44 protein-coding genes are annotated in these 47566 nt (G+C 35.8%); 26 read left to right on the forward strand and 18 right to left on the reverse strand.

The window, feature by feature from the left end:
- Positions 1 to 71 precede the first annotated feature (71 nt).
- From M0R21_09585 to M0R21_09675, 19 genes are all read left to right on the forward strand, one after another.
- Entirely contained in the window at positions 72 to 1043 is a 972-nt protein-coding gene (locus tag M0R21_09585) for an IS5 family transposase (GenBank protein MCK9618070.1), read from the forward strand.
- Positions 1044 to 1076: 33 nt separating this feature from the next.
- On the forward strand, positions 1077 to 1529 hold the full coding sequence (locus M0R21_09590) for a YhcH/YjgK/YiaL family protein (GenBank protein ID MCK9618071.1): 453 nt from the start codon (positions 1077 to 1079) through the stop codon (positions 1527 to 1529).
- A gap of 14 nt (positions 1530 to 1543) precedes the next feature.
- Positions 1544 to 2203, forward strand: a complete 660-nt coding sequence (locus M0R21_09595) for a cyclase family protein (GenBank protein ID MCK9618072.1) — start codon at positions 1544 to 1546, stop codon at positions 2201 to 2203.
- Between the two features lie 40 nt (positions 2204 to 2243).
- Positions 2244 to 3074, forward strand: a complete 831-nt coding sequence (locus M0R21_09600; protein ID MCK9618073.1) for a DUF115 domain-containing protein — start codon at positions 2244 to 2246, stop codon at positions 3072 to 3074.
- Between the two features lie 30 nt (positions 3075 to 3104).
- Entirely contained in the window at positions 3105 to 3527 is a 423-nt protein-coding gene (locus tag M0R21_09605; protein MCK9618074.1) for an acyltransferase, read from the forward strand.
- Positions 3528 to 3533: 6 nt separating this feature from the next.
- A complete protein-coding gene (locus M0R21_09610; protein MCK9618075.1) occupies positions 3534 to 4277 on the forward strand; it encodes a WecB/TagA/CpsF family glycosyltransferase in 744 nt (247 codons plus the stop codon).
- A 15-nt stretch (positions 4278 to 4292) separates the two neighbouring features.
- Positions 4293 to 5333 (forward strand): Gfo/Idh/MocA family oxidoreductase, encoded by a 1041-nt coding sequence (locus M0R21_09615; protein ID MCK9618076.1) that lies wholly within the window; start codon positions 4293 to 4295, stop codon positions 5331 to 5333.
- Positions 5334 to 5337: 4 nt separating this feature from the next.
- Positions 5338 to 6213, forward strand: coding sequence for a hypothetical protein (locus M0R21_09620; GenBank protein MCK9618077.1), 876 nt, complete (start codon positions 5338 to 5340; stop codon positions 6211 to 6213).
- A gap of 93 nt (positions 6214 to 6306) precedes the next feature.
- Entirely contained in the window at positions 6307 to 7380 is a 1074-nt protein-coding gene (locus tag M0R21_09625; protein ID MCK9618078.1) for a GNAT family N-acetyltransferase, read from the forward strand.
- 1 nt (position 7381) lies between these two features.
- Positions 7382 to 8224 (forward strand): polysaccharide deacetylase family protein, encoded by an 843-nt coding sequence (locus M0R21_09630; protein MCK9618079.1) that lies wholly within the window; start codon positions 7382 to 7384, stop codon positions 8222 to 8224.
- Positions 8221 to 9189 carry an NAD-dependent epimerase/dehydratase family protein gene (locus tag M0R21_09635; GenBank protein MCK9618080.1) on the forward strand — a complete coding sequence of 323 codons (969 nt, stop codon included), beginning with the start codon at positions 8221 to 8223 and terminating at the stop codon, positions 9187 to 9189. Before M0R21_09630 ends, M0R21_09635 begins: the two co-directional genes overlap by 4 nt.
- A gap of 94 nt (positions 9190 to 9283) precedes the next feature.
- On the forward strand, positions 9284 to 10504 hold the full coding sequence (locus M0R21_09640; protein MCK9618081.1) for a polysaccharide biosynthesis protein: 1221 nt from the start codon (positions 9284 to 9286) through the stop codon (positions 10502 to 10504).
- A gap of 35 nt (positions 10505 to 10539) precedes the next feature.
- Positions 10540 to 11211 (forward strand): sugar transferase, encoded by a 672-nt coding sequence (locus M0R21_09645; GenBank protein ID MCK9618082.1) that lies wholly within the window; start codon positions 10540 to 10542, stop codon positions 11209 to 11211.
- A gap of 73 nt (positions 11212 to 11284) precedes the next feature.
- Entirely contained in the window at positions 11285 to 12391 is a 1107-nt protein-coding gene (gmd, locus tag M0R21_09650) for a GDP-mannose 4,6-dehydratase (protein ID MCK9618083.1), read from the forward strand.
- Between the two features lies 1 nt (position 12392).
- On the forward strand, positions 12393 to 13319 hold the full coding sequence (locus M0R21_09655; protein MCK9618084.1) for a GDP-L-fucose synthase: 927 nt from the start codon (positions 12393 to 12395) through the stop codon (positions 13317 to 13319).
- Positions 13319 to 14500, forward strand: coding sequence for a DegT/DnrJ/EryC1/StrS family aminotransferase (locus tag M0R21_09660; GenBank protein MCK9618085.1), 1182 nt, complete (start codon positions 13319 to 13321; stop codon positions 14498 to 14500). Before M0R21_09655 ends, M0R21_09660 begins: the two co-directional genes overlap by 1 nt.
- 37 nt (positions 14501 to 14537) lie before the next feature.
- The gene (locus M0R21_09665; GenBank protein MCK9618086.1) at positions 14538 to 15260 is read left to right on the forward strand and encodes a WecB/TagA/CpsF family glycosyltransferase; all 723 of its coding nucleotides are present in this window, start codon (positions 14538 to 14540) and stop codon (positions 15258 to 15260) included.
- Positions 15261 to 16343: an undecaprenyl/decaprenyl-phosphate alpha-N-acetylglucosaminyl 1-phosphate transferase gene (locus tag M0R21_09670; protein MCK9618087.1), complete on the forward strand. Its 1083-nt coding sequence runs from the start codon at positions 15261 to 15263 to the stop codon at positions 16341 to 16343.
- 5 nt (positions 16344 to 16348) lie between these two features.
- Positions 16349 to 17374 (forward strand): peptidoglycan bridge formation glycyltransferase FemA/FemB family protein, encoded by a 1026-nt coding sequence (locus M0R21_09675; protein MCK9618088.1) that lies wholly within the window; start codon positions 16349 to 16351, stop codon positions 17372 to 17374.
- Positions 17375 to 17425: 51 nt separating this feature from the next.
- On the opposite strand, the gene tnpA is transcribed toward M0R21_09675, so the two are convergent.
- Positions 17426 to 17866: an IS200/IS605 family transposase gene (tnpA, locus tag M0R21_09680; protein ID MCK9618089.1), complete on the reverse strand. Its 441-nt coding sequence runs from the start codon at positions 17864 to 17866 to the stop codon at positions 17426 to 17428.
- A gap of 473 nt (positions 17867 to 18339) precedes the next feature.
- Between tnpA and M0R21_09685 the strand changes: the two genes are divergently transcribed.
- Both M0R21_09685 and M0R21_09690 read left to right on the forward strand, forming a co-directional pair.
- Positions 18340 to 19431: an undecaprenyl/decaprenyl-phosphate alpha-N-acetylglucosaminyl 1-phosphate transferase gene (locus M0R21_09685; protein ID MCK9618090.1), complete on the forward strand. Its 1092-nt coding sequence runs from the start codon at positions 18340 to 18342 to the stop codon at positions 19429 to 19431.
- A gap of 4 nt (positions 19432 to 19435) precedes the next feature.
- Positions 19436 to 21049, forward strand: coding sequence for a hypothetical protein (locus M0R21_09690; GenBank protein MCK9618091.1), 1614 nt, complete (start codon positions 19436 to 19438; stop codon positions 21047 to 21049).
- Positions 21050 to 21056: 7 nt separating this feature from the next.
- Here M0R21_09690 and M0R21_09695 read toward each other — a convergent pair whose 3' ends face one another.
- Positions 21057 to 21650 carry an archaeosortase/exosortase family protein gene (locus M0R21_09695; protein ID MCK9618092.1) on the reverse strand — a complete coding sequence of 198 codons (594 nt, stop codon included), beginning with the start codon at positions 21648 to 21650 and terminating at the stop codon, positions 21057 to 21059.
- Between the two features lie 208 nt (positions 21651 to 21858).
- Here M0R21_09695 and M0R21_09700 point away from each other — a divergent pair, with 208 nt between their 5' ends.
- Positions 21859 to 22200: a hypothetical protein gene (locus tag M0R21_09700; protein MCK9618093.1), complete on the forward strand. Its 342-nt coding sequence runs from the start codon at positions 21859 to 21861 to the stop codon at positions 22198 to 22200.
- A gap of 115 nt (positions 22201 to 22315) precedes the next feature.
- Here the strand turns inward: M0R21_09700 and M0R21_09705 are convergent, their stop codons facing one another.
- From M0R21_09705 to M0R21_09750, 10 genes are all read right to left on the reverse strand, one after another.
- A complete protein-coding gene (locus M0R21_09705; protein ID MCK9618094.1) occupies positions 22316 to 23116 on the reverse strand; it encodes a TIGR03915 family putative DNA repair protein in 801 nt (266 codons plus the stop codon).
- A gap of 12 nt (positions 23117 to 23128) precedes the next feature.
- Positions 23129 to 24385 (reverse strand): putative DNA modification/repair radical SAM protein, encoded by a 1257-nt coding sequence (locus M0R21_09710; GenBank protein ID MCK9618095.1) that lies wholly within the window; start codon positions 24383 to 24385, stop codon positions 23129 to 23131.
- An 88-nt stretch (positions 24386 to 24473) separates the two neighbouring features.
- Positions 24474 to 26258 (reverse strand): arginine--tRNA ligase, encoded by a 1785-nt coding sequence (argS, locus tag M0R21_09715; GenBank protein MCK9618096.1) that lies wholly within the window; start codon positions 26256 to 26258, stop codon positions 24474 to 24476.
- Between the two features lie 131 nt (positions 26259 to 26389).
- The gene (locus M0R21_09720) at positions 26390 to 28204 is read right to left on the reverse strand and encodes a carbon starvation protein A (protein ID MCK9618097.1); all 1815 of its coding nucleotides are present in this window, start codon (positions 28202 to 28204) and stop codon (positions 26390 to 26392) included.
- A 59-nt stretch (positions 28205 to 28263) separates the two neighbouring features.
- The gene (locus M0R21_09725) at positions 28264 to 28755 is read right to left on the reverse strand and encodes a ferritin family protein (protein ID MCK9618098.1); all 492 of its coding nucleotides are present in this window, start codon (positions 28753 to 28755) and stop codon (positions 28264 to 28266) included.
- A 391-nt stretch (positions 28756 to 29146) separates the two neighbouring features.
- Positions 29147 to 31402, reverse strand: a complete 2256-nt coding sequence (locus tag M0R21_09730) for an excinuclease ABC subunit UvrA (GenBank protein MCK9618099.1) — start codon at positions 31400 to 31402, stop codon at positions 29147 to 29149.
- Between the two features lie 25 nt (positions 31403 to 31427).
- The gene (locus tag M0R21_09735) at positions 31428 to 31799 is read right to left on the reverse strand and encodes a VOC family protein (GenBank protein MCK9618100.1); all 372 of its coding nucleotides are present in this window, start codon (positions 31797 to 31799) and stop codon (positions 31428 to 31430) included.
- Positions 31800 to 31882: 83 nt separating this feature from the next.
- Positions 31883 to 32692 (reverse strand): helix-turn-helix domain-containing protein, encoded by an 810-nt coding sequence (locus M0R21_09740; GenBank protein ID MCK9618101.1) that lies wholly within the window; start codon positions 32690 to 32692, stop codon positions 31883 to 31885.
- A 393-nt stretch (positions 32693 to 33085) separates the two neighbouring features.
- On the reverse strand, positions 33086 to 33685 hold the full coding sequence (locus M0R21_09745) for a hypothetical protein (protein ID MCK9618102.1): 600 nt from the start codon (positions 33683 to 33685) through the stop codon (positions 33086 to 33088).
- Positions 33678 to 33845: a hypothetical protein gene (locus tag M0R21_09750; GenBank protein ID MCK9618103.1), complete on the reverse strand. Its 168-nt coding sequence runs from the start codon at positions 33843 to 33845 to the stop codon at positions 33678 to 33680. Before M0R21_09750 ends, M0R21_09745 begins: the two co-directional genes overlap by 8 nt.
- A 331-nt stretch (positions 33846 to 34176) precedes the next feature.
- Between M0R21_09750 and M0R21_09755 the strand changes: the two genes are divergently transcribed.
- From M0R21_09755 to M0R21_09770, 4 genes are all read left to right on the forward strand, one after another.
- Positions 34177 to 35181 (forward strand): histidine kinase, encoded by a 1005-nt coding sequence (locus M0R21_09755; protein ID MCK9618104.1) that lies wholly within the window; start codon positions 34177 to 34179, stop codon positions 35179 to 35181.
- The gene (locus tag M0R21_09760; protein ID MCK9618105.1) at positions 35171 to 35893 is read left to right on the forward strand and encodes a LytTR family DNA-binding domain-containing protein; all 723 of its coding nucleotides are present in this window, start codon (positions 35171 to 35173) and stop codon (positions 35891 to 35893) included. Before M0R21_09755 ends, M0R21_09760 begins: the two co-directional genes overlap by 11 nt.
- Positions 35894 to 36030: 137 nt before the next feature.
- Complete coding sequence (locus tag M0R21_09765; GenBank protein MCK9618106.1) at positions 36031 to 37476, forward strand: hypothetical protein; 1446 nt, start codon at positions 36031 to 36033, stop codon at positions 37474 to 37476.
- Between the two features lie 547 nt (positions 37477 to 38023).
- Complete coding sequence (locus M0R21_09770) at positions 38024 to 38908, forward strand: patatin-like phospholipase family protein (protein MCK9618107.1); 885 nt, start codon at positions 38024 to 38026, stop codon at positions 38906 to 38908.
- Positions 38909 to 38979: 71 nt separating this feature from the next.
- Here the strand turns inward: M0R21_09770 and M0R21_09775 are convergent, their stop codons facing one another.
- The 6 genes from M0R21_09775 to M0R21_09800 form a co-directional block, all read right to left on the reverse strand.
- A complete protein-coding gene (locus M0R21_09775) occupies positions 38980 to 41286 on the reverse strand; it encodes a glycoside hydrolase family 65 protein (protein MCK9618108.1) in 2307 nt (768 codons plus the stop codon).
- Positions 41287 to 41520: 234 nt separating this feature from the next.
- Positions 41521 to 42171, reverse strand: coding sequence for a beta-phosphoglucomutase (gene pgmB / locus M0R21_09780; protein ID MCK9618109.1), 651 nt, complete (start codon positions 42169 to 42171; stop codon positions 41521 to 41523).
- A gap of 74 nt (positions 42172 to 42245) precedes the next feature.
- Positions 42246 to 43568 carry an MFS transporter gene (locus M0R21_09785; GenBank protein ID MCK9618110.1) on the reverse strand — a complete coding sequence of 441 codons (1323 nt, stop codon included), beginning with the start codon at positions 43566 to 43568 and terminating at the stop codon, positions 42246 to 42248.
- A gap of 640 nt (positions 43569 to 44208) precedes the next feature.
- Entirely contained in the window at positions 44209 to 45699 is a 1491-nt protein-coding gene (locus tag M0R21_09790) for a dockerin type I domain-containing protein (protein MCK9618111.1), read from the reverse strand.
- A gap of 132 nt (positions 45700 to 45831) precedes the next feature.
- The gene (locus M0R21_09795; protein ID MCK9618112.1) at positions 45832 to 46572 is read right to left on the reverse strand and encodes a DUF1566 domain-containing protein; all 741 of its coding nucleotides are present in this window, start codon (positions 46570 to 46572) and stop codon (positions 45832 to 45834) included.
- A 289-nt stretch (positions 46573 to 46861) separates the two neighbouring features.
- Positions 46862 to 47566: T9SS type A sorting domain-containing protein (locus M0R21_09800; protein MCK9618113.1), on the reverse strand; the 705-nt coding region annotated here is incomplete at its 5' end.

Below are 47566 nucleotides of genomic sequence, written 5' to 3' on the forward strand. Positions count from 1 at the left end.
TTATGATAGGGAAATTACCGAAAAAAGGACAGTGAGATTTATTTCGACCACTCTTGGAAGACTTTATTGATATGAACCACGAATTGGTTCTTTTGGCAAATAAGATTGATTGGTCATACTTTGAAAAAGAGTTTTCGTCGTATTACTCAAAAAACGGAGCACCGTCCGTACCCATTCGTTTAATGGTGGGATGCCTGCTATTGAAGTATTTGTATAATATTGGTGATGAGCGTATTCCTGAGTATTGGGTGCGAGATGTTTACTTTCAATACTTCTGTGGTGGAATATTTTTTTCACATAAGTTTCCTTTCGACCCGAGTGATTTTGTCCATTTCCGCAATCGGGTTGGCGAAGCAGGCATTGAAAAAATATTCGCCTATAGCGTGAAGATGCATGGAAAAGAGGTGGAGAAGAAGTCTAAATTTGTTTTGTCTGATACGACGGTACAACAGAACAATACGACATTTCCAACTGATGCCAAGATGTGTAAAAATGTAATTGACAAATGCAATAAAATAGCGGATCAAGAAGGAATTAAGCAGAGACAGCGTTACACCCGTGAGAGCAAGCAATTGGTTAGGGACACCTACAACGGCAAACATCCCAAACGAGCCAAACAGGCACGAAAAGCAAAGAAACGGCTGAAAACGATAGCCAATACACAACTACGCGAGTTGAATAACAAAATGAACGAAGAGCAGAAAAAACGACACCAATCAGAGATGGAGCTTTTCTGGCATGCAGTCAATCAACAGAGATATGACAAAAACAAGTTTTACAGTCTTCATAAGCCTTTTACAAAATGTATCGCCAAAGGTAAGCCGCATAAGCAATATGAGTTTGGTAACAAGGTGGGCTTGATCACTACAGGGGAAAAAGGAAAGAAAATTATAACGGCGATAAAAGCCTTTTTGGAAAATCCTTTCGATGGACACACGATAGAATGGAACTTGAAGAAAATGATGGAAAAACTCAAGCAAGAGTTTTTGTATTTTATTTTTCGACTGTTCCTACAACAAAATTTTTATTATATCGCCGCGTGAATAGTGGCTTTTAAAGGAACGACTATTTAATATATGATTTTAGACAGTTTAAAAAATATTGAAATCTATAAAGGGATTTCAAAAGATATTTATCTGGGCTTAAAATTTATTGCAAATGCAAGTCCTGATATAAAAACAGGTACTTACATCATCAACAGCAAAACAAAAGCAATAGTGAGTGAATACCAAACTGTTGAAGTATTTGAAAGAGGATATGAAGCTCATAAACACGGCATTGATATTCAGTATCCGGCCAAAGGGCTCGAAAAGGTAAAATGGTCGCCTTTAGAGGGCATGCTTGTAAATATTCCTTATGATGAACAAAAAGACCGTACTTTTTACACTGAACCTTCACTACAAGGAACATCGGTTATTATTGGCAATGGAATCTTTGCCATTATGTTCCCAAGTGATGGACATAGTCCTCAGCATTACGTTGACAAACCAGAATTAATTCGCAAAATCACCATTAAGGTTACAATTTGACTTTTGTCAAGGCAATGAACTGGATATTATTATCTCATATCTTGAAACCCGGCATCCCCTCTTATGGAAACAGGGACAAACTAATTATTGAGCACCCATCTTCTTTAGCCTACGGAAATACAGCAAATTCCTCAAGCTGGAACTTCACATCGAATCATCTTGGCACTCACATTGATGTGCCTAATCATTTTTTTGACGAAGGAATGACAATAAGCGATTATCCAGCTTCTTTTTGGTTTAGCGAAAAAATACTGTTAATTGACATCCCTTTAGAAAAATCAGAACTGATAACTCCTTATCACTTAAATGATAAAGTAAAATCAAACATTGAGGTACTCCTTGTCCGCACAGGTTTTGAAAAATACCGGCATCAGGAAAAATACTGGAATGATAACCCTGGTGTGGCTGCTGAAACAGGATTCTGGTTAAGAAAAAATTTCCCGGAAATTAAAATCTTTGGTTTCGACTTCATTTCTCTTACTTCCTGGAAATTCAGGGATGAAGGTAAAAAAGCACATAAAGCATTTTTAGACCCCATAGCTACAGGAAAACCAGTTTGTTTAATTGAAGACATGTCACTAAAATCAGTACAAAACACAGTAAAACAAATTATTGTAGCTCCTCTTCTGGTTGAAAAAGGGAATGGGTCTCCCGTAACTGTACTTTGTAATTAAAATATATTATTATAATATTAAAAAATTAAATTTCAAAAAAATGTTTTATTTAGAGCTTGACAGAATCAAAAGAATGAGTAAAAACGAGATAACTGTTTCTCGTATAGCTAAGGCAATTTTCCGACGAATTATTCATATTCGTCATGAAATTTTATGGATACTTCCATGGGGTTTTTCAGTAAAAAACAAAAAAAAACTTGCAAAATATAAAGATATTCACAAGGGAAAACGATGTTTTATAATTGCTAACGGTCCAAGTTTAAAAAATGTAAATTTTGAACTTTTAAAAAATGAATTTACATTTGGCATGAATAGAATTTATCTAATGAAAGAAATGAATGGATTTAAACCAACATATTTGGTTTGTATAGATAGAGATTCACAAATTCTTCAATTTGCAGAAGAGTACAATCAGCAAAAAGGTTTATGTTTTTATGAATGGGACCTAAAACATAAATTTGACAAAAAAGATAATTTTATTTTTATTCCAAGTAAATTCAGTACAAAATTCTCAAAAAATCCATTAGAAGAACCATTTGGTCACGGAGGGTCTGTTGCTTATACATGTATGCAACTTGCTTTTTATATGGGCTTTAATGAAGTTTATATCATAGGAAAGGACCATAGTTATAATGCCAGTGAAAAACCTGCCGTAGGCATAAAAAGTACGGGTAAAGAAGAAAATCATTTTATTAAAGGCTATTACCATAAAGGTCAGAATTGGAATATGCCAGACTATAATACAGAAGAATTAGCTTATTCATTAGCAAGAAAAGCTTATGAAGATGATAATAAATTAATAATGAATGCTACTGAAAATGGAAGGCTAGAGGTATTTAAAAGAGTAAAATTTGAAACATTATTTAATTAACATATTATTTAAACCATAATATAATATATTATGAGATTATTTATAGCTAAAATAGTACAAAAAATAAGATATTATTTATATAAAATGAGGGGATATGATGTACATTATACCACCTCCTTAGAAAGAAATTTAAATTTGGACAGATATAATCCAAAGGGCATTCATATTGGGAAATATACAATTATTACTTCTAAAGTAACAATATTAAGTCATTATTTAATACCTGTTAAATCGCAAAATAAATATATTGGTGAAAAAATTGATACAAGAATTGGTGACTTTTGTGTTATAGGTATTGGATCATTTATAATGCCTGGAGTTACAATTGGAGATGAGGTTGTTATAGGATGTGGCTCAGTAGTAACTAAAGATATTCCATCAAATTCAATAGCAGTAGGTAATCCTGCAAAAGTGATAAAATCTGGCATCAAAATGGAAAATATTAAGTTATAGCTACTAATGAATATAGTAAATATTTGGGGGTTTAATGTTTTTTCAGATAATTTAGAAAAAATTGAAACCGTGGGGAAAAAAGCAAAACTTCTAACAACCATCAGTCCTAATTCTTATGGCATAAGCACAAAAGATTTATTGTTTGAAAAATCATTAAAAAATTCTGATTTTTTAGTTTTAGATGGGGTTTATTTTGCTTTGGCACCAATACTTCTTAAAGGTAAGAATATTAAAAAAAATCAAGGTCCTGAAGTTTTTTATCATTTTATGGATAGGGCAAATTCATCGAACGGTAAAGTATTTTTTTTAGGTTCAAAAGAAACAACTTTAATAAGAATTAAAGAAAGAGCAAAAAAAGACTATCCCAATATTTTAATTGAATACTACTCTCCCCCATTTAAAGAAGAATTTTTGAAAGAAGATAATGAAAAAATGATAGATATTGTAAACAACTATCAACCGGATGTTTTATTTGTTGGAATGACCTGCCCAAAGCAGGAAAAATGGGCTTATCAGCATAAGGATAATATTAATGCAGGCTTAATTTGTTGTATTGGAGCAGTATTTGATTGGTATGCCGGAAATCAAAAAGAAATAAAACCAATTTGGTGGAAATTAAGACTGGCATGGATAATAAGAATCATTCGTCGTCCCGAAATTATATACAGAATCCCAAGTGTAATGATTTTTTTTAAGCATTTAATTATGATTATTTTAAAATTAAAAAAAAATACAATAAGCTCAAATTAAAAAATTTAACTGATAATGGAAAACAAAAAAATAAGAATTGGAATTATCGGGTTTGGAAGAATGGGAATAACCCATTACTCAATTATTAACACACATCCCGACATTCAAATAGTAGCAGTTGCCGACACTTCAAAAACTATTTTAAATATTTTAAAAAAGCTTAATAAAGAACTTAATGTTTTTACTGATTATAAAGAATTGATAGATGTTACACAACCAGATGCAATAATAATTTCGACTCCTCCCAATTTACACTATCCAATAATAAAATATGCTTACGAAAAAAAAATACATATTTTTTGCGAAAAGCCTTTTACAGCCAATCTTAAACAAGCTGATGAATTGACAAATATTTTTTCCAATAGTAATCTTGTCAATCAAATCGGATTTGCAGCAAGATATGGAGACGTTCTTAACAAAGCAAAAGAATTAATTGATAATAAAGTAATTGGTGATATAATACGATTCAAGGGTGAAATGTTTAGCTGTGCTATCATTAAAAAAACAAACGGTACAAATTGGCGAGATCAGGAAGAAAATGGAGGAGGTGTTGTATATGAAATGGGAACTCACATGGTTGATCTAATAAACTATTTTTTTGGTGAACCAGATAAAGTTGCAGGTACTGTAAGAAGCAAAGTTTTTTCAAAAAATGTTGATGATATTGTATCAACAACATTCATTTATAAAAATGGATTAACCGGAACAATGTATATAAACTGGAGTGATGAAAGTTATCGTAAATCTTCAGTTTCTATTGAAGTTTTTGGATCAAAAGGAAAAATTATTGCCGACTTTTATGGATATAAATTATTTCTTTCAAAAGGAAACAATGAATTAAACTTACGAAAGGGTTGGAATACTTTTCACTTTACCGATGTTTACAAACCTGTTCCTTTTTATGTAAGAGGCAATGAATTTTCAAGACAACTATATGATTTTGTTGGATTAATTTCAGGAAGTCACAAAACAAATTTATGTGATTTTGCTGAAGCCTATAAAACTGAGAGGATTATTGATTTAATTTTTAAAGATTCATTAATAAATAATAATTAATATAATGGACAAAATAAATAAGATTGTATTTGGCGACAATCAATTTTTTGGCATTAATCACATGTCACAAGAAAAAGCACAACAATTATCAGAACAATTTTATAACATTCAAAACATTTTTAATGTTTATGATATTGCCATAGAATGTGGAATTGATGCAATCATGCTAAACAGCAATCAAAGAGCAATAGAAATTTGTGAATATTTTAGAAAAAACAATTCAAAATACAATCATCTATCATGGTATCCTTCAATACCTTATCCGCATAAATATGCAAATATTATTTCTGAAAAAGGCATATTTCCTGCAATAAATGAATTGTTATTTTCAAACAATACGGCTTCAGGAGTTTTCGGAATGATTGCAAAGGGAGGCAGCGCCGTATTAACAAAAGATGTAATAAAAATAATGGAAATGCTTATAGACGCTGAGGTAAAAATGTTCAGGGGACTGAATATTAAAGTTATTTTCTTACAAAATGTAATTACTGATTTGCTTTTAGGTTTTGGTGCAAAAGAAATTTTCGAAGAATATTGTTCATACATTAATAAAAAATACAAGGTTGCTCCAGGCTTAATAACTATCAACTTACCATATTGCATTAACAAACTAAAAGAATGGGGTATTAAAAATGTTGTTATTTGTAGTTCGATAAATAAGATTGGATTTACAATGTCACCCGGCATAGATGCTTATGAAAAAGTCATTAATGAGAACAATCCAGATGATTATCAAATTATGGCTATGTCAACTTTAGCATCCGGGGCAATACCACCTAAAGAAGCTTATGAATACATAAACAGTCAAAATATTCAATCTGTTGTTTTTGGCGCATCCTCGAAGAAACACATTGAAGAAACAATAAAATATTTATCATAATTAATTATAATTTTTTTTGATTATTTAATTATTGACAAATAAATGTTATCGTGAATAATATTTTTAATTTCTAATAATCTTTCCTGATTATTTATGAGTAATATTAATACACAATTTACAGTAGAAAGAAGTGATTGTTCAAATATTAATGAGCTTATTGAACTTTCAAAGACTTACTATAAGGATAGGGATGTTGGAGATTTTAATTACCTTGAATGGCAATATCTACAAAATCCTGCCGGAAAGGCATATCTATTTACTGCAAGAGAAGATTTTTCAGGAGAATTAGCAGGACAATACATTGTAATTCCTATAACCTTTAACAGAGAGGGTGAAAAAATTGCTGGTTCAATTGCATTAAATTTACTTACAAACCCTAAATATCAGCGTAATGGACTGTTCCCGAGAATGGTAAGTGCTACTCACAATGAATGTGCAGAAAAAAACGTATTATTTACCATAGGAATGCCAAACCACCAGTCATATCCAGGTTTGACAAATAAATTGGGATTTAAACATTTAGGAGATATTCCGTTATTGATTAAGCCCTTAAGCCTGACTAATATTTTTTCTTCCTTTTTAAAAAGAAAAAGTAAAGAAAAACATGGCGGAATTATTAAACTTTTAATACCTGATATAAAGAATATTAAACTACTTGATTTTAATAATAGTGAAGATGTTGATAAAATAAATGATTTTTGGCAAAAAGCAAAAAAAAATTATTTAATTTCGACAAATAAGGAATTTTCATTTTTCAAATGGAGGTACAATGACCTGCCTACACGAGAATATCATGTTCTTTATTATGAAAAAAATAACTCAATATCTGGAATTATTGTACTGAAAGCTGAGAAAATTTGGGGATTTAATGTTGGAATGATAATGGATTTCATGGTTTTGGACAATAATTTCAAAGTAGGAAGGCAATTATTGCGATTTGTAAAAAATATTTGTAAAAATGAATCTCTTGATTTTATTACGATTCTTCATACAAATAATTATGAATACAGGATATTGAAAAAAAATGGTTATCTAAAAATTCCCTATAAGCTACTTCTTCAAAAAACACATTTTATTGTCAGGATGAATAAAGATTTTTTAGGTTCTGATTCAATATTTTCCTTAAACAAATGGAAATTAACTTTTGGAGATTACGATATTTTTTAAAATGAAAATTTTAACTTTCGATATTGAAGAATGGTTCCATTGTGATTTTATTTCTGATTCTTCCACGTGGAAAAATTACGAAACCAGGATTTATGAAGCTAATGATAAAATCTTACAAGCATTAGAAAACAAAAAAATTAAGGCAACTTTCTTTATTTTAGGCTGGATAGCCGAGAAATATCCTGAGGTAGTAAAAAAAATTCATGCTTCGGGACACGAAATAGCATGCCATTCATATATCCACGAACTGGTGCACCGGATGAATCCGGATTCTTTCAGACGTGATACTGAAGTTGCAATGAAACTGATTGAAGACATTATTGGCGAAAAAATAATAACATACAGAGCTCCTGCCTTTTCAATTACTGAAAAAACCCCATGGGCTTTCGAAATATTGTCTGAACTCGGTATTGAGTATGATTGTTCGGTGCTTCCGTCAAGTAGTCATGATTATGGAGGTTTTCCCTCTTTCGGTGAATGTTTGCCATCGGTAATAAAAGTTAATGGGTGTTATATCAAAGAGTTTCCGATGAATACTGTTCATCTTTTAGGAAAAGAAATAATTTTTTCGGGTGGTGGCTTTTTCAGACTGTTTCCATATTTTTTAATTCGTAAATGGGCTGAAGAAACCAAATATGTGGTTAGCTATTTTCATCCAAGAGATTTTGACTACGAACAACCTATGCTTTCACAATTACCATTGAAACGAAAATTCAAATCTTATGTTGGTTTAAAAAGCTCATATCCAAAGCTGTTAAAATGGCTTAACGATTTTGAACTAATGAGTGTTGGAGAAGCCTCCCAAAAAATAAATTGGGCAGAAGCAAAAAAAATTTCTCTATGAGCAAGAAAAATATTTTAATTACCGGCGCTTTCGGTTTTGTTGGCACCAACATTTCAGTTAGGCTATCCGAAAATCAAGATTTTATTCTTTATGCACTGGATATCAATTGCAATCAAAACAACAAAAATTTCATTGGGTGTTACGATTGGGATAGTTTTGGCGAACTAAGCAAAGTAAAGTTCGACACAATAATTCATCTTGCCGGAAAGGCTCACGACACAAAAAACAGAAGTCTAGAACAATCATATATTGATATTAATGTGGGACTTACTGAAAAAATTTTTGATTTTTTTATTAATACACAATCCAGAAAATTTATATTTTTCAGTTCGGTCAAAGCAGTTTCAGATAAAGTAAAAGGAGAATTTTTAACTGAAGATTCAGAACCCGATCCACAAACTCCTTATGGAAAATCAAAAAGACTTGCCGAAAAATACATCCTTAGTAAAAAAACAGAATCTTTTCAAAAAATTTATATTCTTCGTCCCTGTATGATACATGGTGCTGGAAACAAAGGTAATCTGAATCTTTTATATAATCTTGTCTCCAAAGGAATTCCATGGCCGCTGGGTTCATTTCATAATAAAAGATCATTTTTGTCGATTGAAAACCTGTCATTTATCCTCGAAAAACTGATTGAAAACGAAGCAGAATCGGATATTTACCAAGTTTCGGATGATGAGCCACTTTCAACAAATAATCTTATTGAAATTATTGCCTGTTCTCTTAATAAAAAAATTAAAATATGGAATTTATCCCCCAAACTAGTAAGGTTTGCTGCAAAAACAGGAGATTTTTTTTATTTACCACTTAACAGCGAAAGATTGAAAAAACTAACTGAATCATACGTAGTTTCTAACAGCAAAATAAAAAATGCTCTTAATCTGGTGAAAATGCCTGTTACGGCTTATGAAGGAATGAAAAAAACTATTGAAATCTTTACATCCTCAAATGCAGAAAAATAATATAACTCAATAGTTTTAATTTCATTTTTTTAATATAATATTTTTAAACTTTTCACAAACAGTTATATATTTCTTTAAATAACAGAAAAAATTTATGCAATTTCAATTTGACCTTGATTCTTTTATAAAACAGAAAGTTACTCACCGTAACGAAAGTTTGCTTTGTGCTGATCTTCTTAAGTTTGATAGCCAGATGCAAAATCGTATTAATGGTAAAAATGTACTGGTCATTGGGGGCGCGGGAACTATTGGTTCTTCATATATTAAAGCATTGCTCAAGTTCAAAATAAAAAAACTGATAGTTGTTGATATTAATGAAAACGGTTTGACTGAATTAGTAAGAGATTTACGTAGTTCGATCGGTTACAATATTCCTGACAATTTTATAACTTATCCTGTAAATTTCGGAGATAGTGTGTTTGAAAAGATTTTCCGGCATTCAGGGCATTTTGATATTGTGGCAAATTTTGCTGCACATAAGCATGTTAGAAGCGAAAAGGATATATTTTCAATTGAAGCAATGATTGAAAACAACGTGCTACGTGCACGTAAGTTGTTAGACCTTTTACTTGAGTTTCCCCCCGAACATTTTTTTTGTGTTTCAACTGACAAAGCGGCAAATCCGGTAAATATTATGGGAGCCAGCAAAAAACTTATGGAAGAACTTATTATGGCTTATGCATCAAAACTTCCTATTAAAACGGCAAGGTTCGCCAATGTTGCATTTTCAAATGGAAGCTTACCTTTAGGTTTTCTCGATCGTTTGAATAAAAAACAGCCATGGTCGTGTCCACTCGACATCAGGAGATTTTTTGTTTCACCTCAGGAATCAGGTGAACTATGCCTAATTGCATCTATAATGGGTGAATCAGGTGATATTTTTTATCCGAAACTTGACGAAGATAAAGACATGATTCCTTTTGATAAAATTGCCAACGATCTACTGTCAGCATTAGGATTAAAAGCAGATGCTTGTAACACAGAAGAAGAAGCTTGTAAAAAGGCTCTTCTTTTTGATAGTAAATCAACTACATACCCTGTATATTTTTTTAATACTGATACATCTGGCGAAAAACCTTATGAAGAATTTTTTACAGAAGGGGAAATTTTGGATACCGAAAAATTTATTAATCTTGGCATCATAAAAAACTCCAAAAAAAGAAATATTCAGGAAATTGATGAAATTTTTTCACGAATTAAAACTCTTTTCACTTCACAAGTGATTACAAAATCTGAAATTGTTGAAATTTTAAAAGAATACCTACCCAATTTTCAACATATTGAAAAAGGAAAGGGACTTGACCAAAAAATGTAAAAATGTTAATATATTATATATAAAACAAATTATTTATGATTATATTATTTGATTTTCTCTTCAGCCTTCTGATGATTTTGATTCTGTTTCCATTTGCATTACCCATCATTATAATATTGTTAATCACGGGTGAGCATTTAGTATTCTACAAACAAATTCGAATTGGAAAAAGCGGAAAGGAATTCGGGCTAATAAAATTTGTAACTATGCTTAAAAATAGTTCCAACATGGGAACTGGAGATGTTACCCTTAAAAATGACCCAAGGGTTCTGCCTATCGGAAGTTTTTTAAGAAAAACAAAAATTAATGAGATACCTCAACTAATAAATATATTAATTGGAGAAATGTCATTTGTTGGCCCAAGACCCATGACTCCACGAAATTTCAAAATATATACTCCTGACGAACAAAGCGTCATAACAAAAATGAAACCAGGTCTAACAGGTGTGGGATCAATCATTTTTAGGGATGAAGAAGAAATTTTTGAAAAATTAAATATGCCTTTAGAACAAGCACTTAAAGAAATAGTGATGCCTTACAAGGCTCAGTTGGAAAAATGGTATTTGGACAATCTGAACTTAGGGCTTTATGCAAAAATAATCTTCATAACTGCTTGGGTTGTTGTGTTTCCTAATAGCAACTTACACAAAAAATGGTTGAAGAATCTACCTGTAAACAAGCAAATTGAAAATATTAAAAATCAATAAACTATAACGATTTCACTGTCAGCACCTTACTATAATCATCCTAAAATCAATAAAATAAATCCCAAAATAAAAAATGAACAAAAAAGCCCTTATTACCGGCGTAACCGGACAGGATGGCTCTTATCTTGCAGAGTTTCTGTTAAAAAAAGGATATGAAGTTCACGGAATTAAACGTCGGGCATCCTCAATCAATACTAATCGTATTGACCACCTTTTTCAGGATCCTCATGTGCCAAAAAGAAACTTTGTACTTCATTATGGCGACATGACCGACAGCCTTAATTTAACTTCAATAATTCAATCGGTACAACCTGATGAAATTTACAATTTAGCGGCACAAAGTCATGTAAAGGTAAGTTTTGAAACTCCGGAATATACTGCAAATACTGATGCTACTGGTACTTTGAGATTATTGGAAGCCGTTAGACTGCTTGGGCTTGCAAAAAAAACCAGAATTTATCAGGCTTCTACCTCCGAACTTTTTGGCTTGGTTCAGCAAATACCACAAACTGAAAAAACACCCTTCTATCCGAGGTCTCCTTATGCAGTTGCTAAACTATATGGCTATTGGATTACCGTTAATTACCGTGAAGCATACGATATGTACGCCTGTAATGGAATTTTATTTAATCATGAATCACCCGTTCGGGGCGAAACTTTTGTAACACGAAAAATTACACGTGCAATTGCAGCTATCGTTACAGGCAAACAAAATGAATTATTCCTTGGAAATCTTGATGCTAAACGCGATTGGGGACATGCAAAAGATTATATAAAGGTAATGTGGCTGATGCTGCAACAGGAAAAACCAGAAGACTTTGTTATTGCAACCGGCAAAACAACAACTATCAGAGATTTTGTAAGAATGGCGTGCAATGTTTCCGGCATTGAAATCGAATTTTCAGGTAAAGGGATCAGCGAAACAGGAACTATTAAAAACATTGACAATAATAAATTTTTAAATGTAGTTGGACATGAGTATGCCGATGTTTTAAATACTTTAATCGACAAAACAATCGTCAGGATTGATCCTGAATACTTCAGGCCTACGGAAGTTGACCTTTTAATTGGTGATGCAACAAAAGCCAGAGAAAAATTAGATTGGCAGCCTCAATATACTCTTGATCAAATGATTGAAGAAATGATATTTTTCGATATTAAAGAAGCTAAGAAAAAATAAAATGAATAAGTTTAGAATATTTTTAACAGGTGGAGATGGAATGGTTGGCTCAAATATCAGAGAAGCCATGCCCGATTCGGAATTTGAAATTATTTGCCCCGATATAAATGCACTGGACTTACTAAATTACCAGGCTGTTGATTCATTTATCAAAAAAAATTCTTTTGGTATGCTTATTCATGCAGCGGGTATTGTAGGCGGAATTCATGCAAACATAAAAAATCCGGTTAAATTTTTGGTTGAAAACACCGATATGGCTCGTAATGTGATACTTTCAGCAAGAAATAATGGAATAAAAAACCTGATAAATTTAGGAAGCTCATGTATGTATCCCAGAGAGGGTAAAAACCCTCTTAAAGAAAATTCTATCCTTACCGGAGAATTAGAGCCTACTAACGAAGGATATGCCCTCGCTAAAATTTACGCCTTACGCTTGTGCGAATATATCAACAGAGAAAACCAGGAATTTAATTACAAAACTCTTATTCCATGTAATTTATATGGTAAATACGATAAATTCGACCCTCAGCATTCCCATCTGATACCTTCAATAATTTATAAATTGCATTCTGCAAAAGAAAATAATACTGACGCCATAGACATTTGGGGTGATGGAACTGCCAGAAGAGAATTTATGTATGCGGGCGATCTGGCTAACTTTATTTGGTTTGCAATAGCAAATTTTAATAAACTGCCCAATGTAATGAATGTGGGACTTGGCTGCGATTATTCAATTAATGAATATTATGAAACAGCCGCAAAAATTATTGATTATCATGGAAAATTTATACATGATTTATCAAAACCCGTAGGCATGAAACAGAAATTAGTTGATACTTCTCAACAAAAGAATTTAGGCTGGAGTCCAAAATTTTCGCTGGCAGAAGGCATTAAAGAAACTTATAACTTTTATAAATCAGCACACTAATGGAAAATAAATATTCATTAGCTTCTCCAACCTGGGGACAAGAAGAATATGATGCAATGCAAAAAGTGATTTCTTCCGGAAACTTCACAATGGGAAAATATGTTTCTGAATTTGAAGACGTTTTTGCAAAACGCTTTGACTCAAAATATTCCGTAATGGTTAATTCGGGTTCATCAGCCAATCTTCTTGCAATTGCCGCATTATTCTTCCGAAATTCAAACCCTTTGACTAAAGGAGATGAAGTTATAGTTCCAGCTGTTTCATGGGCTACTACTTATTACCCCCTCTATCAATATGGATTAAAAATAAAATTTGTTGATATTGATCCTTATACTTTAAATTTCCATCTGGACAAACTTAAAGATGCCATTTCGGAAAAAACAAGACTGATTTTCGCCGTAAACCTCCTCGGCAACCCTAATGATTTTGAAAAAATATATTTTTTAATTAAAGATAAGAATATCACCTTAATTGAAGATAACTGCGAATCAATGGGTGCTATGTTCGATGGTAAAATGACTGGTACTTTTGGCTTAATCGGTACTTTTTCTTCTTTTTTCAGCCACCATATTTCAACAATGGAGGGAGGAATGATTAATACTGACGATGAAGAAATTTATCATATCCTTCTCTGCCTTCGCGCACACGGGTGGACACGTCAATTACCTGAAATGAATAAAATTACAGGAAAGAAAAATAGTAACTGGTTCTACGAATCATGGAATTTCGTTCTTCCTGGTTACAACGTCAGACCATTGGAACTAAGCGGGGCCATCGGAATCGAACAATTAAAAAAATTAGACGATTTCATTGAAGCAAGAAGAAAAAATGCTGAATTATTCGTAAGAAATTTCAGTACAATTGATGAAATTATCATCCAGAAAGAAATTGGTAAGAGTTCATGGTTTGGATTTTCATTGGTAATGAAACCAGAAATTAATAAGGATCGCGATGAACTTGTACAGCTTTTGGTAGATAATAATATTGAATGTCGCCCAATTGTTTCAGGAAATTTTACTAAAAATAAAGTTATTTCCTTCTTCAATTATGAAATCCATGATGAACTTATCAATGCAGAATTAATAGATAAAAGAGGTTTATTTATTGGTAACCATCACTATAATCTTTCAGGTGAATTAGATAGAACTTTTAATGTAGTAAAAAAATTTTTTAACAATTAATTTCTGCAGCAAAAAAAAATAACATTAATCTTGCATAATGCTTAAAATTAATGTTCTTGGATTCGATATTCTCAGTGAACCCTTAAACGAAGATTTTTTTAACGAAAAATGTATAGTCAACACTATAAATGCTTCAGCATTTGTATGGTCAAAAAATGATCATCTTTACCATGAAGCATTACTGGCAAGCAATTTACTTATTCCCGACGGAATTGCTGTAACAATTGCTGCCCGTTTTTTATATAATAAAAGGATTAAAAAAATCAGTGCTGAAGATTTGTTCTTTTTTTTGATAAAATCAATTGACAAAGAACATGGTTCATGTTTTTTTCTTGGTTCATCCAACACTGTAATCGAAAAAATACTGAACCGTTTAAAATTTGATCACCCAGACATCAAGGCTGCTGGTTTTTCTCCTCCTTTCAGAAATTTTTTTTCGGAAGAAGAAAAAAGGAAAATGATTCAGCAAGTGAACACTTTCTCTCCAAAATTTCTTTTTGTAGGTTTATCTGCACCTAAACAGGAAAAACTAATTTGCGAAATAAGTCAACAACTCAATGCACAAATAATTTGCAACATAGGTGCGGTTTTTGATTTTTATGCCGAAACCATAAAACGTCCTGGAAAACTTTGGCAAAAAATTGGGCTTGAATGGTTGGTTTTATGGCTAAAAGACCCTGTAAGATTAAATAAAAAAGAATACCTTAGTATTATTAAATTTATCTATTCTCTTTTTAAAGTAAAATTTAATAAAAAATAAATGAACAATTATCTGCTTTTTACTTTTTTTATTTTTTTCATCTCAACCATAACGGCGTATATAACTATACCATGGGTTATAAAATTTGCTTATTCCAGAAATTATGTATGCACTCCGCACGATAGTTTCGTAGATGTACCAGGAAAAATAAGAAAAAAATCACATGATTACTCAATTCCAGTCATAGGAGGCTTGGTAATAATTTTCCCATTTTTCATTTCTATGATTGTAATGTGGCTATTTCGACACTCTTATTTTTCAGATTCTGTATTATTATTTCGATTTTATGCACTTTTTATCAGCACTATAATCATTAGTATCATTGGTTATATTGATGATATTAAAAAGGTTAGTTATTTAAAACGATTAATACTCGAAACAATTGTAATTTCTGTAATGCTTTTTCTTACTGTAAAAGATTCAGTGTATATTATTCCCTTATTAGGTCCGCATAAAATTGGCTATATTGAATTGTTTATACTTCTTATATGGTGTGTGGGTTTATTGAACTCTATAAATTTAATTGACGGTTTAGACGGACTGGCAACAGGAATTATGATAATAGCAACATTATTTTTTTCCTTTACTACAACAATAGAAGCATTTCTGATTACTCTTGTTTTAATGAGTGTATTAGCATCTTGTATTGCATTTTTAAGCTTCAATTTCTATCCTGCAAAATTATTCTTAGGAAGTTCAGGAACTTTGGTTCTGGGATATTTATTATCAATATTGACCGTATGGTCGCCTGTTCCAAAAATTGAAAATTATTATTTTCAATACGCTATTTTCTTTTTTGCATTACCTATTACAGATATGCTGATTGTTTTTTCAGTAAGATTATTTCACGGGATGAACCCATTTACCGCAGATTCCTGGCACGTACACGACAGAGTTCTACTAACAGGCATACCACGAAAATATGCAACAATATTATTGTGGACAATTTCCGGTTTATGTGGTTTATGTGGCTATTGTGCTTTTAAGGCTGTATTTTCTTATCATCTTGCTATCCTTTTCGTAATCATCTTATTAAGTATTTTTTATACAGTAATTATAATAAATAAAAAGAAATATATTTAATTTTCATGATTGAAATAAGGGAACATATTAATACTGATTTATGGAATAAATTTTTAGAAAGCCACTCTTTTGCAAATCCATTTCAATCAAATTCACTTTATAATTTTTATTTGGATTTGCATGGACATCATCCACTTTCATTATTTGCGGTTGATAAGAATGGAGAAATTGTTGGTTGTTTAATTGCAGTAATTCTTTATGAAAATAAAAGACTTACAAAAAAGCTTACTTCAAGGGTAATTTTATCTGGAGGTCCATTAATTTCTTCTAACGAAAATAATAAAATAATACTTGATTTACTGATCAAAAGCCTTATTAAAAAAGTTTCAAAATCAACTATATATATAGAAATCCGTAATTTTTTTGAATGGGAACCTAATTTGCTATCGGTTTTTAAAAAAAACAAGTTTGATTTTGAAGATCATTTAAATTTTATTGTTCCGTTAGAAAATATTTTACCTTCAAAAAAATTTAGCAGCAGTAAGCAAAGACAAATAAAAAAGGGTTTATCAAATGGTGCTGAAATAGTTAAAGCCTCAACAATAGCTGAAATATTTGAATTCTATAAAATATTATCAGATTTATATAATAATAAAGCAAAAAAACCTTTAGCTCCATGGTTATTTTTTAAAAATTTCTTTGAATTTAATTGCACTAAAAATGAAGGCATTTACTTGCTGGTTAAGTACAAAGCTAAAATAATCGGTGGAATTATGTGTATTTTATATAACAATAAAACAGTTTATGAATGGTATGTCTGTGGATTAGATTTGGATTATAAACAATGTTATCCAAGTGTTTTAGCCACCTGGTCAGCAATAGATTACGCTCATAATAATGATTATAAATACTTTGATTTTATGGGTGCCGGTTCTCCAAATACTGAATATGGCGTTCGTAATTTCAAAGAAAAATTTGGAGGTTATAAAGTTAATTATGGTAGATTTATATTAATTAACAAACCAATATTATATTTTTTAGGTAAATTGGGACTAAAACTTTTTTCATTAATCAGGTTAATTCTGAAATAACCTGATTAATGAATGATCCCGGAGCAAGCCCCGAGGTATCTTAAAGAAAGATCACCACAAACTAAGCTGTTGAGTATGCAATTGATTGTATCTCTTGCCTTGATTCTCAACATACTTCTTTATAACTTCCGTGTTGCCATATTGACCAACCGTATTCGCATAGTATTCACTTGTCCAGAAACTGCCACCCCACAATGCTTTCTTCACTTCTGGAAATCTGTGAAAAATCTCTCGGGCTGTGATGCTTTTTATGATCCTTATAATCTGTCCTACAGACATCGTCGGTACCCCCTGAACCAAAAAATGAATTTGGTCTTCATCTGTGCCGATCTCTACAAACTCTATTTCAAAACGATCGCCAATCTCTAGGCTGATCTCTTTAATCGCCTCACCAATCGGGCCACTTATCACCTCCCGTCTATATTTCACCGGAAAAACCAAATGATACAGAAGAAGTGTTTTGTTATGTCGTTTGTAGATATGTTCATCCATTCAGCAAATTTACGCTTTTCAAGCGTATCGAAAACCTTAGGTTTTCAAACTATCCTTTTTTACCCAGGTGCAAGCCCCGAGAAATTCTATTGATTAAAATCCAAATCTATTGTACTTTGATTGCCAACCTGCTTATGACTGTCATACAAAAGATGCTGAAAAGAAGCTGGGCGTTTTCAAACCTCATTAGTTTCTGCAAAATACACCTGCTTAATTATATTCACTTGCTAAACTTTTTGGAGAATCCGGATAAAGATTGGCAGAAAACCATCTATAGAGAGAGGCAAATCTCTCTTTTTAATGGGGCTTGCTTTTGAAAATCAGGAAAAATAACGGAAATAAGTATTGAAAATCACGTCGACATATTAAACTAAAATATTTTTGTATTGTTACCGGGCAATAGTGATTTCCTTTAATTTTTTTTGGAAATAATGTTATTTTATTTAATTTTGCAATCAAATTAATTAAATTGCATGGAGCAATTTTTACTTTTTTTTCATAAGGGAGAATTCAGGATAATTGCAGCATTTATAGTAGCTTTTGCTGTAACAGCCTGGGCTATTCCAATAGTAATTAGAACAGCTATAAAGAAAAATTTGTTTGCTTATCCTAATGGTCGCACCGTTCATAACAAAGCGATTCCTACCCTCGGTGGATTGGGTATTTATTCAGGTTTACTCGTTGCAAAATTACTGTGTGTAGATTTTCAAAACATACCTGAATTTCAGTTCCTGATTGCTGGTACGATAATTATTTTCATGATTGGCTTAAAAGATGATATTCTTCTCATCTCCTGGCAAAAAAAATTAGTCGGTCAATTAACTGCTGCAATCATCATTATTATTCTCGGTAATATGCGCATTACCAATTTTTATGGATTATTGGGTATTCATGAAATACCATATATCGTCAGCGTACTGTTTACTATTTTTGTTATCATAGTGATTGTAAATTGCCTCAATTTGATTGATGGAATTGATGGATTAGCTGCAGGCTTAGCAATAGTAATTACGGCAACCTTTGGAGCGTTTTTCCTGATCAACCGGCAGGTAGAATACAGCGTTCAATGTGCTGCACTCATCGGTGCCTTACTTCCCTTTTGGGCATATAATGTATATGGTAATAAGAATAAAATATTTATGGGTGATACCGGTTCACTGGTGATCGGTTTTTTTATAGCCATGTTGGTCATCAAGTTTTGCCAGGCCAACCTCGATACCACCATAGCATACCCTGTTCAATCCGCACCGGCAGTAGCCTTCGGCATCCTGATGATTCCCCTATATGATACCTTACGCGTATTTGTTTCCAGGATGTTAAGTAACGGATCCCCTTTTAAAGCCGATAAAAACCATATACACCATATCCTGCTTCGTTTGGGGTATTCCCACCTGAAATCTACCATCATACTCGTATTGGTCAGTATCTTTTTTATCATTTTATCATTTTTCCTTCAGGATATAGGTATGACGAAACTAATTACGGTACTCATTGTGCTGGGAGCTATTTTCACTACTTATCTGATACATCTGAATAATATTATTAAGAAAAAGGAAAAATCATAAAATTATGCGTCCATTTTGTGTCCTTTGGGGGCTTTTTTTATTGTCATTCCCTTTTGTCTCTATCCGGGCGCAACAATCACTCATTCCTGATACCCGTTATTTCTACGGTGATTATGAACCTTCTGTTTATCAAAAAGAAGCACGTTTTCATACTTCCGTAAAACCCTATTCCTTTCCGGAAGTAAACAGGATAGCAAACCAGGATTCTTTAAGGAATTTATACCTTGTAAAAAACAATTTTCACAAAAAAATATACAGAGGCATCTGGAACAAAGTCTTTAATGAACCTCTTCTTGGATTAAAGCAAAACGACATCCATATCACCCTTGATCCTTTAATGGATTTTGGCATTGGCAACGATTTTGAAACGAATAATAAATCCTGGACCAACACAAGAGGTTTTTTACTTAGAGGTGATATAGGGAAATATGTATCCTTTTATACAGGATTTTACGAGAATCAAGCAGAATTTCCTTCTTATGTAGATGATTTTGTGAAGCAGACCTCTGTAGTTCCGGGACAAGGTAAAGTAAAAAACTTCGGCACCAAATCCTACGATTATTCCATGTCGTTCGGCTATGTCTCTGTAGCACTTCCGCCTTATTTTTCCATTCAGTTTGGACATGGCAAAAACTCTTTTGGCGACGGCTACCGTTCTTTGTTACTGTCGGACAACTCCTTCAATTATCCCTATCTGAAGCTTACCACCACCTTCTGGCATATCAAATATGTGAACCTATGGGCACAATTTCAGGATTTAAAAACCATGACATCTGATAATCTTGGTTATGACAAGAAATATGGTGCATTTCATTATCTTGATTGGAGTGTTTCAAAGCGGCTAACAGTAGGCTTGTTTGAAGCCATCATCTGGCAGGCGGCTGACAGTACAGGCTACAGGGGATTTGATGTTAACTATATAAATCCGGCTATTTTTTACCGCCCAACGGAATTCTCATTAGGTTCCCCCGACAATGCATTGCTGGGCGGAAATATAAGCTATAAAATTGCAAAACATAATATTGCATATGGTCAACTAATACTCGATGAATTTAAAATTTCTCATGTACGCTCCGGTGACGGGTGGTGGGGAAACAAGCAGGGTTTTCAATTAGGATGGAAAAGTTTCAACTTATTTGGAATTTCAAATCTACGTTTTCAAACCGAATATAATTACGTAAGACCCTATACCTACTCTTATAAGTCGAGTATCAAAAACTACGGTCATTACAACCAACCACTTGCTCATCCCTACGGCGCAAATTTTAAAGAATGGGTCACTCTTATTAATTACAGGTACAATAGATATTTTATAGAACTAAAAACCATATATGCAGAATATGGTAAAGATACGGCTGGGTTAAACTTCGGTAAAGACATTTTCAAGTCGTATGAAACCCGCTTTAGAGAATATGATAATACAGTAGGTCAGGGTCTTAAAACGAATCTGTATTTTGTTGATTTTAATGCAGGATATTTTGTAAATCCTTCTGCCAACCTGCATTTTTATTTAGGTTATCGCTACCGTAATGAAAAAAACGATGAAGAAAATCAAAAGCTTTCATATTTTTATGTGGGAATTAGAACTTCTATCGAAAATTTTTATTACGATTTTTAATATTAATTTAAACTTTTTTGTTTTTATTGGTTTTAAACTTTTCAACCCAAAGCACCCACATAGAGAAAATCACCACATAGAAAAGGGGGCGAAATATATTATCATGGCTGAAATGCCATATATCCGGGTGATGAAGAGTGATATAGGATAATCCGACTATACGAAATATATTGGTAAGATATATCATTATCAACCCGGCAGGGATAAACCATGCTTTATGCTTCCACTGCCCCGGAAATAACAGCATAAGTAATATCCATTGAAGAAACTGCTTTACCCCGGAACACCCTGCAGTAATAGAAATATATCCATTATTGGTAAAAAACAAAGTGTCATTTGCCGTTTTTATCTGATAACCTAACAGATGTACATCAACCCATAAACTGGCAAGAAAAAGCTGATGTTTAAAAAAATTAAAAATAGCCGGTGTAATGATTTGTAATCCGAAAATCCTGTGATCTAACTTATTTGCCCAAAAACGATATAAAAAATGTATGGTTAAAGTAATAATTATAAAAATAAGTACATCCTTCACTACCAATATTTTTTTACTACTTAAATAATCATCAACTTCCTTTTTTATATCATAAAAAATTTTCATAATCAACTTCCTTTTTAAATAACCTTCTACCCTATCTTAATTATACCTATTAACCATAGATTATAACCAAGAATTCGGGGATAAAGATACATACTTATTATTTTTCAGATTAAATTTAATATTAAACTCAAGAAATTAAAAGTAATAAGCGAAAACCATAAATTTAAAACACCCTCCCAAAATTAACCTTTTGAAATAAACTTTATTATTGCCAACTGCTTACAGCGTACCGCCTGCTTATAAAAACAAAAATCTGAAATTATTGTCAGAATATGGCAAAGATACGGCTGGGTTAAACTTCGGAAAAGACATTTTCAAGTCGTATGAAACCCGCTTTAGAGAATATGATAATACAGTAAGTCAGGGTCTTAAAACGAATCTGTATTTTGTTGATTTTAATGCAGGATATTTTGTAAATCCTTCTGCCAACCTGCATTTTTATTTAGGCTATCGCTACCGTAATGAAAAAAACGATGAAGAGAATCAAAAGCTTTCATATTTTTATGTGGGAATTAGAACTTCTATCGAAAATTTTTATTACGATTTTTAATTTTTCTTTTTCAATAAATTCTGTGCAATATCCTGCAAATCTCCATACTTGCATAAATAAATTTCAAAACAAATAAGGATTTCTTCAAATTTTTCTAAAGGAAACCATTACTCTGCTAAACCTGCAAAATATCTCCCTGGCAGATAGCTTCTGTATTTTTCTCCGTCAAAAATTTCCAAAATCGTTTGGGCATGTGCTGCATCTGCAGACGCAAATTCCGGCGTTCCTTTATTGTTACCGAATCGAGGTAACTTAGCCAAAGTTGCTGAAATTGAATTTCATCAGCACTCAAAACTTTTTTCCCGGCTTTTCCATTTATCGAATTCATTTTACTGTTCTCAAGTTTTATCTGTAATATTTCTTTGGCAGTATGGTAAAATCCATACTTACGTTTCATATCATAAATCAGCCAGTTCTGAAGAGGATAACGATTTTTAAAATGATTGAGTACCAATGGCAATACATTATATTTCGGTTCGATAGGTGCAAAAAACATCTCTCCTTCGATTTCCTGAAAACGTGCAAACATCCTTATTCGTTCTGCTTCACGCGAAACTTTTTTAAAAATCTGATGTGTTTCGAGCACACAATTATCACCAAAATCACCTGTAACTGAATAAGGTGTGTCTAATATTTTATTAATAAACCTGAAAATTAACATCTCTATTCCTTGCATTTCCGATAAAAAAACACGGTAAATAAGTTGACTTTGGTTGTCGGGAAGGTTATCGTTGATTCGATGCCAAATGTTGTTGCACTTTTCTTCATCGGTAAACACATCGTAACGGCTATCCCACAGCGTTTCCTGATACGATGAAAATGTGCTTATCCTTTCTGGTTCGGTTTTCATTTCACGGACTTCATTTACCAAAGTGAGCAAGCCTTCAAATGTTCCATCATAAATAAAAATTGTCATAATTGTAATTTATTAATCATTAAATAATTGTAATTGCTTCGGTTTTTGCACACTATTGTTGTTTTCGGCAAGAAGCATCCTACGCAGATTTTCGGGTTTTATTTCTATTATCGTATTAGACTTCAGTTCGTTGCAAAGAATAAAATATTTTGCTCTTTTAATGACTACTCCCATTTTTTTTAAAGAAGAGTACCCTACTTTACCAAACCGGCGTGCCGAAACAATCAATTGTGCCGATTTTACACCTATTCCAGGTACACGCAACAGAATTTCATAAGGCGCACGGTTAACATCCACAGGAAAAATCTGGGGGTTTCGTAATGCAAAACTCAGTTTGGGGTCAATCTCCAATTCCAAGTTGGAATGCTTTTCGTTTACAATTTCATCAACGGTGAAATTATAAAAACGCATGAGCCAGTCAGCCTGATAAAGGCGATGTTCGCGCTGCAAAGGTGGGGATGCAAGCATTGGAAGCCGTTTGTCGTAGGCATTAACGGGTATAAAACCCGAATAATAAACACGTTTCAGATGATTTTTGCCATAAAGGTTCGATGCCAGGTGCAGGATACGGTCATCGTTGTCGTCGGTGGCTCCGATTATTAACTGGGTGCTTTGACCTGAAGGAGAAAATCTGGGTGCCGAACGGAATTTTCTGCGCTCTTCCTTGCTTTGGATAATTCCATTAGAAATATATTCCATCGGCTTAAAAATACCCTGATAATTTTTATCTGGAGCAAGAAGTTTAAGATTATTTTCGGAGGCAATTTCTACATTTACACTCAACCTATCAGCATATAATCCAGCAGCTTTTATTATTTCAGGGCTTGCTCCCGGTATGCTTTTCATGTGAATATATCCATAAAAATGCTGAACGGTTCGCAACTCTTTTATCACTTTTATCATTAAACTCATGGTGAAATCGGCATCGCGAATTACACCCGAACTTAGAAATAGCCCTTCGATATAATTGCGGCGATAAAATTCAATAGTCAGTTCTACAAGCTCTTTCACGGTAAATGTAGTCCGAGGGATGTCGTTGCTGCGGCGATTCAGGCAATAGACACAATCGTAAATGCAGAAGTTTGTAAGCATGATTTTGAGCAGTGAAACGCATCTTCCATCTTCGGTAAAGCTATGGCAAATGCCCCAGGCTGTGGAATTTCCTATTCCTTTACCGGGATTGTCCCTTCGGGTACCACTCGATGCACACGACACGTCGTAGCGTGCTGCTCCTGCCAAAATCTTTAATTTTTCAAACGCACTTTGCATTTGCTAATATTTTTAGCAAATATACATGTTTTTTTAGTAATAAAACATTTTCTTTAAAAAATTAAGTAAAATAACGGGAAATTGTAACTTACATTTTTTCAGGCACATCTATTCCAAGCAGCGACATCCCATTTTTTATTACAGAGGCTGTAAAAAATGATAAATGGAGACGGAAGTGCTTTAAAACAGCGTTTTCTTCCTTCATAACAGGAACTTCCTGGTAAAATGCATTGTAGGTTTTTGCAAGATCAAAAATATAATTTGCAATCAAAGCCGGACTTAGCATATCGGCAGCCTGCTGTACAATTTCCGGGAAATTACGGAGAGCATCCAATACGGCTTTTTCATTTTTATGTAGTTGTATGCCAGTGTATGCTATCTGTTCAGGATTATTATCCGCACCGGCTTTACGGAGCAATGAACGTATCCTTGCATGGGTATATTGAATAAAAGGTCCCGTATTACCATTAAAATCAATGGATTCTTCGGGGTTAAAAAGCATATTTTTCTTAGGATCAACCTTTAAAATAAAATACTTCAATGCTGCCATCCCTACTTTTTGGTAAAGCAATTCCAAGTCTTCGGGGGATGCCTCTTCTGCTTTTCCGAGGGCTTCAGTAGTTTTGCGGGCAGTATCAGTCATGGTATCCATCAGGTCGTCAGCATCAACCACGGTTCCTTCGCGGCTTTTCATCTTTCCGTGAGGTAGTTCAACCATACCGTAATTCAAATGATGCAGCTTTTCCGACCAAGAATAGCCAAGCTTTTTCAAAACGGCTTTCAGCACGTCGAAATGATAATTTTGTTCATTTCCAACCACATATATAAGTTGTTGTGGATAATATTCCCCATAACGCAGATGTGCTGTACCCAAATCCTGGGTTATGTAAACGGAAGTTCCGTCGGAACGGAGTAACAGTTTTTCGTCCAAGCCTTCTGAAGTAAGGTCTGCCCACACTGAGCCATCTTTGTTGCGAACCAATAGCCCTTCTCCGAGTCCTTTTTCAACGATTTTTTTCCCAAGCAGGTAGGTTTCTGATTCGTGGTAAGTTTTGTCAAAACTTATCCCCATCCGCCTGTAAGTAACATCAAAACCTTCATAAACCCAGGCATTCATAGATTTCCACAATGCAATGGTTTCCGAGTCGTGATTTTCCCATTTTACAAGCAACTGCCTTGCCTGTTGCATGAGAGTTGAACGTTTTTCGGCTTCTTCTTCCGGCATTCCCTGAATTACATAGCTTTTTACTTCTTCCTTAAATTTTTTATCGAAAAGTACGTAGTATTTCCCTACAAGGTGGTCGCCTTTTATTCCGGAACTTTCGGGCGTTTCGCCATTTCCCCACAATTTCCAGGCAAGCATTGACTTACAGATATGAATTCCCCTATCGTTTACCAGATTCACTTTAACGACATTTTTTCCGCTTGCTTTCAGGATTTGAGAAACAGCATTCCCCAACAAATTGTTACGGATATGCCCCAGGTGGAGCGGTTTATTGGTATTGGGCGAAGAAAATTCCACTACCACAGGTGCTTCGTTACCAGGTTGGGTGAATCCAAAATGGCAAATGTCTTCAGTAGATTTTAAAACTTCAATAAAAAATTCATCGGTAAGGCATAGGTTCAAAAAGCCTTTCACCACCTGAAAGCTACTGATTTCGGATATCGAAGACAAGAGGAATTTACCAATCTGGTTTCCTGTAATCTCGGGCGATTTGCGTGAAATTCCAAGAAGGGGAAAAATCACAACGGTTAAATCGCCAACAAACTCTGGATTGGTTTTTTGTATCTGAATGGCAGACGGTAAAATCTCTTTTCCATAGTTTTGCATCACGGCATCGGCAACAGCCTGTGCAATTTTTTGTTCAATCATTTTAATGAAGTTCGGGAATGCAAAGGTAAAAAAATGAGGCTAAAAATTACTTTTTACCCAAATGTGATAATACAAAATGATAATGTTTAGCCCAGATGCTTTTTACAACAGTTTTATGAAAGCCTGGTTTTTTAATTTTGGTTGTATTGTTCTCTGATTGCTTTCCACCACTTGGGAACAGCATCTGCAATAATTACAACGACACAAATCAGAATCAAGATTGTAAGTCCCAGATTTATTCCACCCTGCAATTTCATTTCAGGATTGAGAAAATGAGGCAGGTAGATATTTATGCTATTTTGCAATCCGGCTGTAAAGGTGGTAACCCCAACAAAAAGCAAGGGTACAATAGTAATCCAGGCATATTTCGCCTTTCCGCGGTTGATTATGTAGGTTGTTCCAACCACCAGAGCAACGGTAGCAAGCAACTGGTTTGCCGTACCAAACATAGGCCAAATAGTAGTTACACTGCCGGTATAAATAAAATATCCCCAGGCAAGCACCACGATCAAACTTGTCAACAAGTTACCGGGTAACCAGTTAGCACGGCCAAAAGGTGCATAGACTTTTCCTACGGCTTCCTGCAACACAAAACGGCAAATACGAGTGCCGGCATCAATGGTAGTGAGGATAAAAAGCGCTTCGAACATGATGGCAAAGTGGTACCAATACGACATTAAACCCTTTAAACCAGGTATTGAAGAAAAGATCTGTGCCATTCCCACTGCCAATGAAACGGCTCCTCCGGTACGTCCGGCAACTTTTTCGCCCACTTCGGCACTAAGCATGGGTAAATCGCTTTTTGTAAAGCCCATAGCCTTCAACTGAGGTAATATTTCCTGAAACTTTTCGGGAGAAACATTTATCTGGAAATAATCCAATGGAAACATACTTGCAGCAGCAATGAGAGCCAGCACACTAACAACCCCCTCGGCAAGCATAGAACCTACGGCAATAGGTTTAATATGTGCTTCGTTCATGATCATTTTTGGAGTTGTTCCCGAACTTATAAGTGAGTGAAAACCCGAAACAGCCCCACAGGCAATAGTGATGAAAAGATAAGGAAATAAAGTTCCGGGGATGATTGGTCCGCCACCATGGGTAAAAGCCGTGAAAGCCGGCATTTGCAAATTAGGCGCCACGATGATGATGCCAATTGCAAGCATACCTACTACCGTAAGTTTCATGATGGAACTCAGATAATCGCGGGGGGTAAGCAAAAGCCATACCGGCAATACCGAGGCAAAGAAACCATATCCGGCAAGTAATATTGTGAGTGTTTTACGGTCGAGAAGAAACCAGCTTCCTACGGCTGAGCCAGGAATATAACGCCCAAGTATTACTGCAAGTGTAAGTAAAACCACTCCAAACACCGTAGCTTCTACTGTTTTTCCTTCCCTGATGCGAAACATCCAGACACCCATCAGCAAAGCAATGGGAATTGTGCTGGCTATGGTAAAAGTTCCCCAGGCGCTTTCGGCGAGTGCATTCACCACCACCAAACCCAAACCGGCAAGGGCAACAATAAGTATCAGAATCACTGCCAGCGAAGCTACCGAACCGCTCAACTTGCTGATTTCTGCACGGGCTATGGCGGCAAGCGATTTACCGTCATATTCTACTGAAGCAGTAAGAATGACCAAATCATGTACTGCACCCGCTATCACCGCCCCTACTACCATCCAGATGAAGCCCGGAAAGTAGCCAAACTGTACGGCAAGTACCGGTCCGACCAATGGTCCGGCACCTGCAATGGCTGCAAAATGGTGTCCGAACAATACCCATTTACTCACAGGGTAGTAATTCTGACCATCGTACAATCGCTCGGAGGGAGTAGGACGGTCGCTTTTAAAAGTTAATACTTTTGCACTGATGAATCCGAAATAAAATCGGTAAGCAAGGGCAAAAATGGCTATTGCGCCAATTATCAATGGCATTGCACTCATAACTAAAAATATTTTTTCCCTGTTCAGCAACAGGTGTGGAGGCAAATTCTCCCTGTGTTTTACATATATTCTTTAAGTTCGGAAGCATGTTCCTTTTCTTCTTCAATAATTTGCCTGATGACTTTTTTTGAATCAGACCTTGTTTTTTCCAGCAATTCAGTATAGAAATTAACGCTGTTTATCTCAAATTTATAGGCAATATCGAGTGCTTCCTTTGAATTGTGAACCTTTTTTGCCATTTCGCTTCCGGCATTGCTGCGGCTAAAAATATGGTTATCGGCAAGATGATTGATATAATCGGCAGCATCATCTTTGCTGAATTCAAAATTTTCGGGTTCAAAATGTTCGGCTATATTCTGAAATGTGGCGATATGGCTGATTTCTTTTGCTGCAAGTTCGCCAAACAGTTTTTTTACTGTATCATTATCATTGATAGCTTCGGATGCCGTAGTGTAAAAAATATGCCCGTTCTCCTCTATCCTTATGGCTATTTCGATTATTTCTTCTCCGGAATAGTACATGGTAACCTCCTTTTTATTAAGTTTGGTCAAAATTAAAAAAAGTTTTTTCCCGGCAACACTATTTTGGATAAATAAAATTATTTTTTTTATTAGCTCTTTCTCATAATGAAAGTCTGAGCTTTACGGTTGGTTATTTGCTATTGGCTGTTAGCTATTTGCTTTTAGCTGTTGGTTATTTGTTTTTAGCTATTAGCTAATTACAGAAATACAATTTCTGCTATGTCGGGAGCGGAATTGCATCCCGATGACTATCGGGACAGCTTAGCCGGGGTTGGACTGAGTGTCGGCAAGATCAGTCAGTGTCAAGTTACAAAATGAAGTGTTACACAAATTAAAGTTAGTTAATTTGTTCAATTGCCACCTACCTTCTGAAATCCCTATGGCGTATAAGCCTTTATTAGCAACCAGGCTTTTTCCCCTGCTAAATTACATTTTTTAAATAAAGTGCAGTATGAGAATTATTACAAGCTACTAAATCCTCCGGAGTACCTTGAAATAGCACTTCACCGCCTTGTCTGCCACCTTCCGGTCCCATATCAATTATCCAGTCAGCATACTTAATGATGTCCAAATTATGCTCGATTACAATTACAGTGTTGTTTTTATTCACAAGAGAACGTATAATATTATATAATCGGAGAATATCTGACATATGTAAACCAGTTGTTGGCTCGTCCATAACATATATATTACCCGCCTTATGAAGTTCAGAAGCAATCTTTAATCGTTGAGATTCGCCGCCTGATAATGAACTTAATGATTGACCAATCTTTAAGTATCCCAAGCCCACATCTTGTAGCGCTTTTAGTTGTTTTGTGATTTTTGCCGAAGTAAAAAACTGAAAAGCCTCATCAACTGACATGTCTAAAATATCGGCAATTGATTTATCATGCAATTTTAGTTCAAGTACATCTGGTTTATAGCGTTTTCCTTCGCATTCATCGCAAACGGTTTTAACAGCATCTAAAAAATGAAGTTCGAAACTTAATAAACCTTGTCCATTGCATTTCGGACAAGCCCCTTTTGAGTTAAAGCTGAACAATGAAGCTTCTGCGCCTGTTGCGATAGCAAATTCTTTGCGTATTAAATCAAATATGCCAGTATAGGTTGCCGGATTAGCTCTTGACGATTTTCCAATTGCCGATTGGTCTATTACAATAGAATCAGGATATTGTTTTAGGAATACCTGATGAATCAGGCTGCTTTTTCCACTGCCTGCAACGCCTGTAATGCAAGTAAGAACGCCAACTGGAATATTAACAGACACATTTTTAAGATTGTTTACATTGGCATTTTCAATAGCAATAAATTCTTTTGCTTGTTTCCTCTTGAAAGCAATTTTTTCATCATTGAACAAAAATTCACCTGTTATACTGTTTGTTTTAGTTATTCCTTTCGGGTCGCCTGAATAAACAAGTTGACCGCCATATATCCCGGCTTTGGGTCCAATATCAATAATCCATTCGGCAGCACGAATTATTTCAGGGTCGTGTTCAACAACAAATACGCTATTCCCATTATCCCGCAACCTATTTAATATTGATAGGAGCTTAACGGTATCTTTTGGGTGAAGACCAATGGAAGGCTCATCTAAAACATACAGCATGTCGACCAAATTACAGTCGAGCTGACGTGCCATTTTTACCCGTTGCGATTCACCTCCCGAAAGCGTAGCAACCGACCTGCTTAATGATAAGTACCCAACTCCTATTTCAATTAATTGTTCAAGAAGAAATTGAGCCTTTCGCATCACAGGAACTGCAATATCCTCTTTTATTGATGAAAGGAATTGCAATACTTCAGTAAGTTCTTTTTCGCACAAATCGGCAATTGAAACGCCTTTAATCTTAACCGATAATGCCCGTTCGTTTAACCTGGCGCCTTTACAATAATTGCAATCGGAATAAATGATATACTTTTTATAAGCATCTTTTTCCTCATCCGGCGACTCGTCTTCGGCTTTGCCTGAAACTCCTTTTTCCAATTTCCGTGCAATGCCCTCGAAAGTTTTAGAATATGTGCCAGAACCATGCTTTTTGTTTATTGGAATTGGCTCGGTATACAGTAGTTTGTGCAACTCTGCTTCCGAAAAATCTTTCAGCTTTTTATGGACATCAAACAAATCAATTGCCGTTATCTCACGCCAAAACCAACTGCCCACCTGCATACCCGGGTAAATGACAGCTCCTTCGTAAATGGATTTCTCTTTGTCCAATAGCATGTTAATATCCACTTGAATCTGTTTGCCCAAACCATGACAATGCGGACACATACCCTCGGGATGATTAAACGACAATAGAAAAGATGGTCCGATAAATGGTTTCCCGACACGGGAAAATAACAAACGCAAATAGGTATTTATTTCGGTAGCTGTGCCAACTGTACTTCGCAGGTTGTTGCCCATTCGTTTTTGGTCAATAACGATGGCAGTCGAAAGATTTTGAATATCATCTACATCGGGGCGTGAAAGTTTGGGCAAGCGTGCTCTTGCAAAAGTCGAAAAAGTTTCGATTAGCTGACGTTGCGCTTCAACAAAAACCGTATCAAAAAGCAATGACGATTTACCTGAACCTGATACGCCAGTAAACACAACTAATTTGTGCTTTGGAATTTCAATATCAATATTTTTGAGGTTATGCGTGTGTGCATTTTTTATAATTATATTGTTCCTTTCCATACAAAAACTTCTTTAGGTTGAATCGTTATTTATCAGAGTAAACCCCTATTCGATTGCCTTCGGTGTCTGAGAAAAGTGCAAAATATCCACGACCTTCCACCATAATTTTAGTTTTGGGTGTGATGGTACTGCCACCATTCAACTCAACCCTTTTCAAGAAAATATTTATATCGTCATCACTATAAAAATTAATAATCACCCCATCCATTGAAGGTTTATAATCAGGAGAATGAAAGATACAACCTGTAATATTCACTCCATCATCCGGAAAGCATCCCATTTTTTCGCCTCCGCAATCAACAATATTTAGAGTAAAGTCAAAAACGTTTTGGTAGAATTTTACTGCCCTGTTAAAATTACTTGTTGGTATGTCAAACCAACTTATTAGCTTTCTCATGTCTGTATTATTTTAATTGTTAATAATACAGCAAAACTACAAGTCAATGCGTTTGTATAATTGTAAAAAACAGACAATTTATTTTAATTAAAATAATCCGATTGACATTGGTGGTTTACAAAAAAGTCTTTAGGCGTATAACCAGAAAAAGACTTGAAGTCTTTTATAAAATGCGATTGGTCGAAATAACCGTTTTCATAAGCTATTTCAGTTAAAAACATACCATTTGCAGATGAAAAGGTGTTTAATATATTTTGAAAGCGCACTATTTTTATGAACTGCTTAGGCGTTTTGCCTACCATTGCCGAAAACTTCCTTTCAAGGGTCTTTGGAGTAACACAAAGCTTTTCAGACAATGTTGCTGCACTAATTTGCCCTTTACTTTGGTTAATAAACTCAATACCCGATTTTAAAAATAATGAATCTCTTTTGGCAGACACACTTAGTTTTGAAAGTAAGAAGTTTTCAATAATAGCAATTCTTTCATTTAAAAATTGAGCAACACAAAGCTGCTCATATATCTCTTTGGATTTGTTGCCAAAAATACAATCCAGACTAATATTCTGGTTCTCGATTTCAAGAAGCGGGAAGTTGAAAAAATTACATGCTCCGAAAGGATGAAATGTTACACAAATCAGTCCCGTTTCTCCATTTGTTGTTACATCGGCATACGAGTTGCTTATGCCACTAATAAAAAAATTTGTTTGCTTGTAAGTGTTGTTATCGCTACATTTTACCTTAAAACAATTTTTGTGGTGAAACATTAAATCAATATTTCCTGTAGGAATAACACGTTCGCATACATCATCTTCCAAAGAACTTTTCTCCATGACCCAATAATATTTAATAAATTGGGCTAATATTCCTGTTGGCTTGATAATTTGAAAACGCATAACATAATATTTTGATTACAAAAATAGTCCTTTTGATTTAATGTTTATATCCCAGCACTTAATCATCAAGTTGCACAATTTTTTTGCCCTGCTGCTAACGTTTACAGGTAGCCGCAGTGCGGAGTTTACTTGTTATTTCCTTTCTTTTTCACGGCTGAAAGCTGGTTTGCATACTTGCTTACGTGGTCCACCCGCATTGTAGTTGCCGGTTTATTAGTGGCATTAAATTATTATTCTTTATAAATCATCAAAAGGTGATTTTATTTTTTGTAAACTTTTTGTAAATATATGCGTATCTATTCCTGTTGTTTTGCTGTTTTCGTGTCCGGGATAAACCTGGTTTTCTGAAACCAGACAGGCTGTAAACAAATCAACTCTGTTTTTAAACCCCTGTTATTTTATAATTCCTGATTTTTCAAGGTTGTCAATAAGTAGTTTATGCATTTCAATTAATTCCAAAATCATTTCTTTTTCTCCTTCATTTCTTTGAATTACACAAATCATTTCTGCTGTTTTTGTCGAAATGTCTGTTTGATATGATATCGAGTAAACATTGTGTTTAAGTAGTGTTATTTGAATTTCTTTTGTTATAACTCTTTTTACTATGTCAGACCGATTACTTTTAATCAGATAATGTTTGTCAAATTCTGCCCAACCTAATTCAATTTCTGGTTTGTTAAACTTTTTAATGATTTTTTCAATGAAGTCTTCCCAACTCAATATTAGCTCAAAGTCCTGACTTGAAGATAAAGAAATCTGAAATTTTAAAGGTTTTGTGTCTGAAACGGAAATTTTAATATTCCATTTTTTATATGGGATTGAAATATTATGAATTTCAAGTTCGTAACCAGAGTTATGTTTAATCTTAAATTCCCCATTAAATTCGTCTGCAATTTCCTTCCACATTTCTCTTTTCGGAAAGTTGTCAGTATAACCTAATGAAGGTCCTTTGATGATTGTTTGAATTATATTTTTTTTATTTTCTTTAGTCATCGGTCTTTTTGTATAATAGGGGCTGGTATGAAACGTTGCCGATTGCGGGCGATTTCCCCCGCTGAACAGAATTGCAAATTCCGCTCATTTCTTTAGAAAATTCATAATTTCTGCTTTCGCTCTTACTTAATATTGCTTTCATTGCTTTCTGCTTCTTCATTCTGCGAAGTTAAAATTTCCGCTTTGTTCCGAGCGAAATCCCGGTTTAACCGGAACCGCTCAGCAGGGGTTTACTAAAGAATGTTCAAATGTATAACAAATCTGTAAAATGACAAGCTGCATCAGGCATTGGTAATTCATATTTTCACTTTTTCTCAGCTCTTTGGAAACAATAAAAGTTTTATTTGTGATATAGTTTTTTTATTTTGCAGATAATTTTATCAATCGTGTATATAAAAATTCCATAATTGCATAGTTTATTTGCCTGTAAAAAATAAAACCTTGATTTTTGCTTTAAGTTTTTAACGCTGATGAGCAAAAAAAATGTCATATTGCTACACGTCTTCATCTGGCTTTTTGGAGCGTTTTTAAACCTAAGGGATTTTTCGCTGCTTGCCGATCCGGAGTTATTATCGGTTTATCTAATAAGCACACTTTTTTTAGCTGTATCATTTTATACTTTTTACTTTTTTGTAGTTCCTCAGTTTCTGGAAAAGAAAAGATACTATCTGTTCCTGCTGGCTTCATTTATTGCCCTTGTAGTACTTACATTTATCGGCTATTCTTCACTCCTTTTGATAAAGGCAATTTTTATTCATAGTTTTAAAAATTTTTATGGAGTTTACAGCCTTAAAATGCATCTCAGCGGGATGTCGGTAATAGCTATTACTGCTGCATTTGGCACATTATTTAAAGTGATATTAAACTGGCTTAATATTATCAGCCAAAAAGAAAAATTAGAGAAGGAAAAAGCGATAAGCGAACTGGCATTGCTGAAGAGCAAAGTGAACCCTCATTTTTTATTTAATACGTTAAATAATATTGACGCCTTAATTTATGATGATCCGGACAAAGCTTCAAAATCGTTGCTGAAACTTTCGGAAATAATGCGTTATATGTCGTACGAAACGGTTTCGGAATATGTTAGCCTTTCAAAGGAACTCAACTACATTTCCAATATTGTTTCTCTTTACATGTTGAGGGTTTCCAATCCCGAATTAATCAGGCTCGATATTTCGCAAAACTATCCGGATTTGAATATTGCTCCCATGTTGTTTATCCCGTTTATTGAAAATGCTTTTAAATATGCTACTTTTAAGGGGAAAAACGGAGGATTCGAAATTAAGTTTAGAATTGAGGAAGCAAAAATATACTTTACAATTGTTAACCATTACGATACTATTAGAAGAGCATCGGGTTCGCAGTATGGTGGTACGGGTTTAGCCAATGTGAAACAAAGGCTCAAACACATTTATAAAGAAAAATATAGTCTGAATATAACTGATAAAAACGGACTTTTTAAGGTTGAACTAATAATTGATACCAATGGAAATTAAGTGCATTGCTATTGACGATGAACCCCTGGCACTGAAAAAGGTTTCTTCTTTTGTTGAAAGGATTAACGGGCTTACTTTATTGATGACTTTCGACAATGCCTTGGATGCAATCCCATTTCTGAAAGAGGAAAAGGTAGATCTACTGTTTCTGGATATTCAGATGGAGCGATTTACCGGAATACAATTCCTCGAAGCCGTTCAATACCATCCACAGGTTATCATTACCACTGCTTTTGAACAATATGCGCTGAAAGGCTTCGACTTTAATGTTACCGATTATCTGCTAAAACCTTACTCTTTCGAGCGTTTTGTTCAGGCTATAGACAAAGTAATGGAAAACATCAGACTGAAACAAGCCAATGCTACGGAAGATGACCGGAATTTTATCTTTGTTAAAACAGAATACCGGCTTGAAAAGATTTTTTTTGACGAAATACTTTATATTGAAGGGATGCGCGACTATCTGCAAATAGTTACAAAGTCGAAAAGGATTATGACCCTTCAGAATTTTAAATTTATAGAGAGTAAGCTTAAACCGCCCCAGTTTTTAAGGGTGCATAAGTCTTTCCTGGTTTCCGTAAACAGTATCGAAAGCATTGAACGAAACCGGATAAAGATACGCGACCAACTGATTCCGATCAGTATTACTTACAAAGAAGCTTTTTTTAAAACAATTGAAGATAAACTGCCCCCTAAGTTTAATCCGGGCTAAGGATTAAATTACCATCTTATTGAATTTTAAATGATAAAATACCGGTGAATAGCCGGGCGGGATGATTATGTCTTTTAAAAATAAATTTTGCAACAACCTATTGTACAATTATAAATCTTAAAAAAACAATGAGAGCAATGAATAAAATCTTTTTGGCAAAATACGGCAATTACTGGATTCTGTGTGCAGTATTTGTCGTTTCTATTGTTTGCAGGTTGATTTCCACTGCCAGCAGCAATGTAATCCCGGGATTGGGAAGTATGTATTATCCCTTACAGGTGCGATGCCTGCTCGAAAAAGGCACTCTGGGGTTTAATGATATGCCTTTGGTATTCTGGCTTGAAGCATTACTGGCTAAATTAATCATTCTTGTCAGCAACGCTCCGGTGAATAACTGCATTGTGCTGGCATGTAAGCTGGTTAATGTAATAGTACCTTCCCTTATTGTTGTGCCGGTTTTCTTCATAGCCAAATCCGTTTCCAATAACACAATAAAACCATTCTATTTGGCAGTAGTACTTGCGTTATCGGTATTGAATCCTTCTGTTCTTGTGATTTTTGCCGTTGACTTCGATAAAAATGCCATTGGCATGCTGTTCACGTTTACAGCTATTTATTACTTATGGCTGTACATAAACAACAAAAAGACGATGCCCGCTGTGATGGCAGTTTTATCAGTTTTGCTTACTTTATTAACGCACTTTGGGTGCTTTTCTTCATTGTTTGTATTGCTGATTATTTTTGTTTTGGTATCCGGCGTATTTTATTATAAAAACTGGATAGCCTGGTTAAAAAAATCCAGAATACGTATTTTTACAGTCGTACTGGTAATTTGTGTCTTGGCATTGCTTCCGGTTATTGTAAAATTGTACGACAACCAGCGGTTTCTGCATCTGACCTCTTATATCGCCTCACCAATTCAATTATTCTGCCATTCATTTTTCATCTTAATGCTAAAAGGCGAATTTATCTACGACTGGCCCAACATGTTCTTTCTTATCGTTTTAAATTTGTTCTCCGTTCTATCTGTTATTGCCTATTTCAGATTACGGAAACGCATGAGAAAAGAAGAATCCATTTTTTATTTAACCTTAGTTTTATGGTATGTCTTCCTTTCAAGCCCATTCATCAATACTGAGATATACAACCGGTTATTATTCATCTCACTGATTGCTTTAACCATTATCATAATTTTTGTTTTCAGCTATTTTAAACGGCCGGTTAAAATGACCATTGCCATCATCCTGACTTTACTTTTAATCCTTACAGTGGCAACCAATGGCGTACACCGGACTTATATTTCAAAAGAAGAATACGGCGAATTGAAGCAGATGACCAAATTTATTCCGCAACCTTCTTCCACCATTGTATTGGCACAACACAGGCTGGAATTTTGGACAAGCTGGACGCTTCATATCCGGTCCGGGCAACTGAGAGGCATCAAACCAAGTGAATACCCGAAGTATTCAACGGTACTGTACATCGTTCAAAAAAGCAACCAGTATAAGGAAGACGTTCCCAAAGCTGCCGTTTTGATTCATACAGGACAATATTTCGATTTGTATAAAATTTATTCAAAATAGATTTAGCCCAGATCAGGGTTTTGGAAAATGTAAAATGCACTTCCCGGTTACGGAGGCTGATTTTAAAAAATGCTAAACGTGCCTCCCGGTTACGGAGGCTGGTTTCAGAAAATGTAAAACGTGCCTCCCGGTTACGGAAGCTGGTTTCAGAAAATGTAAAACGTGCCTCCCGGTTACGGAGGCTGGTTCCAGAAAATGTAAAACGTGCCTCCCAGTTACAGAGGCTGGTTTCAGAAAATATAAAACGTGCCTCCCGGTTACGGAGGCTGATTTCAGAAAATGTAAAACGTAAAAACCAAAAGAATTACAGAGAATACTGTATGAATGTTATTTTTTAGAATGGTAAATAATCGCACTTAAAAACAGGTATAAGCATTTAATCCAGCTATTATGTAATTTTACATTAAGCTATTGTAGCAAAATGGCAACAACAAACAACCCGTTCATTCACCAGAGGGGATAAACAAAAAAGGAAAATGATTAATTCCCTACGGAAAATAAAACCATTGCGCATTTATATTGTTCTATTGATATTATTACACACAAAATGAAACAGAAAGTATCTTTGGTATTGTCTGGAGGAGGTGCCAGGGGGATTGCCCACATAGGTGTTATTGAAGAGTTGGAGAAGCATGGATTTGAAATAACTTCCGTTTCAGGAACTTCCATGGGTGCACTTGTGGGGGCTGTTTACGCATTAGGAAAAATGGAAGAATACAAAAGCTGGCTATACACCCTTGATAAAAGAAAAGTATTTAGTCTTGTGGATTTTACATTTAGTAAGCAGGGACTGATCAAAGGGGATAAAGTATTAAAGACAATGAAGGAATTTATCCTGGATGCAAATATTGAAGATTTGAAAATATATTATGCTGCTGTAGCTGCGGACATTATTAACAAAAAGGAGGTGGTATTTACCGAGGGAAGCATTTACGATGCCATCCGGGCTTCCATTGCCATCCCTACGGTGTTTACACCGGTAAAGAAGGAAAATGGCCTGCTGGTGGATGGTGGCATCATCAATAATATTCCTATTAATCATGCCAAAAGAACGCCAGGCGATATATTGATTGCGGTAAATGTTAATGCCGACATCCCAGTATTAAAACTAACTATCTCCCAAAAAGAAAGTGAAGTAAAACAGTCAGTATATCAGAAAAAGATCAAAGACTTCTATAACCAATTAAAAAAGACCAAACATAGTCAAAAGGATGGAAAGTTTGGTTATTTTAACCTGATCAGCAAAACCATTAGTTTAATGACTTATCATATCGAACAGATGTTACTCGAAAAATACGCACCGGATATCATGGTTAATATTTCCGGAGATTCCTGTAATACTTATGATTTTTACAAAGCAGAGGAAATGGTTGAAACCGGGCGGCGGGCGGCTGCTACAAGTTTAAAAGAGTACGAAAGCAGGATAAGATAGATACATCAAGAAAAATCCCGGACTTCCGCCGGGACTTATTTTATAAGACAATCATTTTAAGAAGGCAGAGATCAACCAACAACAATATACGAGTTGGAATCAATCTGATACATCTTATCAAAGACAAACAAGGATATAGGCGTTGTGCTCTGATTTTCTATCAGCACTTCTTTCTTTGTTACTCTTATTTTCAGTAAATGTTCCCTGAAAAGGATTTTAAAAGAATAGGCTTCCCATTGCGCAGGAATCATCGGGGAGAAACGTAGTTTATCGTCGTACACACGCATGCCACCAAAGCCCTGAATGACGGTCATCCAGGTGCCGCCCATGCTGGTGATGTGGCAACCGTCGTCGGTATCGTTGTTGTAATCGTCGAGATCGAGACGGGCAGTGCGGAGGTACATCTCGTATGCTTTTTTCTCGTAGCCAATTTTGGCAGCGAGGATGGAATGTACGCAAGCCGAGAGAGAAGATTCGTGTACGGTACGAGGTTCGTAAAAGTCGAAATTACGCTTGATGGTAGCCGTATCAAACTGATTTTCGAGAAAGTATAACCCCTGTAACACATCTGCCTGTTTGATGAAACAGGAGCGCAGGATGCGGTCCCACGACCATTTCTGATTCAGAGGAAGGTCTTTTGGTGGCAGGTCTTTTACAAGTATCTGTTCTTTGTCCAGGTAGCCATCCTGTTGCAGGAATATCTCCTGTTCTTTGTCTTCGGGATAGTACATGTGGCTAAAGATGGTTTTCCACTGTGCTGTTTCTTTTGTTTCGTCGAATTTCAGTTTGGCAATTAGATGCTCGAACTTGCGCGGAGCCATATTTTTAACGTATTCAATAGATTTGCAGGTATATCCTAACGTCCAGCAAGCCATTTTGCTGGTGTACCAGTTGTTGTTGACGTTGTTTTCATATTCGTTCGGGCCGGTAACGCCAAGCATCACATATTTTTTCTTTTCCTGCGAGAAATTTACCCTCTGCGCCCAGAAACGGGAGATAGCAATCAGCACTTCCAGTCCATAGTCAATCAGGTAAGGTTCGTCGCCGGTGTAACGGATGTAGTTGTAGATGGCAAAAGCGATGGCGCCGTTGCGATGTATCTCTTCAAAGGTGATCTCCCATTCGTTATGACATTCTTCGCCGTTCATGGTTACCATGGGATACAGGGCTGCACCACCGCTAAAACCGAGTTTTTCGGCATTTTCGATAGCTTTATGCAACTGTTTGTAGCGGTAAACGAGCAGATTCTTGGCAATCTTCGGGTCGGAAGTAGCAAGATAAAAAGGGATGCAATAGGCTTCGGTATCCCAATAGGTGCTTCCGCCATATTTTTCGCCGGTAAAACCTTTGGGACCGATGTTCAGACGTTCATCTTCGCCGGTATAGGTTTGATTTAGCTGAAAGATATTAAAACGTATGCCTTGTTGGGCTGCAATGTCGCCTTCGATGGCGATGTCGCTTTCTTCCCATTTTTTATCCCAGGCGGCAATTTGTTCCTGAAGCATTCTGTCAAATCCTTTTGACATTACCTTCTGCACGTAAACCGTGCTGCTTTCCACAAGCTTATCTTCCGGATGGTTAAGCGAAGCACAGATGGCAACATACTTTTCGATGGAAAGTGTTTCCTGCTTTTTCACTTTAAACTTTTGGATATTGCCGGTGTATTTTTCTTTTTCCACCGCTTGGGCTGTGATGTTTTGCAGATTTTCCCCAACAAAAACCTGGTACTGCATGATAGCAGATACCACAAAGCCTGTTTTTTTGGTTTTGGCGACTACATAACCGGTTCCGTTTCCGGCTTTCTGACATACCTCGTCCCAAAACTTTTCGTCGTAGTTGGAATCCTGGTTTTTTACATCAAAATCGAGGAACGGCTGAATGGTGATTTCGGCATCGGCATTGGTTACGGTAAGCTGGTAGCGTATGGCTCCGCTCTCGTCATCCACGATGCTAAGCAGACGTTTGGAAGTTAACTGTACTTCCAGGTTGTTTTCCATCACCAGCAGGGCAGTTCTTTCCAGCCAGCCTTCTTTCATGTTCAAAACACGGCGGAATTTTTTGATGGTACAACGGTATAGGTCGAGGCGAACACCATTGATATAAACGTCTATTCCAATCCAGTTAACGGCATTGAGCACTTTGGCAAAATATTCGGGATAGCCATTCTTCCACCAGCCAACACGGGTTTTGTCGGGGTAGTAAACACCCGCGATATAATTACCCTGCAGGCTGTCGCCGCTGTAATATTCTTCAAAATTGGCACGTTGGCCCATCCTGCCGTTGCCGATGCTCATCACACTTTCGGTAATACGGTTGTGCTCCGGATGGAATCCTTCTTCGATGATGCACCATGGGTCGTGTTTGATGTAGCTTTTCATACGTTTTTAATTTGAATGGTAAATTTTTTTTCTTTTTTCTTACCCTTTCGGCGAATACCTGATCTTCAAGTTTACTCCGGAAACCGATCAAAATTTTTCTTTGTGCCTTTGAGACCTTTGTAGTTAAATACTTTTTAAAATTAACCACTAAGGGCATCAAGTACCAATAACTATCGGTGCATCGGAATCACAAAGGCTTTTCAGTCGGTTTCATAGATGGGTCAAACTTTTTATTTATTCTTTTATCATTTTTTTAATCTTTTCCACAGAAACTTCGTCAAAACCAGGAACTACCAGGTGGGCATGTCCCAAGTTTTCGGGCAACCCGATGCCTACTACTTTCATCCCGGCATTCAGAGCCGCCTGTATGCCCGCTCCGGCATCTTCGAAAACCACACATTCAGCAGGAGGTATTCCCAATTCTGCGGCTCCTTTCAGGAAAATCTCAGGATTGGGTTTGGCTTTGGTAACCTTGTTGCCGTCAATAATGGCATCAAAATATTGCATCATACTGATTTTTTCGAGTATAGTCCGGGCATTTTTGCTTGCCGATCCTAAGGCTATCTTTATGTTGTTCTGTTTTAAATATTCCAAGAAGCCAATCACTCCCGGCAGGATTTCGTCCGGGGTCATTTGCATAATATATTCCACATACCATTCATTTTTCCTTGCGGCACAGGCTTCCTTGGATTTTTCGCATAAGGTCTTCCCTCCTATCCCGAGCAGAATCTCCAGCGAAGTCATGCGGCTTACGCCTTTCAAACGTTCGTTATCGTGTTCCGTGAAATCAAATCCCAGTTCATGGGCAAGGCGTTTCCATGCCAGATAGTGATATTTGGCTGTGTCAACTATTACTCCGTCGAGGTCGAATAAGCAGGCTTTCATATAACTGTGAGTTAGGAGCTTGGAGTTAGGAATCAGGGGCATCTCATCGCTCATAGCTCCCAACTCCAGGCTAATTATTTTTGAATATATTCTTTTACAAATACAACAGAAATACCTGCCAGCACCATGGAAGCTCCGGCAATACCAAGCATCAAGATGGCATTACTGCCCAAAGCAGTTAAAACGATTCCGCCAAGCAGTCCTGCTGCAATCTGAGGAATGGTGATGGTAGCATTGAAGAGCCCCATGTACACGCCCATTTTACTTGCCGGCAACGAAGCCGAAAGGATGGCATAAGGCATGGCGAGGATGGCTGCCCAGGCAATACCAACGCCTATCATGGAGAAAAACAGCACATTCTGGTCGTGGACAAAAATCATGGAGATGAGTCCGATCCCACCCAAAATCAACGAAAACATATAAGTAGGCTTCCGTCCTATATGATTGGCAATGCGTGCCATCACAAGGGAAAACAAAGCTGCAAAAACGCTGTAAGCTGCAAAGATTACGCCTGTCCAGTTTCCTGCTGCGTTGAAATCTGCAGAGGTGGAATCAGTGGCAGGAGTGCCCCAGATGTTTTGTGCAATACCCGAAGTAGTGTAAACCCACATCAGGAACAGGGAAAACCAGGAGAAGAACTGAACGATGGCAAGCCTCCACATGGTTACGGGAATGTCCTTCAGTAATGCCCAGAAAGAGGTGTGAGATTTTTCTTCAACTGTAATATTATTATATTCTTCATATTCCTTGGGGGGATATTCCTTAGTAGTAAAAGTAGTTACCAGCACGGTAAGTAACAGTGCTCCTCCACCGAAATAGAAAGCCCAGATTACCGTTGGAGCCACTTTTTCGCCGGGAGCAGGCGTATTGGCAACGCCCAGCCAGGTAAGCACAAACGGAAGCAATGAACCTATCACTGCACCGGCATTGATGAGAAAACTTTGTATGGAATAGCCGATGTTTCGCTGCTCCTCCGATACCATATCACCAACTAAAGCACGGAAAGGCTGCATGGTTACGTTAAAAGAGGTATCCATAAAAAGCAACATGAAAGCCCCGAAAAACAAGGGTGGTACCAGGTAAGCGAAGAACTCGGAATTAGGCATAAAAAACATTGCCAGTGCCGAAACGATGGCTCCACCGAGGATAAACGGGATGCGTCTGCCAAGGCGGGTCCAGGTTTTATCGCTGGAAAGGCCAATGATAGGTTGTACCAGCAAGCCGGCAAGCGGAGCTGCCAGCCAGAAATAACTCAATTGATCCACATTGGCACCAAGCGCCGATAAAATACGGCTGGTATTGCCATTCTGAAGTGAATAGCCTATCTGTACGCCAAGAAATCCGAAACTCATATTCCAGATTTGCCAGAAGCGTAAACGTGGTTTTTGTTTCATCATACAATCAATTTGTTCGTTAAGGAATGATGGAACCCACAAATTTGAATGTTATCGCAAAGCACAATGAGAATGTGGGCTTCATATCTTTACTTTGTTTAGGCTGTAAAGATACTGAATTTTATTTTTTCATAAACGCCCTGTTGCTGGTCTGGTATAAATCACGGTCATCAGGGTGAAAATGACCAAAAAACCTATTCACTTAAGTTTGGGATAAAATATGTTTTCCATCTGCCTGATAATAACCCATTAGGGTATTAATTTATTGTAATTGCGGAAATTGTATTTCCGCTTTGTTTTGAGCGGAATAGCAAATGCCACTCAGCCGGGATCAATAATTAATCGTCTACAACAAAATGTAACATGCTAAAATATTGCAAAAATGATTTGCAACCTTACGCCGAATTCAAGTTATTAAGGCTTCAATCCACTAAACCTGAAATGTGATTATTTGCAGTTTGTCATTTTGAGTCCCATTCATTTAGGGGAAATGAATCAGTTCGGTTTTTTATTCAGAACCTGAAGCGCTAAGAATATGAAAGTTAAAATAGAATACAACAGGGTTATCCTGTCGTCGTCTCAAAAAAATTTTATTAATTGTGTTTGGATAATCTTACCAAAGCCATAAAAATATTTTTTATAGTCAGGGTATAATTGCGGAGACAAAATTAGCAGCATTATTATCAATTATGGTCATGTCGGCGCTGTCAACAAAACCATCGCCATTGGCATCAGTGGCAAGGTATCCCATTGCAAAATTTGCAGCATCGTTATCAACAGGGGTCATATCGCCGCTGTCAACAAATCCGTCCTGGTTTACATCGCCACCATAGGTAACATAAACGCCCAAAACCTCTTTCAGATTATTACCATAGACTTTTGCAGGTGAATCATAAGTGTAATTAAGGGTTCTTCCGGCAAAAGAGATGGGTTGGGCAGTAGTTGTTTCTATACTATTATGGTGTTTTATAGTTACATAGTATGATGCTCTTTTTACCGCGGGAAATATAGCCGTAGCAGTGCCGTTAATGGCAAGGCTAACTGTAGGATTTGTGTACAAAATGTTAGCATAGTCACCTGCGAGAGCACTGTGTAGTTCAATGCTAACCTGGTCGGCAGTTGTACCGGTATATTTATCTCCTGATTCGTCCTGTGCTTTTCGCATGGTGCTACTACCAGCATATAGTCCTTCTGTGAATAAGGAAGTTAAATTAAGTATTTTTTCGGTGCTTTCCCCGGTGAAAGTGCCCAGAGAGGTTAATCCGGTTGCAGATAGCTGATGCAGGCTTGTATTGGCAATAGCATAGGTAGCGGAAGAAGGTACGTTAAACAAACCACAGTAAATGGTATTTTCTGTACCTGAAACATCTGCCGGTGCAGCATAGTTGAAAAGTGCATCGCAAATAAAATTATTTGCATTGGTAGATACTTGCCAATAACGGTTCAGATAGCTATCGGTAAGTCCTGACAGAGGAGCATTTTTAAGTCGAACGCCGACATATTTGCCGCCGGCAAAATTACCAGACGTAAAGTTTAGCGTAGCCGGCGTATATTCTGCAACACCTGTAGTATCACCTATGGGGAAAATAAAACTGCCTGTATCTTTAAACATTTTGCGCAACTCGCCCGTGCCTGTTGCCACAACCATAGCCGATGCAGAAGGAGTTCCTTCAATCGTTGCCGTTGTATCAAGCAGTAGATTACTTGTGTTTAAAGAAACAATGCCATTGGTAAGGGTAAGTGTGCTACTTATAGTTGTATTGCCATACAATTCCAATCCTGCCGGATTGTTTACGGTTAAATTACCTGTAATATTTATTCCTTTGATTTTTTGTACTGTTGTACCTGTTAAATTCAGGGTTCCGTTACCCAAGTTAGAGGCAATGATATTCTGGTTATCGAGATCACCTTTTAAATGCAGTGTACCATGATTGATGAGGGAGGCACCATTTTGGATGATAAGAGAACTGGTATTTATCCAGGAAGTACCAGATGTTATGTATAAAGTGCTGCCACTATTAATTACGCTTTGGGCACTGGCAGGGTAAAGTACTGACAGGTTCAGACAAAAAATGGCAATAGCTTTTGCAACCGGCAAAAAATAATTTCGGATGTTATAACCAAAGTTTTTCACCCGAAAATAATTTATTATTAATATGCCGGATGGAACTTGCATGTTATTATTTTCATGCAGGTTTATGTTTTTATATAAATATGCTCGGTTCATAAGTAGAAATTACCGAATATTAATACTATTTATTGATAGTTAAAAAGCCCGTATAGCCCTAACAAAATAAAAAGGGTCGCTTTTCCATCCGGTATATTGATCGCCGTTATAAAAAGCTTGCATCCATGCCTGTCCTGTAATACTGCTGTATTCAGAAGAACTCCAATAAATGGCATTTGCAAATCCACCTACCAAGGTGCGTTGAGCATATAATAAGTTGAGTTCATCTTTTGAGGGTAAAAACCAATCGCTATAACCGTTTAGTACCAAATCAGAACAAATTTTGGCAGCTATCCCCAAATAGGTACAAGCGGTAACAATTGCTAATGTATTTGCGTTACCCGTACCAACAGCAGTACCCTGCGCCCCATGTATGCTGAATCCTTCACAGCCCCAGGGAATATTCGCTCCCTGGTCTGTTTCAGCTGCAATAAGACCATGTATTCCGGTACCATCAAGATAAAAAACGATACCTCCTCCAATATGCGCTCCCAATGGAATGGAATATGCTGTTCCATTAGTTCTTTCCCATAATATTCCATTGTAATACGCAAGATAGTTATCACTTGTGTTATAAATCATCAAACCGGCTACAGGGTTTGAAATGGAAAACATTTCAGTAGTAGTCATTCTGGGTGGAAGGAATCCTTTGGCTGTTGATTTAACCTCAAGCATCGCACAACTTGCCGGCAGGCTGGTATCGGCACTTATACTCACTTGGGCAAAAGAGCAATTATAGAAAAAGCAGATACCTGTAAATAGAAGCAGAAATGTTTTCATAGTATTTATATTATTATTAATCAAATTATTATTTCACAAAAAATTCATTCGTATTTTTATTTTCGGTTTATTTTGAATAAAAATTTGCGACTACGTTACAAAACTTCTTTTCTGTATGATAAATCCGATATTTATCTTTAGTGGTACTTTATATCAGTTTTCTCATTAGCGTATACCTTTTTATTAAACAGGTTACCAATAAAAAAGGATGCTTTATTTAAAAAACATCCTTTTTTACAATGATTAATTTTTGTAACCCGGAATTCTCATCCTAAGGTCTCCTTATACATTAATGCTGAATTATGATTCTTTTTGTTACTTGAATTTTATCGGATTTAACGGTAATAATGTAAATATCATTGGGAAGATTAGCAACCGAAAGAGCAAACTCGTTGGTATATTCAGTATTTATTGTTTTTGAAAAAGCTTTCAGCCCATAATGGTTGTACATTTCCACAGCATATTTACCTTTTTTAAACTTATTAAAATCGAGTGTCAGTGTAGAAACGGCAGGATTGGGATATGTTACAAGGTCGAAATAATCAATATAGAATATATTGTTGCTTTGATCTGTTATCGCAGAATTACGAACACTGGTAACTTTAACCTTATAACTACCACCAGCTATTACACCAGATGATATAAACCAGTCTAAATAAGTCCCTGGAACGGAATTGGCAATATTCATAACTAAATTATCAGAAGCGTCAAGTAAATCAACTCTTACATCTTCAGTAACGGAAGCACTTTTTGTCCACGTTATTCTTTGTGTGGTTTCAAGGCTCCACTCTTCCCCACCGTCAGGAGCAGTTACAAGAATGGAACCCCCTGGAGTAGTAATTACAATATCGAAAGTAGCATCACTTATATCTGTTACGGTTGCATTCCGTACGCTTGTAACCTTTATTTTGTAGGTTCCTATGGGAACAACTGAAGGAGAAATGTACCAGTAGAGTGTGGTGCCGGGAGCAGAATTGGAAATGTTCATAACCAA

This window comes from Lentimicrobiaceae bacterium (assembly GCA_023227965.1).
GTDB lineage: Bacteria > Bacteroidota > Bacteroidia > Bacteroidales > JALOCA01 > JALOCA01.

Excerpts from the sequence above, each read along its gene's own strand:
- M0R21_09585 (MCK9618070.1), top strand. The coding sequence starts at position 72 with ATGAACCACGAATTGGTTCTTTTGGCAAATAAGATTGATTGGTCATAC.
- M0R21_09590 (MCK9618071.1), top strand. The coding sequence starts at position 1,077 with ATGATTTTAGACAGTTTAAAAAATATTGAAATCTATAAAGGGATTTCA.
- M0R21_09595 (MCK9618072.1), top strand. The coding sequence starts at position 1,544 with ATGAACTGGATATTATTATCTCATATCTTGAAACCCGGCATCCCCTCT.
- M0R21_09600 (MCK9618073.1), top strand. The coding sequence starts at position 2,244 with ATGTTTTATTTAGAGCTTGACAGAATCAAAAGAATGAGTAAAAACGAG.
- M0R21_09605 (MCK9618074.1), top strand. The coding sequence starts at position 3,105 with ATGAGATTATTTATAGCTAAAATAGTACAAAAAATAAGATATTATTTA.
- M0R21_09610 (MCK9618075.1), top strand. The coding sequence starts at position 3,534 with ATGAATATAGTAAATATTTGGGGGTTTAATGTTTTTTCAGATAATTTA.
- M0R21_09615 (MCK9618076.1), top strand. The coding sequence starts at position 4,293 with ATGGAAAACAAAAAAATAAGAATTGGAATTATCGGGTTTGGAAGAATG.
- M0R21_09620 (MCK9618077.1), top strand. The coding sequence starts at position 5,338 with ATGGACAAAATAAATAAGATTGTATTTGGCGACAATCAATTTTTTGGC.
- M0R21_09625 (MCK9618078.1), top strand. The coding sequence starts at position 6,307 with ATGAGTAATATTAATACACAATTTACAGTAGAAAGAAGTGATTGTTCA.
- M0R21_09630 (MCK9618079.1), top strand. The coding sequence starts at position 7,382 with ATGAAAATTTTAACTTTCGATATTGAAGAATGGTTCCATTGTGATTTT.
- M0R21_09635 (MCK9618080.1), top strand. The coding sequence starts at position 8,221 with ATGAGCAAGAAAAATATTTTAATTACCGGCGCTTTCGGTTTTGTTGGC.
- M0R21_09640 (MCK9618081.1), top strand. The coding sequence starts at position 9,284 with ATGCAATTTCAATTTGACCTTGATTCTTTTATAAAACAGAAAGTTACT.
- M0R21_09645 (MCK9618082.1), top strand. The coding sequence starts at position 10,540 with ATGATTATATTATTTGATTTTCTCTTCAGCCTTCTGATGATTTTGATT.
- gmd (MCK9618083.1), top strand. The coding sequence starts at position 11,285 with ATGAACAAAAAAGCCCTTATTACCGGCGTAACCGGACAGGATGGCTCT.
- M0R21_09655 (MCK9618084.1), top strand. The coding sequence starts at position 12,393 with ATGAATAAGTTTAGAATATTTTTAACAGGTGGAGATGGAATGGTTGGC.
- M0R21_09660 (MCK9618085.1), top strand. The coding sequence starts at position 13,319 with ATGGAAAATAAATATTCATTAGCTTCTCCAACCTGGGGACAAGAAGAA.
- M0R21_09665 (MCK9618086.1), top strand. The coding sequence starts at position 14,538 with ATGCTTAAAATTAATGTTCTTGGATTCGATATTCTCAGTGAACCCTTA.
- M0R21_09670 (MCK9618087.1), top strand. The coding sequence starts at position 15,261 with ATGAACAATTATCTGCTTTTTACTTTTTTTATTTTTTTCATCTCAACC.
- M0R21_09675 (MCK9618088.1), top strand. The coding sequence starts at position 16,349 with ATGATTGAAATAAGGGAACATATTAATACTGATTTATGGAATAAATTT.
- tnpA (MCK9618089.1), bottom strand. The coding sequence starts at position 17,866 with ATGGATGAACATATCTACAAACGACATAACAAAACACTTCTTCTGTAT.
- M0R21_09685 (MCK9618090.1), top strand. The coding sequence starts at position 18,340 with ATGGAGCAATTTTTACTTTTTTTTCATAAGGGAGAATTCAGGATAATT.
- M0R21_09690 (MCK9618091.1), top strand. The coding sequence starts at position 19,436 with ATGCGTCCATTTTGTGTCCTTTGGGGGCTTTTTTTATTGTCATTCCCT.
- M0R21_09695 (MCK9618092.1), bottom strand. The coding sequence starts at position 21,650 with ATGAAAATTTTTTATGATATAAAAAAGGAAGTTGATGATTATTTAAGT.
- M0R21_09705 (MCK9618094.1), bottom strand. The coding sequence starts at position 23,116 with ATGACAATTTTTATTTATGATGGAACATTTGAAGGCTTGCTCACTTTG.
- M0R21_09710 (MCK9618095.1), bottom strand. The coding sequence starts at position 24,385 with ATGCAAAGTGCGTTTGAAAAATTAAAGATTTTGGCAGGAGCAGCACGC.
- argS (MCK9618096.1), bottom strand. The coding sequence starts at position 26,258 with ATGATTGAACAAAAAATTGCACAGGCTGTTGCCGATGCCGTGATGCAA.
- M0R21_09720 (MCK9618097.1), bottom strand. The coding sequence starts at position 28,204 with ATGAGTGCAATGCCATTGATAATTGGCGCAATAGCCATTTTTGCCCTT.
- M0R21_09730 (MCK9618099.1), bottom strand. The coding sequence starts at position 31,402 with ATGGAAAGGAACAATATAATTATAAAAAATGCACACACGCATAACCTC.
- M0R21_09735 (MCK9618100.1), bottom strand. The coding sequence starts at position 31,799 with ATGAGAAAGCTAATAAGTTGGTTTGACATACCAACAAGTAATTTTAAC.
- M0R21_09740 (MCK9618101.1), bottom strand. The coding sequence starts at position 32,692 with ATGCGTTTTCAAATTATCAAGCCAACAGGAATATTAGCCCAATTTATT.
- M0R21_09745 (MCK9618102.1), bottom strand. The coding sequence starts at position 33,685 with ATGACTAAAGAAAATAAAAAAAATATAATTCAAACAATCATCAAAGGA.
- M0R21_09750 (MCK9618103.1), bottom strand. The coding sequence starts at position 33,845 with ATGAAGAAGCAGAAAGCAATGAAAGCAATATTAAGTAAGAGCGAAAGC.
- M0R21_09760 (MCK9618105.1), top strand. The coding sequence starts at position 35,171 with ATGGAAATTAAGTGCATTGCTATTGACGATGAACCCCTGGCACTGAAA.
- M0R21_09765 (MCK9618106.1), top strand. The coding sequence starts at position 36,031 with ATGAATAAAATCTTTTTGGCAAAATACGGCAATTACTGGATTCTGTGT.
- M0R21_09770 (MCK9618107.1), top strand. The coding sequence starts at position 38,024 with ATGAAACAGAAAGTATCTTTGGTATTGTCTGGAGGAGGTGCCAGGGGG.
- M0R21_09775 (MCK9618108.1), bottom strand. The coding sequence starts at position 41,286 with ATGAAAAGCTACATCAAACACGACCCATGGTGCATCATCGAAGAAGGA.
- pgmB (MCK9618109.1), bottom strand. The coding sequence starts at position 42,171 with ATGAAAGCCTGCTTATTCGACCTCGACGGAGTAATAGTTGACACAGCC.
- M0R21_09785 (MCK9618110.1), bottom strand. The coding sequence starts at position 43,568 with ATGATGAAACAAAAACCACGTTTACGCTTCTGGCAAATCTGGAATATG.
- M0R21_09795 (MCK9618112.1), bottom strand. The coding sequence starts at position 46,572 with ATGAAAACATTTCTGCTTCTATTTACAGGTATCTGCTTTTTCTATAAT.